This window comes from Paenibacillus sp. JT22N12, assembly GCF_056269365.1.
In genome coordinates this window covers 1-57,671 of the sequence record NZ_JBWDNU010000021.1, presented here as the reverse complement: position 1 = coordinate 57,671, position 57,671 = coordinate 1, and the positions used below count along the sequence as shown (strand labels likewise).

The 57,671-nt window shown below is 50.9% G+C and carries 50 protein-coding genes and 1 tRNA gene (1 of these 51 running past the window's edge); 40 read left to right on the top strand and 11 right to left on the bottom strand.

The window, feature by feature from the left end; all coding sequences use genetic code 11:
* Nucleotides 1-745: the 5' portion of a DNA polymerase III subunit beta gene (dnaN, locus tag AC0YOA_RS36030; RefSeq protein ID WP_210046598.1), read on the bottom strand. The gene continues 398 nt to the left of window position 1, outside the view; only the first 745 of its 1,143 coding nucleotides appear in the window; its start codon is at nucleotides 743-745; its stop codon lies beyond the left edge, outside the window.
* Between the two features lie 242 nt (nucleotides 746-987).
* Nucleotides 988-2,340, bottom strand: coding sequence for a chromosomal replication initiator protein DnaA (gene dnaA, locus AC0YOA_RS36025; protein WP_210046599.1), 1,353 nt, complete (start codon nucleotides 2,338-2,340; stop codon nucleotides 988-990).
* Nucleotides 2,341-2,997: 657 nt separating this feature from the next.
* Between dnaA and rpmH the strand changes: the two genes are divergently transcribed.
* From rpmH to AC0YOA_RS35965, 12 genes are all read left to right on the top strand, one after another.
* Nucleotides 2,998-3,132 carry a 50S ribosomal protein L34 gene (rpmH, locus tag AC0YOA_RS36020; protein ID WP_189000351.1) on the top strand — a complete coding sequence of 45 codons (135 nt, stop codon included), beginning with the start codon at nucleotides 2,998-3,000 and terminating at the stop codon, nucleotides 3,130-3,132.
* Nucleotides 3,133-3,208: 76 nt separating this feature from the next.
* Nucleotides 3,209-3,556, top strand: coding sequence for a ribonuclease P protein component (rnpA, locus tag AC0YOA_RS36015; RefSeq protein WP_475790647.1), 348 nt, complete (start codon nucleotides 3,209-3,211; stop codon nucleotides 3,554-3,556).
* 136 nt (nucleotides 3,557-3,692) lie between these two features.
* The gene (locus tag AC0YOA_RS36010) at nucleotides 3,693-4,469 is read left to right on the top strand and encodes a YidC/Oxa1 family membrane protein insertase (protein ID WP_210046601.1); all 777 of its coding nucleotides are present in this window, start codon (nucleotides 3,693-3,695) and stop codon (nucleotides 4,467-4,469) included.
* Complete coding sequence (jag, locus tag AC0YOA_RS36005; RefSeq protein WP_475790646.1) at nucleotides 4,466-5,131, top strand: RNA-binding cell elongation regulator Jag/EloR; 666 nt, start codon at nucleotides 4,466-4,468, stop codon at nucleotides 5,129-5,131. The genes AC0YOA_RS36010 and jag overlap by 4 nt, the downstream gene beginning before the upstream one ends.
* A gap of 121 nt (nucleotides 5,132-5,252) precedes the next feature.
* Nucleotides 5,253-6,632, top strand: a complete 1,380-nt coding sequence (gene mnmE / locus AC0YOA_RS36000; RefSeq protein WP_475790654.1) for a tRNA uridine-5-carboxymethylaminomethyl(34) synthesis GTPase MnmE — start codon at nucleotides 5,253-5,255, stop codon at nucleotides 6,630-6,632.
* A 29-nt stretch (nucleotides 6,633-6,661) separates the two neighbouring features.
* Nucleotides 6,662-8,548, top strand: a complete 1,887-nt coding sequence (mnmG, locus tag AC0YOA_RS35995) for a tRNA uridine-5-carboxymethylaminomethyl(34) synthesis enzyme MnmG (RefSeq protein ID WP_475790645.1) — start codon at nucleotides 6,662-6,664, stop codon at nucleotides 8,546-8,548.
* A 2-nt stretch (nucleotides 8,549-8,550) separates the two neighbouring features.
* Entirely contained in the window at nucleotides 8,551-9,273 is a 723-nt protein-coding gene (gene rsmG / locus AC0YOA_RS35990; RefSeq protein WP_475790644.1) for a 16S rRNA (guanine(527)-N(7))-methyltransferase RsmG, read from the top strand.
* 139 nt (nucleotides 9,274-9,412) lie between these two features.
* Nucleotides 9,413-10,234, top strand: a complete 822-nt coding sequence (gene noc, locus AC0YOA_RS35985) for a nucleoid occlusion protein (RefSeq protein WP_210046605.1) — start codon at nucleotides 9,413-9,415, stop codon at nucleotides 10,232-10,234.
* Between the two features lie 388 nt (nucleotides 10,235-10,622).
* Nucleotides 10,623-11,396: a ParA family protein gene (locus AC0YOA_RS35980; RefSeq protein WP_210046640.1), complete on the top strand. Its 774-nt coding sequence runs from the start codon at nucleotides 10,623-10,625 to the stop codon at nucleotides 11,394-11,396.
* Nucleotides 11,377-12,222: a ParB/RepB/Spo0J family partition protein gene (locus AC0YOA_RS35975; RefSeq protein WP_475790643.1), complete on the top strand. Its 846-nt coding sequence runs from the start codon at nucleotides 11,377-11,379 to the stop codon at nucleotides 12,220-12,222. Before AC0YOA_RS35980 ends, AC0YOA_RS35975 begins: the two co-directional genes overlap by 20 nt.
* 670 nt (nucleotides 12,223-12,892) lie before the next feature.
* Nucleotides 12,893-14,065: an aminotransferase class V-fold PLP-dependent enzyme gene (locus tag AC0YOA_RS35970; protein WP_475790642.1), complete on the top strand. Its 1,173-nt coding sequence runs from the start codon at nucleotides 12,893-12,895 to the stop codon at nucleotides 14,063-14,065.
* A 45-nt stretch (nucleotides 14,066-14,110) separates the two neighbouring features.
* The gene (locus AC0YOA_RS35965; RefSeq protein WP_475790641.1) at nucleotides 14,111-14,602 is read left to right on the top strand and encodes a DUF4446 family protein; all 492 of its coding nucleotides are present in this window, start codon (nucleotides 14,111-14,113) and stop codon (nucleotides 14,600-14,602) included.
* On the opposite strand, the gene yyaC is transcribed toward AC0YOA_RS35965, so the two are convergent.
* The gene (yyaC, locus tag AC0YOA_RS35960) at nucleotides 14,577-15,170 is read right to left on the bottom strand and encodes a spore protease YyaC (RefSeq protein ID WP_210046609.1); all 594 of its coding nucleotides are present in this window, start codon (nucleotides 15,168-15,170) and stop codon (nucleotides 14,577-14,579) included. The genes AC0YOA_RS35965 and yyaC overlap by 26 nt on opposite strands.
* A 196-nt stretch (nucleotides 15,171-15,366) precedes the next feature.
* On the opposite strand from yyaC, the gene AC0YOA_RS35955 reads away from it, so the two are divergent.
* From AC0YOA_RS35955 to AC0YOA_RS35945, 3 genes are all read left to right on the top strand, one after another.
* Complete coding sequence (locus tag AC0YOA_RS35955; protein WP_210046610.1) at nucleotides 15,367-15,606, top strand: putative Se/S carrier protein; 240 nt, start codon at nucleotides 15,367-15,369, stop codon at nucleotides 15,604-15,606.
* Nucleotides 15,607-15,676: 70 nt separating this feature from the next.
* A complete protein-coding gene (locus AC0YOA_RS35950; RefSeq protein ID WP_475790640.1) occupies nucleotides 15,677-15,904 on the top strand; it encodes a DUF951 domain-containing protein in 228 nt (75 codons plus the stop codon).
* A gap of 56 nt (nucleotides 15,905-15,960) precedes the next feature.
* Nucleotides 15,961-16,051: transfer RNA gene (locus tag AC0YOA_RS35945), tRNA-Ser, on the top strand.
* Nucleotides 16,052-16,502: 451 nt separating this feature from the next.
* Here AC0YOA_RS35945 and AC0YOA_RS35940 read toward each other — a convergent pair.
* Nucleotides 16,503-16,685, bottom strand: coding sequence for a YjzC family protein (locus AC0YOA_RS35940; RefSeq protein ID WP_475769390.1), 183 nt, complete (start codon nucleotides 16,683-16,685; stop codon nucleotides 16,503-16,505).
* Between the two features lie 224 nt (nucleotides 16,686-16,909).
* On the opposite strand from AC0YOA_RS35940, the gene rpsF reads away from it, so the two are divergent.
* The 4 genes from rpsF to AC0YOA_RS35920 all read left to right on the top strand — a co-directional run bounded on the left by rpsF (nucleotide 16,910) and on the right by AC0YOA_RS35920 (nucleotide 19,201).
* Nucleotides 16,910-17,194 (top strand): 30S ribosomal protein S6, encoded by a 285-nt coding sequence (rpsF, locus tag AC0YOA_RS35935; protein ID WP_210046613.1) that lies wholly within the window; start codon nucleotides 16,910-16,912, stop codon nucleotides 17,192-17,194.
* Between the two features lie 48 nt (nucleotides 17,195-17,242).
* Nucleotides 17,243-17,794: a single-stranded DNA-binding protein gene (ssb, locus tag AC0YOA_RS35930; RefSeq protein WP_475790639.1), complete on the top strand. Its 552-nt coding sequence runs from the start codon at nucleotides 17,243-17,245 to the stop codon at nucleotides 17,792-17,794.
* 19 nt (nucleotides 17,795-17,813) lie between these two features.
* Nucleotides 17,814-18,095 (top strand): 30S ribosomal protein S18, encoded by a 282-nt coding sequence (gene rpsR, locus AC0YOA_RS35925; RefSeq protein ID WP_189000309.1) that lies wholly within the window; start codon nucleotides 17,814-17,816, stop codon nucleotides 18,093-18,095.
* 392 nt (nucleotides 18,096-18,487) lie between these two features.
* Nucleotides 18,488-19,201, top strand: coding sequence for a polysaccharide deacetylase family protein (locus AC0YOA_RS35920; RefSeq protein WP_475790638.1), 714 nt, complete (start codon nucleotides 18,488-18,490; stop codon nucleotides 19,199-19,201).
* Nucleotides 19,202-19,284: 83 nt separating this feature from the next.
* Here AC0YOA_RS35920 and AC0YOA_RS35915 read toward each other — a convergent pair whose 3' ends face one another.
* Nucleotides 19,285-19,623, bottom strand: coding sequence for a DUF4870 domain-containing protein (locus AC0YOA_RS35915; protein WP_210046616.1), 339 nt, complete (start codon nucleotides 19,621-19,623; stop codon nucleotides 19,285-19,287).
* A 259-nt stretch (nucleotides 19,624-19,882) separates the two neighbouring features.
* On the opposite strand from AC0YOA_RS35915, the gene AC0YOA_RS35910 reads away from it, so the two are divergent.
* The 8 genes from AC0YOA_RS35910 to AC0YOA_RS35875 all read left to right on the top strand — a co-directional run bounded on the left by AC0YOA_RS35910 (nucleotide 19,883) and on the right by AC0YOA_RS35875 (nucleotide 29,963).
* Nucleotides 19,883-20,998, top strand: coding sequence for an LCP family protein (locus AC0YOA_RS35910; RefSeq protein ID WP_475790637.1), 1,116 nt, complete (start codon nucleotides 19,883-19,885; stop codon nucleotides 20,996-20,998).
* Between the two features lie 67 nt (nucleotides 20,999-21,065).
* On the top strand, nucleotides 21,066-21,506 hold the full coding sequence (locus AC0YOA_RS35905) for a CBS domain-containing protein (RefSeq protein WP_475769394.1): 441 nt from the start codon (nucleotides 21,066-21,068) through the stop codon (nucleotides 21,504-21,506).
* 126 nt (nucleotides 21,507-21,632) lie between these two features.
* Entirely contained in the window at nucleotides 21,633-23,645 is a 2,013-nt protein-coding gene (locus AC0YOA_RS35900; RefSeq protein ID WP_475790636.1) for an amidohydrolase family protein, read from the top strand.
* Nucleotides 23,646-23,792: 147 nt separating this feature from the next.
* Nucleotides 23,793-24,695 carry a DUF2232 domain-containing protein gene (locus AC0YOA_RS35895; protein ID WP_475790635.1) on the top strand — a complete coding sequence of 301 codons (903 nt, stop codon included), beginning with the start codon at nucleotides 23,793-23,795 and terminating at the stop codon, nucleotides 24,693-24,695.
* Nucleotides 24,696-24,714: 19 nt separating this feature from the next.
* Nucleotides 24,715-26,676 (top strand): DHH family phosphoesterase, encoded by a 1,962-nt coding sequence (locus AC0YOA_RS35890; protein ID WP_475790634.1) that lies wholly within the window; start codon nucleotides 24,715-24,717, stop codon nucleotides 26,674-26,676.
* Entirely contained in the window at nucleotides 26,673-27,119 is a 447-nt protein-coding gene (rplI, locus tag AC0YOA_RS35885) for a 50S ribosomal protein L9 (protein WP_210046622.1), read from the top strand. The genes AC0YOA_RS35890 and rplI overlap by 4 nt, the downstream gene beginning before the upstream one ends.
* A 27-nt stretch (nucleotides 27,120-27,146) precedes the next feature.
* Nucleotides 27,147-28,508, top strand: a complete 1,362-nt coding sequence (gene dnaB / locus AC0YOA_RS35880) for a replicative DNA helicase (RefSeq protein ID WP_210046623.1) — start codon at nucleotides 27,147-27,149, stop codon at nucleotides 28,506-28,508.
* Nucleotides 28,509-28,676: 168 nt separating this feature from the next.
* Entirely contained in the window at nucleotides 28,677-29,963 is a 1,287-nt protein-coding gene (locus AC0YOA_RS35875) for an adenylosuccinate synthase (RefSeq protein ID WP_210046624.1), read from the top strand.
* A 995-nt stretch (nucleotides 29,964-30,958) separates the two neighbouring features.
* Here the strand turns inward: AC0YOA_RS35875 and AC0YOA_RS35870 are convergent.
* Nucleotides 30,959-31,756, bottom strand: coding sequence for a polysaccharide deacetylase family protein (locus tag AC0YOA_RS35870; RefSeq protein WP_475790633.1), 798 nt, complete (start codon nucleotides 31,754-31,756; stop codon nucleotides 30,959-30,961).
* A 101-nt stretch (nucleotides 31,757-31,857) separates the two neighbouring features.
* Complete coding sequence (locus AC0YOA_RS35865; protein ID WP_475790632.1) at nucleotides 31,858-33,486, bottom strand: response regulator transcription factor; 1,629 nt, start codon at nucleotides 33,484-33,486, stop codon at nucleotides 31,858-31,860.
* Between the two features lie 445 nt (nucleotides 33,487-33,931).
* Here AC0YOA_RS35865 and AC0YOA_RS35860 point away from each other — a divergent pair, with 445 nt between their 5' ends.
* Complete coding sequence (locus tag AC0YOA_RS35860; protein WP_475790631.1) at nucleotides 33,932-36,712, top strand: fibronectin type III domain-containing protein; 2,781 nt, start codon at nucleotides 33,932-33,934, stop codon at nucleotides 36,710-36,712.
* 308 nt (nucleotides 36,713-37,020) lie between these two features.
* Here AC0YOA_RS35860 and AC0YOA_RS35855 read toward each other — a convergent pair whose 3' ends face one another.
* Nucleotides 37,021-37,167, bottom strand: coding sequence for a hypothetical protein (locus tag AC0YOA_RS35855; protein WP_475790630.1), 147 nt, complete (start codon nucleotides 37,165-37,167; stop codon nucleotides 37,021-37,023).
* 115 nt (nucleotides 37,168-37,282) lie between these two features.
* Here AC0YOA_RS35855 and AC0YOA_RS35850 point away from each other — a divergent pair, with 115 nt between their 5' ends.
* The 7 genes from AC0YOA_RS35850 to AC0YOA_RS35820 all read left to right on the top strand — a co-directional run bounded on the left by AC0YOA_RS35850 (nucleotide 37,283) and on the right by AC0YOA_RS35820 (nucleotide 45,720).
* On the top strand, nucleotides 37,283-38,185 hold the full coding sequence (locus AC0YOA_RS35850; protein WP_475790629.1) for an ICP22 family protein: 903 nt from the start codon (nucleotides 37,283-37,285) through the stop codon (nucleotides 38,183-38,185).
* Nucleotides 38,186-38,317: 132 nt separating this feature from the next.
* The gene (locus tag AC0YOA_RS35845) at nucleotides 38,318-39,736 is read left to right on the top strand and encodes a peptidoglycan DD-metalloendopeptidase family protein (RefSeq protein ID WP_475790628.1); all 1,419 of its coding nucleotides are present in this window, start codon (nucleotides 38,318-38,320) and stop codon (nucleotides 39,734-39,736) included.
* A 216-nt stretch (nucleotides 39,737-39,952) separates the two neighbouring features.
* Nucleotides 39,953-40,696 (top strand): response regulator YycF, encoded by a 744-nt coding sequence (gene yycF, locus AC0YOA_RS35840; protein ID WP_475769404.1) that lies wholly within the window; start codon nucleotides 39,953-39,955, stop codon nucleotides 40,694-40,696.
* The gene (walK, locus tag AC0YOA_RS35835; protein WP_475790627.1) at nucleotides 40,693-42,534 is read left to right on the top strand and encodes a cell wall metabolism sensor histidine kinase WalK; all 1,842 of its coding nucleotides are present in this window, start codon (nucleotides 40,693-40,695) and stop codon (nucleotides 42,532-42,534) included. The genes yycF and walK overlap by 4 nt, the downstream gene beginning before the upstream one ends.
* On the top strand, nucleotides 42,531-43,922 hold the full coding sequence (locus AC0YOA_RS35830; RefSeq protein ID WP_475790626.1) for a YycH family regulatory protein: 1,392 nt from the start codon (nucleotides 42,531-42,533) through the stop codon (nucleotides 43,920-43,922). Before walK ends, AC0YOA_RS35830 begins: the two co-directional genes overlap by 4 nt.
* 21 nt (nucleotides 43,923-43,943) lie before the next feature.
* On the top strand, nucleotides 43,944-44,672 hold the full coding sequence (gene yycI, locus AC0YOA_RS35825) for a two-component system regulatory protein YycI (protein WP_475790625.1): 729 nt from the start codon (nucleotides 43,944-43,946) through the stop codon (nucleotides 44,670-44,672).
* A 241-nt stretch (nucleotides 44,673-44,913) separates the two neighbouring features.
* Nucleotides 44,914-45,720 carry an MBL fold metallo-hydrolase gene (locus tag AC0YOA_RS35820; protein ID WP_210046641.1) on the top strand — a complete coding sequence of 269 codons (807 nt, stop codon included), beginning with the start codon at nucleotides 44,914-44,916 and terminating at the stop codon, nucleotides 45,718-45,720.
* Here AC0YOA_RS35820 and AC0YOA_RS35815 read toward each other — a convergent pair.
* Nucleotides 45,689-45,910, bottom strand: coding sequence for a hypothetical protein (locus tag AC0YOA_RS35815; protein WP_210046634.1), 222 nt, complete (start codon nucleotides 45,908-45,910; stop codon nucleotides 45,689-45,691). The genes AC0YOA_RS35820 and AC0YOA_RS35815 overlap by 32 nt on opposite strands.
* 289 nt (nucleotides 45,911-46,199) lie before the next feature.
* Between AC0YOA_RS35815 and AC0YOA_RS35810 the strand changes: the two genes are divergently transcribed.
* The 5 genes from AC0YOA_RS35810 (at nucleotide 46,200) to AC0YOA_RS35790 (ending at nucleotide 56,872) form a co-directional block, all read left to right on the top strand.
* The gene (locus tag AC0YOA_RS35810; RefSeq protein WP_475790624.1) at nucleotides 46,200-47,600 is read left to right on the top strand and encodes a S1C family serine protease; all 1,401 of its coding nucleotides are present in this window, start codon (nucleotides 46,200-46,202) and stop codon (nucleotides 47,598-47,600) included.
* A 133-nt stretch (nucleotides 47,601-47,733) separates the two neighbouring features.
* Nucleotides 47,734-47,901: a CxxH/CxxC protein gene (locus tag AC0YOA_RS35805; protein ID WP_475790623.1), complete on the top strand. Its 168-nt coding sequence runs from the start codon at nucleotides 47,734-47,736 to the stop codon at nucleotides 47,899-47,901.
* Between the two features lie 3 nt (nucleotides 47,902-47,904).
* Nucleotides 47,905-48,384, top strand: coding sequence for a 23S rRNA (pseudouridine(1915)-N(3))-methyltransferase RlmH (gene rlmH, locus AC0YOA_RS35800; protein WP_475790622.1), 480 nt, complete (start codon nucleotides 47,905-47,907; stop codon nucleotides 48,382-48,384).
* Between the two features lie 357 nt (nucleotides 48,385-48,741).
* Nucleotides 48,742-49,842 (top strand): FAD-dependent monooxygenase, encoded by a 1,101-nt coding sequence (locus AC0YOA_RS35795; RefSeq protein WP_475790621.1) that lies wholly within the window; start codon nucleotides 48,742-48,744, stop codon nucleotides 49,840-49,842.
* 1,054 nt (nucleotides 49,843-50,896) lie between these two features.
* A complete protein-coding gene (locus AC0YOA_RS35790; protein WP_475790620.1) occupies nucleotides 50,897-56,872 on the top strand; it encodes an S-layer homology domain-containing protein in 5,976 nt (1,991 codons plus the stop codon).
* Nucleotides 56,873-56,959: 87 nt separating this feature from the next.
* Here AC0YOA_RS35790 and AC0YOA_RS35785 read toward each other — a convergent pair whose 3' ends face one another.
* Nucleotides 56,960-57,127 (bottom strand): IS3 family transposase, encoded by a 168-nt coding sequence (locus tag AC0YOA_RS35785; protein ID WP_475790619.1) that lies wholly within the window; start codon nucleotides 57,125-57,127, stop codon nucleotides 56,960-56,962.
* 69 nt (nucleotides 57,128-57,196) lie between these two features.
* Nucleotides 57,197-57,671, bottom strand: a 475-nt coding sequence (locus AC0YOA_RS35780; protein ID WP_475790618.1) for an S-layer homology domain-containing protein, incomplete at its 5' end; no start/stop codon positions are given.

The following is a 57,671-nucleotide window of genomic DNA, read 5'->3' as shown; positions in this document are numbered from 1 at the left end:
TCCCATCCAATATACGCGAATAAAACAGGACATGTCCAATTTTGAACAAAACCTGGTTGTCGGCGACAAAAATATTCACATGGCTGTTGTCGTCGGGGATGAGCCGGGACAGCTCATTGAGCGTTTTGCCGGAAATAACGACATTGGAGAACCGGTAGTCGGCTTCCGTTTGAACGTTAGCGGTACGGCTGGCCAGGCGGTGGCGGTCCGTTGCGACAAATTTCAACTGTCCTTCAGCCAGATTCCATAAGGTGCCGGTCAAAATAGGCGTCTGCTCACTGGTGGAGGTGGCGAATACCGTTTGCCGGATCATCATTTTGAGCATATCGCCGGGAACGGAAATCGTGTCTTTCTCTTCTATGGTCGGGAGGATGGGAAATTCCTCCGGATCAAGGCCAATCATTTGAATATCAGTGGAGCCGGAGCGGATCATCGTCTGGTGATTGTCCTTCACTTCGATTTCGAGCTCATCCGACGGCAGTTTTTTGACAATCTCGACGAAGAATTTGGCAGGAAGCACAACGCTGCCCGGCTTGTCGATTCGGGCGACGACAAATTCTCCATTTTCCACAGGAATGAAGCTTTGGATCGAAATATCGGTGTCGCTTGCTGTCAGGGTGACGCCTTGATGGGTGACATCAAACTTGATTCCCCCAAGGATAGGAATAGCAGGCCTCGATGAAGAGGCTTTGGAAACTTGCTGGATGGCATCATTGAGCTGGTCTTTTCTGATCATTAGTTTCATCTTGGTTTCACTCCTAAAATAGCTTCCTGAAAAATAGAGACAATTGCGCGTTTTGGGCTTTGTTTGTGAATCCTTTTTCACTCTAAATTGATGATGTTTATTTAATTATTTATTAGCCGTAGTCGTAGTAGGGGGCCGGAATATGTGGATAAGTGAATAAAATGCTGATAAATCAAGCCTATCCACATGTGTACAGGCTGTGCATAGGCTTGGAGAATTTTCGTATCCACTTGTGTATAAAATCAGGTGTGATTTTTGATCTTATCGGTAAGCGTCTGGACGATTTTATATAAGTCCTGATCAATCTTGAGCTGCTGTGTAATTTTCTCGTGGGCATGAATAACGGTTGTATGATCCCGGCCCCCGAAAGCCTCGCCTATTTTGGGAAGCGAGAAATCCGTCAGCTCACGGGACAAGTACATGGCAACCTGACGCGGAAAAGCGACCGCCTTGGTCCGTTTGCGTGCTTTGAACTCCTCCAGCTTAAGTCCATACAGTTCGCCGACCTTCTGCTGTATATCCTGCATCGTGATCATTCTCGGACGGCTGGATGGAATAATATCCTTCAGTGCTTCGGCTGCCAAATGGGAGGATATATCTTCGTTAATAAGGGAAGAATAGGCCACCACACGGATTAGAGCCCCTTCGAGCTCCCGGATGTTCGTATCTATTTGACTGGCTATGTAAACCATCGCTTCATTGGGAATATCCAGGTTCTCAGCTCTTGCTTTCTTTCTTAAGATAGCAATCCGCGTCTCCAGGTCTGGCGGTTGAATATCCGTTATAAGTCCCCATTCAAAACGGGAACGAAGCCGTTCTTCGAGAGTCGGAATCTCTTTGGGCGGCCGGTCACTGGAGATCACAATCTGTTTGCGTTCTTCATGCAGAGCGTTGAAGGTATGGAAAAACTCCTCCTGCGTCTGTTCCTTGCCGGCCAGAAATTGAATATCATCGATAAGCAGCACATCAATATTGCGGTATTTCGTGCGGAAGCTCTCCCCGCGGTTGTCTCTGATTGCATTGATAAATTCGTTGGTAAACTTCTCTGAAGACAAATAAAGTACCCGTGTGCTGGGAACATGCTCCAAGATATAATGGCCGATCGCATGCATCAGATGCGTTTTGCCGAGTCCAACTCCGCCATAGAGAAAAAGCGGATTATAAGCTTTGGCCGGCGCCTCGGCGACAGCAAGGGATGCTGCATGGGCAAAACGGTTGTTGGCCCCAATGACAAAGGTATCAAATGTGTATTTGGGATTGAGCATATAGGAGAACGTTTCTTCGGGTCCGACATGAACGGTAGGGATGATCTGCGGCTGTTCAATGGCAGGCTCCGGCGGTTTATTCTCTTCAATCACAAATTTGATATCGTATTGGCGGCCCAGAAATTCTTGCAGCGTTGTCCGCACAAGCTTCGTATAACGGCTTTCGAGCCATTCGGCCGCAAAAGTCGTAGGTGCTGTCACAATGACCATAGAATCGCCGCTGAACGAGGCTTTTGTCGCTTTGAACCAAGTGTCGAAACTTGGCTTGCTCAGCTTTGTTTGTATGATCGACAGCACCTGTTGCCACATTTCGTGCGTATGGCTATCCACAGATTGTCACTCCTTATCCAATTCGCCGAAAGTCGGCATGGCTGTGCATAAAGATGTCGAAATTTCGGGTATTGGGAACCAATCGTCCACATTATGTAGGATGGACACTAGAATTTTATCAAAAGGGGATGAATGTTGTTCACATTGTTATCCACAGGCTGTTGATAAAGCTGAGGGGGATATGGAGTCATCCACACAGAAAACAAGTCTATCATAGCAAAAGAACCCTTGTTTTTCAACGAGTTGGCGGAATTTATCCACAAATTCTATAGGTTGTGTATAAAAGTTATGGACAACACAAGATATTGTTAATATCATGTTAAGAATTCGACAATTGCCGAGGAATAGCCGGAAAATCCGTCCACATGTTATTAACTTTTGCCCGCAGCCGTGCGGTTTTGCCAATTATCCACAATATGCGGCAGCGGCAAATATTTTTCTCTTCTATATAGAGACTCCTTCGAAATATGGAATGATTGACATTATGCGGGCATCATGGTTTAATTGAAAAAGGCGTTTTTAAAGATGAACGTGGTTCTGCTCGCAATGACTGAAATGCCGTTCATGCTTGGTGAATGTGATAATCAACGCTCGTGTAAACGGCGAGGAATAGATTTTCGCTGGTTGAGGGAGTACGTAAAACAGGAGGTGCAAGAAATGAGACCGACATTTAGACCGAATGTTAGCAAACGCAAGAAAGTTCACGGATTCCGTAAACGGATGGCTTCCAAAAATGGACGTAAAGTGCTGAGCGCCCGCCGTCAAAGAGGCAGAAAAGTATTGAGTGCTTAAGCATAAGACCACTACCGTGGTCTTTTTTTAATTTAATCGGGAATAATTGAATATAAAGGTCCGGTGAAGAAGAGCCGTGCAAAGAAAGCTGCGTTTACGAAACCGCGAAGATTTCAGCCGGATTTACCGACACGGCAAATCGTTCGCCAACAGCCAGTTTGTCGTTTACTGGTCGCGCCAATACAAATCGGATCCATTCCGGCTTGGTGTTTCGGCCAGCAAAAAAATAGGCAATGCCGTCGTTCGTAACCGGATGCGCAGGCTTGTGAAGGAAATCGTCAGGCAAAATGCGGAACGAATAATCGTACAGCTTGATTTCATTATTATTGTCCGCAAACCTGCTGTCGGCATGAAGATGGCTGAGCTGGAAAAAAGCATGCTGCATATTCTTAAAAAGGCCGGTCTTCTCAAGATGACGCGATAGGGTTGTAATCGCTTTATCAAGGATGTCCGGGCTTGTTTCTTTGTGCCATAAAATGTGATATAGTTTACGATAAAGAATTAGCAAGGTTGACCCGCCCGGTCATCATGCTTGATGGTGCCAGAGAGAGGAGTTTTACATGTTGTCCCGTATTTCGAAACGTACCTGGTTTACTTTTTTTGCGTTAGCTGCAGTGATGCTGCTGCTGAGCGGCTGCTCGTCCACCACACATCCGGTATCCATGGATCAGCTGGCAAACGGGAATTTCTGGCAGAGGAATGTCGTTTATTACTTTTCACTGACTCTTGAGAATTTCGCCAAATGGTTTGGCGGCGAATACGGCATCGCCATTCTATTGATGGTTGTCATTGTCCGGACGATCATTCTGCCTCTGACACTGAAGCAGTACCGCAGTTCCAAGGCGATGCAGGCCCTGCAGCCTGAGCTTGCCAAGATAAAAGAAAAAAACAAGGATAATCCGCAGAAGCAGCAGGAAGAAACCATGAAGCTTTTCCAGCAGCATAAGGTTAATCCGCTGGCTGGCTGTTTGCCGCTTCTTGTGCAGATGCCTATCTTTATCGCGCTTTACAACTCGATTTATATGAATGAAAACATACGGGAACATACTTTTTTGTGGCTGCAGCTGGGAGAGAAGGATCCGTATTACGTCCTGCCGGTTCTTGCAGCGATAACGACTTTCGTCCAGTCCAAGATGATGCAGTCTCAGCAAAAGGCAATGCCGGCCATGCAGGGGATCATGATGATATTCCCGGTCCTGATCTTCGTTATGGCGCTGTCATTCCCGGCTGCGCTGCCTCTGTACTGGATTTTCAGCAACATTTATACCATTGTTCAAAACTATTTTCTGTACGTACGCACCTCAACCAAGGGTAAGGAGAGTGTACCTGCGAAATGAAGAAAACCGTAGCATCGGGCAAAACGATCGAAGATGCTGTACGAAACGGATTAACGGAGTTACAAGTTACGGCGGACCGTGTAAACGTGTCCGTGCTTGAACAGCCCTCCAGAGGGTTGTTCGGGTTGATTGGTGTGCGGGCGGCCAGGGTAGAGCTTACGCTTCTGCCCGAGCCAGAGCCGGTGGAACTGCCGGAATCTCGGCAGGAAACAATCGATCCTATTGCGGAAGCTGAGCGATTTGTCACCGAAGTGGCGGGTACGATGGGACTTACGATCACGATTGACCGTCATAATTCGAGGGACGGGCTAGTTCTCTCGCTGTCTGGGAGTGGAGATCTTGGTATGCTCATTGGCCGGCGGGGTCAAACACTTGATGCTTTGCAATATTTGGTTAACATCGTAGCTAACCGTTATGCCGACAGCCATCTTCGCATCGTGCTCGATGCTGAGGATTTTCGGGAACGCAGACGCAAGACGCTGGAGGATTTATCCGATCGATTGGCAGGGCAGGTCATTCGTTCAAGAAAAGAAGTGGTTCTTGAACCTATGTCGCCTCATGAGCGGAAGATTATTCATTCGCAGCTCCAGAATCACGCCAAGATAAAAACGTTCAGCAAAGGCGACGAACCCAATCGGCGTGTTGTGATTACACTTAAATAAACACTTGGATAACACAACTTCTTCCCAGCAATGGCTCTTTAACGGTCATTGCTCGTTTTGTTTTGAATGAACGGAGTACTTTTCTTTAGAAAGAAAGGGTTGGAGGCTTTATAACGTCATGATGAATGAAGATACGATTGCCGCCATTTCGACAGCTGTCGGAGAGGGCGGCATTGCCGTTATACGGGTAAGCGGAAATGAAGCCGTCCGTGAAACGGCAAAGCTGTTCCGGTCGAAGTCGAATATAGAGGAAGCACCCTCGCATACTGTTCATTACGGTCATATTGTGAATCCGGCCAGCGGCGAAGTCGTGGAGGAGCTGTTGTTGACCGTCATGAGGGGGCCGCGTTCCTTCACGGCCGAGGATGTTGTGGAGCTGAGCACACACGGAGGCGTGGTTGCGGTCAAGCGCGTTCTGGAGCTTTTGCTAAAGGAAGGGTCTGTGCGGATCGCAGAGCCAGGCGAGTTTACAAAGCGGGCCTTCTTGAATGGGAGAATCGATTTGACGCAGGCTGAAGCCGTTATTGATCTGATTCGCTCCAAATCGGACCGGGCGTTCACGGTTGCCATGAAGCAGGCAGAAGGCGCGCTGTCGAAAAAGGTCAAAGCCTTGCGCCATTCACTTGTCGAGCTTCTCGCGCATATTGAAGTCAATATCGATTATCCGGAGCATGATGTAACGGAAATGACTAATGCATATATTTGCCAACGCAGCAGGGAGGCAATTGACGAAATCAACCTGTTGCTAAAAACCGCTGCTGAAGGCAAAATATTAAGAGAAGGTATTGTGACGGCCATTGTAGGGCGGCCCAATGTCGGCAAGTCCTCACTGCTGAATGCGTTGGTGCAGGAGAATAAGGCTATCGTGACGGAAATCGCCGGTACTACCCGGGATGTGATCGAGGAATTTATCACAATCGGCGGCATTCCGCTGAGACTGCTTGATACGGCAGGCATACGGGAGACTACCGATGTTGTCGAGAAGATTGGTGTGGAACGTTCAAGATCCGCACTTGCCGATGCCGATTTAATTTTGTTTATGCTCAATGCCGGGGAGCCGCTGCATGAGGACGACCGGCTGTTGATGGAGCAGCTTCGCGGGCGGCAGGTTATCGTTCTCTTGAATAAAACAGATTTGCCCCAGGCAATGGATACATCAGAAATTGAAGAGTTGTTTCCTCCGGAATCGATCCTTCGATTATCTGTACTGCAGGAAACCGGATTGGATCAGCTTGAGCAGGCGATCAGCCGGATGTTCTTTAATGGACAGCTGGAATCAGCGGATCTGACCTACGTGAGCAATGTCAGGCATATTACGCTGCTTGGGCATGCAAAGCAATCTCTTATTGATGCAATGGATGCTACGGAAATTGGCATTCCCATTGATATTGTGCAAATAGATGTTCGTCTGGCATGGGAGCAGCTTGGGGAATTGCTAGGTGATTCGGTATCTGAGTCTCTAATTGATCAAATTTTCTCTCAGTTCTGTTTAGGTAAATAATTTTATGAAGCAAGGAGGGTTTATGGGAAATGGGTTATGAAGCAGGACAATACGATGTCATTGTTGTTGGAGCAGGTCATGCCGGCTGTGAAGCGGCACTTGCAGCCGCCCGGATGGGAAGCGAAACGCTGCTGCTGACAATCAACTTGGATATGGTCGCCTTTATGCCATGTAATCCATCGATTGGCGGACCGGCTAAAGGGCATGTCGTTCGCGAAATTGATGCGCTTGGCGGAGAAATGGGACGCAACATCGATAAAACATTTATTCAAATGAGGATGCTGAATACAGGTAAAGGGCCTGCTGTTCATGCACTGCGTGCACAAGCTGATAAATTTATGTACCAGCATTTTATGAAGAAGACAATCGAAGAGACCGACCATCTGACACTTCGTCAAGGGATGGTAGAAGAGCTTGTAATTGAGGACGGGGCATGTGTAGGGGTAGTCACGAAGACCGGTGCGGTCTATCGGGCGAAAGCTGTTGTAGTGACAACAGGAACCTACCTTCGCGGTAAAGTTATTATGGGTGAGCTGATGTACGAGAGCGGCCCCAATAATCAACAGCCTTCTGTCAAGCTATCGGCCTGTTTGAAGGAGCTCGGCCTAGAACTGGTGCGATTCAAAACGGGGACGCCGCCAAGGGTGCATGGAGACACGATTGATTTTAGCAAAACGGAAATTCAGCCCGGTGACGAGAAGCCTAAATTCTTTTCCTACGATACGGTATCTTCCGACAATGAACAATTGCCGTGCTGGTTGACCTACACCTCAGAAGAGACGCATCGGATCATCAATGATAATCTCCATCGCTCTCCCTTGTTTTCGGGTCAGATTGAAGGAACCGGCCCACGGTATTGTCCGTCCATTGAAGACAAGATCGTTCGTTTCGCCGACAAACCGAAGCATCAGATCTTTCTGGAGCCGGAAGGAAAGAACACATCGGAGTATTATGTGCAGGGATTATCGACAAGTATGCCGGAAGATGTCCAATTAAGCATTCTGCGTTCGATCCCTGGTCTGGAAAAAGTGGAGATGATGCGGACCGGATATGCCATTGAATACGATGCCGTGGTTCCTACGCAGCTCTGGCCTTCGCTCGAAACGAAGATTGTACCGGGTTTGTTTACAGCCGGACAAATTAACGGCACCTCCGGTTATGAGGAGGCGGCAGGCCAAGGCATTATGGCAGGCATTAATGCAGCACGCAAGGTTCAGCAGCTTGAGCCTGTTATAATCGGCCGTGCGCAAGGATATATTGGCGTCCTCATCGATGATTTGGTGACGAAAGGAACCAATGAGCCTTACCGCCTGCTTACATCGCGTGCCGAATATCGGCTGCTGCTCAGACATGACAATGCCGATCTGCGATTAACGCCGCTTGGTTACGAAATCGGGCTGATTCCTGAAGCGCGTCACGAACGGTTTTTGCGCAAAAAAGCGTTGGTTGAACAAGAGATTGAACGATTGAAAACAGCGAAAATCAAACCGGAAGACATTGAACCTGTTCTTACGGAGCTTAATTCGACGCCGCTGCAATTTACAACGGATGCTTTAACGCTGCTTCGCCGTCCGGAATTGACTTACGCCCATATTGAACCTTTTATTCCTTCTCCGTTCGAGCTTACAGAAGAGATGAAGGAGCAGGTCGAGATCCAAATTAAATACGCTGGTTATATTGAAAAACAGTTGGTCCAGGTTGAACGTCTCGGAAAAATGGAAAAGAAACGGATACCGGAGGATATCGATTATTCGCTCGTGCATGGGATTGCGATAGAAGCAAAGCAGAAGCTTGCTTTGATTCGTCCGCTTTCCATTGGGCAAGCGTCAAGAATATCGGGTGTTACACCAGCCGATCTTTCTATTCTCCTTGTCCATCTTGAACATTACAATAGGGTGACAGCTGCGCGGGGGTAATAATGGATCAAACAGAACAATGGTTTGTGCAGCTGCTGCACGATAATAATATAATGATTTCCGACTACCAGGTGAAGCAATTCGATCAGTATTACCGCCTGCTTATCGAATGGAATGAAAAAATGAATTTAACCGGTATTACTGAAAGAGAAGCGGTGTACGAGAAGCACTTCTACGACTCGCTATCTCTTTCTTTCTTTCTGGATATGGGAGCGGTAAGTTCATTGGCAGATATCGGATCCGGGGCAGGGTTTCCAAGCATTCCGCTCAAAATTTGTTTTCCTCACCTGAAAGTAACAATTGTCGATTCTTTAAATAAACGGATTCAATTTCTGCAGCATGTGGCCGCGGAATTAAAGCTTGCTGACTTTACATGCATTCATGGAAGAGCAGAGGATGTTGCAAGGCTTCCTGGCCAGCGTGATGCTTATGATTTGGTAACAGCTCGTGCGGTAGCGAGGTTGAGTGCGCTTAATGAACTTTGCCTGCCCTTTGCCAGGATCGCCGGTGTTTTTGCCGCCATGAAGGGTGCCAACTCAGAAGAGGAACTGCTGGAAGCAAGGAAGAGCATGGCTTTGCTCAAAGGCCAGTTGCGTGAAACTCATCTGTTCAAGCTTCCTTTCGAACAGGCTGATCGAAGCATCATTGTCATTGATAAAAAAGGCGCAACTCCATTGCAATATCCTCGCAAAGCGGGATTGCCGCTTAAGCAGCCTTTGGTTTAAATGAAATGTTCCACGTGAAACATTAACGTCGGCTTTTTTATTACATTATCCCTATGTCAAGCAGGAAATCAACTTTCAGCCGACGAATTAGTAATAACGACAATACTCGGCACTTTGAATTCGGGTGGTAGTTGAAGCGATGAAAGAACAATTTTCCAGGTTATTCGGCCTAGCCGATCCAAAGAGCAGTAATCAGGATGAAGTGAAGCATATCGCCATAGGTGAAATTGATGCCAGTCCTTATCAACCGCGTACTGTATTTGACGATGATCGGATTGATGAACTGAGTCAAACCATTAAGACACATGGCGTCATTCAGCCGATCGTTGTGAGAATTCGCAATAAGCGCTATGAAATCATAGCAGGCGAGCGTCGATATCGAGCTGTTAAAAAACTTGGTCTTGAAACGATTCCTGCAATTATTCGCGAATTTAATGATTCTCAAGCCGCATCGATTGCATTAATTGAGAATCTTCAGCGTGAGGGGCTCTCGGCTATTGAAGAAGCAATCGCCTATCAGAAATTGATTGATCTACATAACCTTACTCAGGAGAGTCTGGCTCAGAGGTTAGGAAAGAGCCAATCTACGATTGCCAACAAGATTCGATTGTTAGGTCTTGGCGAAATAGTGAAGACGGCTCTGATGGAACGGAAAATTACGGAAAGACATGCCAGAGCAATGCTCGGGCTGGATACGGAAGAACTCCAGGCAAAGGTGCTTAATGACGTCCTTTCCAAGGAACTGAACGTCAAGCAGACCGAAGCCCGTGTCGCTTTCTACAAGGAAGTAACAAAAGCCGGAAAATCGAAACGAGTTTCCTTTACTAAAGATGTTCGTTTAGCTCTTAATACAATCAGGCAGTCCATTGATATGGTTTCGGGCTCAGGGCTGCAGATCAAGACCAATGAAAAAGACTATGAAGATCATTACGAGATTGTCATAAAGATTCCAAAACGCTGATAGATTTTAAGGGCAGACAAATAGACCAACCATTACTTCAAATATTCTAAGGCATACATTTTTAATGGGTTGGCCTTATTGATATTCGCTTTGGTTGGATTCCGCTGAAATGTCACGCAGTCGTTTCTTGAAATATCAGAAAGTATAAATTATAGTTCATACTATTTTTTTATATTTCTGAGGGGAGAAACTAACTAAGCCGCCAGAACGGCGCAGCCGTTTCATTTTGATTCATTTCATAATGGCAACCATGGCCGTCCGTGTTTATCGGGCGGCATCGCCATTTTGTCTAATTGAAAAACATTTACCCTATTCATACAGAATGAAAGCTCATTTTCACATAAATGGGTTTGAGAAGAATATCAAGCTAACTATAGAGGTGAAAGGTTTGTCTAAAACGATTGCGATAACGAACCAGAAGGGCGGTGTCGGGAAAACGACAACGTCTGTCAACCTGGGTGCTTGTCTGGCATCGCTTGGCAAGAAGGTTCTGTTGGTGGATATAGATCCGCAGGGCAATACAACCAGTGGAATTGGAATCAATAAGGCCGATGTGGCATATTGCATTTACGATGTGCTTATTAATGATGTTCATCCGAATGATGCAACCGTGCCTACTAATATAGAGGGCTTGAATATTATTCCTGCTACGATTCAGCTTGCAGGTGCGGAAATTGAGTTGGTGCCTACTATTTCGCGTGAGCTGCGATTGAAGAAATCTCTTGCTCTAGTGAAAAATCAGTATGATTATATATTGATTGATTGTCCGCCTTCACTCGGGATTCTTACCATTAACTCGTTGACCGCTTCTGATTCGGTGATTATTCCTATTCAATGTGAATATTATGCGCTTGAAGGATTGAGCCAGCTATTAAACACAGTAAGGCTTGTTCAAAAGCATCTGAACACATCTCTTCAAATTGAAGGGGTGCTGCTTACGATGTTTGATGCAAGGACCAACCTGGGCATTCAGGTTATTGAGGAAGTCAAAAAATATTTTCAACAAAAGGTTTATCAAACCATTATTCCGCGGAATGTCAGATTGAGTGAAGCTCCTTCTCATGGTCAATCCATTATTACGTATGATCCAAGATCCAAAGGAGCCGAAGTTTATCTTGAACTTGCGAAGGAAGTGATCATGTATGAGCAAGCGACTAGGTAGAGGACTTGATGCTCTTATCCCATCGCTTTCTGTAAATGAAGATGATAAAGTCATTGAAATTTCCTTGTCTCAACTGCGTCCCAATCCCTATCAGCCAAGGAAAACATTCGATGAAGAAGCGATTAAGGAGCTTGCTGAATCAATAAGGCAGCATGGCATTATTCAACCTATTATCGTAAGAACTGTGATAAAAGGCTATGAAATTATAGCTGGCGAACGACGTTTCCGCGCTTCCCAGCTTTGCGGGAATACGACCATACCTGCGGTTGTTCGAAGCTTCTCCGATCAACAGGTAATGGAAATCGCTTTGATTGAGAACCTGCAGCGTGAAGATCTGAATGCTATTGAGCTTTCATTGGCTTACCAGGCATTAATGGACAAATTTAATTTAACACAGGAAGAGCTTTCCATGAAGGTAGGGAAGTCCAGATCGCATATCGCTAATTTTCTGCGCCTGCTCACCTTGCCTGATTCAATTAAAGAAAATGTTTCACGTGGAACATTATCAATGGGACATGCAAGAGCACTGGTTGGGGTCAAAGAGGATCAAAGGAAGAAAGAGTTGGCCGAATTGTCTATTGCCAACGAGTGGAGTGTCCGTGATCTGGAAGCAGCCATTCAATCTTTGGATGATCGTAATAATCAGGCTAAACCAGCCAAGACAACAGCCAGCAAGCGTGATCCTTATATCGAACAACTGGAAGAGACATTGAGGGAGCAGTTTAAGACAACTGTGAAAATCAAACAGCAGAAGGACAAGGGGAAAATTGAATTGATGTATTACAATAAGCAGGATTTGGAACGTCTTCTTGAACTTCTGCAATAAATTATCGGATTTAATGGGTAACTGATCTAAACAATTTTGACTTTGAATAAAGCGGCTAGATGAATAGATGAATAGATATAATGAGAAAAGTAATTGCTGCCATACGATGATGTTATGGACAATGAAATACAGGGAAAGCCCATGCAACAGAATGCATTGATTATCGATTTTAAAGGTACATGGTTTTAGCGGGGTTGACGTTTTGTTGTTCACCCTGAGGTCAGCAATCGGACAAAAATAGCGCGGCCTTTATAGCATACTTGAGCGGAGCCTTGAGATTTAAGGTCGATGCTTAAGTATGCTATTATTAAGAGGAGCGGCATGAAATTCTTGTATAACAGGCGAAACCAGGCCAGACCTCAGTATACTGATGGTTAGTGAATAAAACGACCCTGTCGCCAGAGGATAGCGACAGCAAGTGCTTTTGGTTTCATTCCTGTCATGTTCTATGAGGATTGAGGGGGACTAACGCTGCTGGCAAAGGTGTGACAGAACAGATTCTTCTTGAAACCTATGAACGTATATTATCAGGTTATACTTTGTATATTGTCGAGGGTGAAGAGACCTGCTGCGCCGGAGAAGCACGTTCTTGACAGTTCCTACTTTGATATTCCTATATGATAGAAGGATATAATCTACGATAACTTTAATAAAAGGAGTGGTACTGCCGATGCGCGCAGATGCTCAAGATCCCGTCATCTATTTGGATCATGCCGCCACCTCATGGCCAAAGCCGCCAAGCGTTATCGATGCGGTTGTCAAGGCGATGGAGCATGATGCGGCCAATCCGGGCAGAGGCAGTCATCAGATGGCTGTACGGGCCAGTAGAATCCTGTTCGATACCAGAAAGACGATTGCTAAATTGTTTCATATATCCAACCCCAACGATATAGCATTTACGATGAATACAACCATGGCATTAAATACGGCTATCAAAGGTTTCGTGAAACCAGGCGATCATGTCATTGCTACCGGCGTTGAACATAATTCAGTGCGCCGTCCCTTGGAGCTGTTGAAGAAGACACTGGGCATAGCCGTCACCTATGTGGAAGCTGATGAGCAGGGTGGAATAGCTGCCAGACAGGTGGAGCAGGCTATCGTGCCTCATACAAGGCTTGTTATTGTCAATCACAGCTCCAACCTGACAGGGGCGATTTTGCCGGTTGCAGAGATTGGGGAAGTCACCAGAAAACGCGGTATTAAATTGCTTGTGGATGCTGCGCAAACGGCAGGGGCGGTTGAGATTGATGTTGAGGCGATGGGAGTGGATATGCTCGCGTTTCCGGGCCATAAAGGGCTGCTGGGGCCTCAAGGAACGGGTGGGTTGTATATTCATCCCTCCGTGGATCTGGAACCGCTCCTGCACGGCGGTACGGGCAGTCAATCGGAGTCGCCTGAACAGCCAAACGTGCGGCCGGACCGTTACGAGGCAGGGACGCAAAACACGCCTGGACTGGCAGGACTTAAAGCGGGTGTGCAGTATGTTAACCAGGAAACCGCAGCCAGGATTTATCAAAAGGAATGGCAGTTGGCCCAGTTGATGATGGAAGGGCTGATTGCCGTGAATGGCGTGAGGGTGTTGGGGCCGGATGCTGGCAAGCCCAGAACGGGAATTGTCTCATTTGTCCTTGAGGGTGCCGATCCTTCCGAGACAGCGTTTATTCTGGATCAGCATTATAAGATAGCGGTTCGCTCCGGTTTTCATTGCACGCCTCTCGCGCATCAGGCTGCCGGTACGATGGAGACGGGCGCAGTCCGAGCAAGTGTAGGCTGCTTCACAACGGAGCAAGAGGTTGAGGCGTTCATTCAGGCGATCAAGGAAATCAAGCAGCATTACAACTGACAGGACAGCTCTTATGGGCAGACAAGTGGGGGAGCGAAGTTTAAGATGGAAGTAGTCATACAAAGGCCGATGGATTGGGTAACGGTCGCATTGGTCCTTGCCGTCCTGTTTCTTTTCATTAGAACGTTACGTTTAGGCAGCAGATTGAAGAAGCTTACAGCCAGTTATGCCCGGTTTATGGGTGAGACCGGTGTAAATGATCTGGAACAGGTTATTATAAGCATTAAGGAAAGACTCGACCTGCAGGAGCAAAATAGCACGGCTGTGCGTGCTGCTCTTCAAACGTTCGAGCACGCGCTCAAAATGAAAAAGGGCAATATAGGCTTGCAGCGCTATAACGCCTTTGCGGAGAGAGGCAATGATCTTAGCTTTTCACTTGCTATTGTGAACGAACAGAATGACGGTATGGTCATGACCGGTCTTCATAGCCGCGATCAGACGTTTATGTACGTCAAACCGCTGAAGCGCGGAGAGTCTCCCTATCCATTGACTCCGGAGGAGCAGAAGGCGATTACTCTGGCGTCGCAGCCGGAATAGAAGCGGATCGAACGGATTTGACAATAGCCGAGAACAGGCATTGCGCGATAATATCCGCCATACGCACAACCAGATGAAGCCGGGTATTTTGCAGGACGAAATATTCCATGAAGCCGCCGACGTTGACGATACCCGTAATATGGATGTCACCAACAGGCGGCAGTTCTTTATTTACGCCGGCTCCGGGGCGAACGGGTCCGCTGCCCACCTGGATGCATCCGACGCTGGTAGATTGGCCCAGGCAAGCATCAATTCCAATGACAAAGGGTTTGTGGACGAAACGGTTGATGTCCTGGAGAGTCTCATCCAGATTCATCGCGTGTACAGGCTCTTCAAGCGTGCCGTAGAGGTCGAAGTACGGACTGCGGTACTTGCTGAGCGAGGCGCCTACCAGAGGGCCCAGAGCGTCGCCTGTGGAGCGGTCAGTGCCCACGCAGACAACAACCAGCCTGCGGTCTGAAGGCACATGATCAAGCAGATACATCAGTCGATTGACGAGCATGACGGAGACGTTCGGCTCGGTATAAGGCACTTTCAAAGGGGTATCTTTCGTTCCTGCTAATTTCATAGAATCTCCTCCCGTCTATCTGTGTTACTAGTATATGGATGGGACAACCATTTTATACTTGAAACATCAGAAAGGTGCGCATTGCATAGCATCGTTCCGTTGTACGGGATGGAGGGCGCTTGCACTGCCTGCAGAGGAGTCCACAGCCGGTTCATCGTACCACTAATAAGGATAAAAATGAGCGGAGGCGCAAGGCATGCTGATTGCTTTTGATTCCACACAACAGGCGCTGCGGGCGGAGATGCTGCTAGAATATGCCGATATTGAGATAGACCTGTTTCCCACTCCGAAGGAAATTACAGCTGGATGTGCGCTGACGATTCATTTTCCAGATGAAGAGCTGATCCAGGTGAACCAGATCCTTGTGAATGAGCATGTGGAAATAAGGGGATTGTTTGAGCAGGTGGAGGGCGGTTATAATCAGGTTCATATTTGAAGATTTGCAGCTGCAGAGGAGAGTTTGAAAAAAAGCGGTTGAAACAGAAAAAAGAGTGGAGAGAATGCGGATGGAGCGTAAACAATTTGAGCTCGGCGATGTTGTACAAATGAAGAAACCGCATCCTTGTGGAACCAACGAGATGGAGATCATCCGGATGGGAATGGACATTCGAATCAAGTGCGTGGGCTGCAAGCACAGTGTACTGATCCCCCGGGCAAAATTCGAGAAAAACATGAAAAAAGTGCTGCGATCAGTCGCAGCTCCGGATGGCCCGGTCGGGGAGCAAAGTCACTAATATTTGGCTTGCAATCGGACGGGCATCATGATATGATAATTCTCGCTGACGCAAATGGAGAGGTACCCAAGAGGCCCAAGGGGGCTGACTCGAAATCAGTTAGGCGTGTCACAGCGTGCGTGGGTTCGAATCCCACCCTCTCCGCCATAACTTACCTAAGATGACGGTTCATCCATGAATCGTCTTTTTTATTTTCATCCTGCAGCATAAATATAAAAGAAGAGCTCTTGCGAGCTCTTCCTGACGGTGGTTCATTGAATAGGCACACGTATTACACTTCATGCTTTTGGTTAGAAACTTCGGTACGCCGTTTTTATCCGGCGCATGTGTGTTGCAGACAATGTCTTTGGCACAACCCTTTGCTTCTAAGCTGAGTGAACAACATTACCTTGCGGTCCTTGCTCCATAAGGTCCAACGGAACCACACCTCTCTTTACACCGTCAAACCTATGATGCTCCACCGGACGATTTCTTATGCAAGAAATTTTTTAAAAATATAAGAAAGTACAATATCGATCTATACTTTGCTTATATTTCTAAGGGTAAAACCTTGCTTCTCTCGCCTAAGGACGGCGTTAGCCGGTTGTTCCAGCTTCGATTAATGAGTCATCTTTTTCCACTTGCGGTCGCTGTTGGACGTGCTTGGAAATTTCTCGCCTTTGTCCAGATGTACTTTCTTGGGGTTGTTGATTCCCATATGGAAGGAAGCTTCTCCTACCTCAATATAAGTTCCTTCATTAGGAGCGCGGTCACCCGGTCTGAACTCGGTCCATTCACCCATTGTCTTTGGCACCACCTACATAAGATTTGGCCGGCTGTACAAGCCCGGCACATTAGTGTGTGAATGCGGCCAGCAGAACATGAACGGAAGAATACGGAAGAGGATGCAGCCGAAATGCTTGCTTGCCAGGAGCCCTGTAAATTGATATAGTAGTTAGGTATGCGAGTTAAAACTCGCTCCTTGCTCCCATTCGGGGGCCGCTAGTCCAAGAGGAGGTGAAACAAATGCGCAAATATGAAGTGATGTATATCATTCGTCCAGATGCGGAACAAGAGGCGGTTCAAGCAATCACCGACAAGTTCCAAGGCATCATCGGAAACGGCGGAGAAGTCACAAAGCATGACGTGATGGGCAAACGCCGACTTGCGTATGAGATCAACAAGATTCGTGACGGTATTTATGTTCTGGTCCATTTCAACGCAACTTCTGAAGTTATTGCTGAAATTGACCGCGTCATGAAAATTACGGATGAAGTTATCCGTTACTTGATCGTCAAAGACGTTGCTTAATCAAGCGATACGTTAACGCAAGGATTGTTCGATTGGAGGCGATAAACGATGTTGAACCGGGTTATTCTCATTGGCAGATTAACAAAGGACCCCGAAATGCGCTATACACCCGCAGGCGTTGCGGTAACGCAATTTACGCTTGCTGTGGATCGTCCTTTTACCAGTGGTGGTCAAGGCGAGAGGGAAGCGGATTTTATCCCGATTGTCACATGGCGTCAGCTGGCTGAAACATGCGCCAATTACTTGCGCAAAGGCCGTTTAACCGCGGTCGAGGGCCGTATCCAGGTCAGGAACTATGAGAACAACGAAGGCAAGCGCGTCTATGTGACGGAAGTTATTGCTGATAACGTGCGTTTTCTGGAGTCTCCTAACCGCGATGGCGGAAATTCGCGTGAGGAAGGCAGCAGTGGAGGCGGCGGCTATGGCGGCCAAGGCGGAGGAAGCTCGCAAGGTGGCGGCAATCAAGGCGGCGGCTACGGCGGCGGAGGTTCGCAAGGCGGTGGAGGCCGTTCCGGAGGATCACCGAGGAACGACAATCGCGATCCGTTCTCAGATGACGGGCGCCCGATCGATATATCGGAAGATGATTTGCCATTCTAAATGAAAGGACGGATGAACAATGAGCTTCAAACAAAGAGATAGTGGTGGCGATGAGCGTCCAGAACGCAAATTCGGCGGCCGTAAAGGCCGTAACAAGCGCCGTAAAGTATGTTACTTCACTGCTAACAAAATTACACACATTGACTATAAAGATACGGACTTGCTTCGTAAATTTATCAGCGAACGCGGGAAGATCCTTCCGCGTCGTGTAACCGGAACAAGTGCGAAGTACCAACGTCTGCTGACCATTTCCATCAAACGTTCGCGTCAAGTAGCTTTGCTGCCATACACAACGGAATAGATTGGAAACAGCATGTTCACAAACAACGAAGACAGTCGCTTATGGCGGCTGTCTTTTTTGTTTGTCATTTTTATTCATGCGAAGAGAATTACTCTTCACATCAATCATAGATAGTACAATACGGTTCACTATAATACCGATTATAAATAGATACAAATTAGTTGCAAATTATAGACGTTGCGGAGATATCTGAGGTTTATAACTTAAGAGTAGCTTCTATTCCAACTGGCGTTAGCTAAAAAGGAGTCACTCGAATGAGAATGAACCGAATGAATCGAATGAACAGAAGGCAGCTCAGAATGGTCAGAATCGTCCCCTTTTTATTCCTCATTTTTATAATCAGTGGAACTATAGTCGCGTTTGGAGATAACTTTTCCGGTAAGGAGGAAAAGATGGCCCCAGTTGCCGCAGCTCAGCCGGAGAAGCCCCGCCAGGAAGTGCCTGTCGTCAATAAACCGGCTGTTATTCGACCAAGCCCCAATAAAATATTTTATGACGGGCCATCTGAAGGAAAGAAAGTGGCGTTGACCTTCGACGACGGCCCCGATTCGATAGCCACTCCGAAAATTCTGGACATCCTGAAGAAAAACAACATCAAGGCTACTTTCTTTATTATTGGAACCCAGGCGAAGGCACACCCGGATATGGTGCGCCGTATTGAGAAGGAAGGTCACGCGATCGGCAATCATTCATGGTCACATCCGCATTTTGACAAGATCCCAACAGAGGAAGCGCTGAAGCAGATAGACGATGCGCAGGAGGAATTGAAATCCATCGTAGGTTACTATCCCAGCATAGTCCGCCCTCCCTATGGGGCGCTTTCCAAGGAAGAGGAAAAAGCTATTCACGGGAAGGGGATGGATATCATTGATTGGTCCGTTGATACTACGGATTGGTCGGGCGCTCCTACAGATGAAATCATGACATTAATTCATAAAGAGCTGTATCCCGGCGGTATTATTTTGCAGCACTGTTCGGGCGGCAAGGACCATTTATCCAACACGATTGAAGCACTCAAACAATTAATACCGGATTTGACCAATCAGGGTTATACGTTCGTTACTGTGCCCGAGCTGCTGAATTTGCCTGACAAGCTCCCGGAGTAAATAAACTTTTGGTCGCATAGGCTCACTGTCCGCGGGAGCGGATTGCTGTCACCATGGCATCGCTGAAGGAACTTCGTGCATCTTTAAAATTTTCCGGCTTGATCCTGTGCATAGTCGCCAATTAGGGGTAACTTAAACCAACGGCCCTGCAAAGCAAACAGCATGAGCGCGATCCATAGCACGAAGGTGGCTGGTGTAAGAAGAAGTCCGATAAGCCAGCCAAGTACGGGAATAAAACCAAGTACAATATTAATAACAATAAGAGCAACAGTGGCAAAGATGGACTGCAGGGCATGAAATTTAACGAAGCGGCTTTTTTTCTCGAGAATGAGAAATAATATCCCGGTAACGAAGCAGCCAAGATAACAAAGCAGTCCGGCTACTTTGGGGTCAAGTCCGGTTGAAGATGGATCCGGCGCCATGAATAATCACCCTTCCCAACTAAAAGTCTCTATGTAATGTATTCTACTACTACCAAATCTATGCTATTCAGCGGCAGAAACAGGCATTGGAGAATGATTATCCGGCAGCATTCACAAATCGTTAATGAATTGTAACTTTCGGTCGAAAATAATCGTTTAAACTAGTGAAGAAACAGTTTATCTTTAAGGATAAGGGCGTATTATGCGCCTCATTCAGGAATTGACGATCAAGTTTAATGAATAGGAGTGCTTGAAGCACATGACACAACCAACAGGTCGATTATCTCGAAAAGGAAAATGGTTGATCGCCATCCTTACTTTTGTAATAGTTGCCGGGATTGCCGGGTACTATAACCGGACCGCTCTGGCTCTGTGGGGATTTGATGCCTTTCTTTCCAAGAAGGTGGAAAAGAAGCTGGAGAATTCCTATAAGCCGCTCGAAGGCCGGCCGGTACCGCAGCCTGTCGTGTATAAGAAAGAGGATCCGTTTTCCCTGCTTTTGCTGGGGGTGGATCAGCGGGATAAGGAAATCGGCCGCTCCGATACCATGATCTACACCGTGATCAGGCCGGCGGACGGAGCCATTCTGATGATATCGATTCCCCGTGATACGTATACGGAAATTGTGGGTAAGGAAACAAAGTCGGGCGATATCTATGAAGATAAAATAACGCACGCTTACGCATTTGGCGGAGCCAAAATGTCCGTGGAAACGGTTGAGAAGTTGTTTGGCGCCAAGGTGGACCATTATGCTACAATTAACTTCACAGGCTTCCGTGATGTCATTGATGCGATGGGCGGTATTGCCCTGCCTATTACGGAGGATCTGGTCAATAAGGAAGCTGATCACGAGAAGTTTGTGGTTAAAGCCGGGCAGGATTTGTACAACGGCAAGGACGCGCTTAATTATGTGCGCTACCGGGAAGACGCCGGTGGTGATACAAGCCGTTCCGGACGGCATCAGGTGTTCCTGAATGCTATTATGGACAAAGCGGCTCAAGTGGGGCAGTGGAGCCAGATACCTGAACTTATTGATATTATGGGCAAGAACTTCAGCACAGACCTGACGCCGGAGCATATGATTGATTTGGCCAAAAATATGCTTCAATCGGATAACCGCACGATTTACAGCCATACACTCAAAGGGGAAGGGCGCCGGCTGACCGACCATGGTATCTGGTACTTTTTTGCCGATGAAGATGATCTTGCAAGCAGTAAAGGATTGATCGAGGCTTGGCTGAACCCTGCAACGCAGAAGGACCAGCTGCCGCTTCCTGAAGAATATCAGAACAAGACGGAGAAGCCGGTGAAATCATTGTCCGCATCGACTTCCTCGACGTCCACTGATACTTCCCCCGCGGCTGGAGAACAGTAAGTTTAGTGCCCAAGAGCGATCGATCCGCAGTTTAGACCGACTAGTACGAAAGTGGGCGAATGATGGAATGAATATTGCATTTTTCTTACTTCCAAAACAAGAAGTTGTCTGTATGACATTAGACGCAACGCTGCGCCAAACGCTGGAGAGAATGGAGCATCACCGGTACACGGCAGTTCCAATCCTTGATGATCACGGCGGATACGCCGGTACATTGACCGAGGGTGATCTGTTATGGTTTATGAAAAATAATCCGAATGTATCGTTTGATCAGACCCATAAAGTGAAGCTTGCGGATATCGATATGCGCCTCGCCAATAAGGCAGTCAGCATCGATGCCAATATGGAAGACCTGGTTTCCCTGGCAAAAGTACAGAATTTCGTGCCCGTTATTGACGATATGAACCGGTTTATCGGAATCGTCAGACGCAGCGACATTATTGACTATTGCGAGAAAATAATCGTAAGCGGCAAATCGGTGAATGAAGAGGAAATGGCTGCAGGGTGAGCGTGGAGCGAATTGCGTTCGAACCTGAAGCATAGTACCATATAGGAAACAGTTGGTAAACGGGCACCGTCCTCCTGTGGGGGACGGTGTTTTTTATTATATAGATAGAGCGGGGGCACGCGTAAAATGAACAGGTACGATCAACATAGGCGGGGCGGCAGGGGGCCGTTCCGCGTATCCATGGCTATTGCCGCCATTTTGATTATAGGATTGGCCGGCTATCTCGTCTACTCCAATACACAACCTGATGAAAGGTCACCAGGGAATGCAGCAGACGGGACAAGCCAAGAGGGCGGGCAGGCAGGAGAGGACAACTCATCTCCCAATACCGGCGGCACGGGAGGTGTGAAAGAAAACGCGGCAGCTGAACCGCCAAGTCCGGCCGAAGCCCTTGAACGGGAAGTAACCGATGCCGATGCCTCTCTCCTGTATGACATAGTCATAGCAGGAGGCAGAGTCATCAATCCGGAGACGAAGCTGGATCAGGAAGGGCTGAACGTGGGAATCAAGGATGGGAAGATCGGTATTGTCACGTCCAGGCCGCTGCAGGGGACGCATGAGATTGATGCCAAGGGTCTTGTGGTCTCTCCCGGATTCATTGACAATCTCTCGTATGACCCAAATCCGCTTGGGGTATGGCAGAAGATTGGAGACGGCGTGACGGCGAATATCGCGATGCATGGGGGAACGCTGACGCCCAAGCAGTGGTACAGCTACTACGAACGCAATGAGACACCGGTCCATTTTGGAGCCTCCTTCTTCTATACGCAGGCGCGCAATCAGTTCAAGCTGGGCCGCTATGACACGGCGAAGCCCGAACAGGTGCAGGAAATCCGCAAGCAGGCGGAGCAGGCACTTAACGAAGGGGCGCTGGGCATCTCCTTCAGTCTCGAATATGTGCCGGGGATCTCTGCGGAGGAAGTGGTTCCGCTGATGGAGCTTGCCCGTGAATATAACGTTCCCGTCTATTTTCATGGCCGTTATTCCGACATGGAGCAGCCGGGAACGGAGCTGGAAGGCACGCAGGAGCTTGTGGATTATGCCATGAAAACGGGAGCTGCCGTACATATTGATCATATCAACAGCACCGGCGGCACTTTTACGATGCCTCAGGCACTGGCTATTATCGACAAGGCAAGGGAGCAGGGCTTCGATATAACGGCCTGTACCTATCCCTATAATTACTGGGGCACATATCTGAACTCGGCCCGTTTTGACAAAGGCTGGCAGGAGCGCTTCCGCATCACGTACAAAGATTTGCAAATTGCCGGCACGACGGAGCGTCTGACGGATAAAACCTTCAGCATGTATCAAAAACAGGGCAAGCTCGCGGTCGCGTATGCGATTCCGCCTGAAGCCATTGTCGATGCCTTCCAGTCGCCCTATGTGATGATTGGCAGCGACGCGATTCTGGAGCCGGGCTTCAATAATCATCCGCGGGCATCGGGCGCCTTCGCCCGGACCATCGGCATGTATGTGCGCGATCAGAATGTGATGTCCTTGATGGACGGCATTGCCAAACTGAGCCTCCTGCCTGCGCAGCGGCTGGAGAAACAGGCTCCGGCACTGCGCAAGAAAGGCCGGATCGCCAAAGGCATGGATGCGGATCTGGTCATTTTCGATTACAACACGATTAATGACAAATCCACGGTGGAGCATCCCGATATCATGTCCGCCGGCATCAACTATGTGCTGGTTAACGGGCAGATCGCCCTCGAGAACGGGAAGCTGAACAAAAAAATCCGCGTCGGTGAGCCGATACGCAGCCATTTTGACCGTGTTGGGGAAACGGCAGGCGCGCTGCAATGGGAAGAGCGCAGCTACCCGCTTATCCGCTATAATGATGCCACCTATGTGGATTTGGCCGCACTCGGCGAACACCAATACAGCATCACATGGGACGAGCTGGCTCACACCTTCACCATCGCCAAAGGCGCAGGCGGGGACGTTTCAGCCGATCCGACAAAGCCGCCCGCTAAGGGCGAGCTTATGCTGGATCGCGGCCATCTGGCGAAATCAGAAGCGGCCACGTTTAAGCTCTTGTCCATCGGAGCACGTGCGTTCGTACCCTTATCATTCCTTGAGTCCATAGGCTTGAAGCCTGAAAACGACGGTGATACCTGGTCTATTGAAGCGTAAGGATCAGCTCCTGAGCGAGTTTGGACCATTCGCGCGCGAGGAAATGAGAACGCCCAGACAACGCACTCTGTGTTGTCTGGGGTTTTATGTTATAATGTGGAGTAAAGCTAAAGCTGTGTACAAGTAACCAAGCAAGAGGTGAACGGTTTGAAAACCGGCATAAAATCTATTTTATGGAGCGCAGCGGCGCTTCTCTTATTACTAGCGATCGCAGTTCCGCTGTTCAATGCTTTAATTGTTGCCGTGATGATGGTGCCGACCGTTATTTTGTACACCACATTGTCCAGGCGGGCGTTCGCGCTGCATATGCTGGTTGTATATGCTGTCGCAGTCGCGGTAATCGGTTATGCGGCACTAATCGTAGGTCTCTTCTTCCTTGTACCGGCAATCATGATGGGACATATGTATCTCAAAAGGGCCTCGGCCCGCAAGGTGCTGACATCGACCTTGTTAACCCTGCTGGGGTTATTCCTCTTGGAGCTAATTCTGTTTGATGTGCTGCTTGACTTCTCGCTGCTTCGTGAAATCCGTCAATTAATTATGGATACGGTAAACGAGCTTAGTGCGAATGGTCTGCTTCCGGCGGGATGGAATGCGGAACTGACGGAGTCGTACATTCAAATGCTGATCCACTCCATTCCTATGGCCTTTATTACCGTTTCGTTCGTGCTGGCGGTCATTGCGCATGCCATTGCAAGGCCTGTGCTGCGGTCCATGGGCGTATCGGTACCTAAGCTGCAGCCTGCCAAAGACTGGATGCTTCCACGGATTTTTGTTTTTTATTATCTCATCGTACTCCTGGTCGATATGGCGACACCGGACAGAGGAGATTCTTTTCTGACGGTTACACTGCTTAATCTGGTTCCGCTTATGCGTCTCGCCTTTACCATTCAGGCGATGGGCTTCTTCTTCTTTATCGCCCATGAACGCAAATGGAACAAGGCGGTGCCGCTGCTGCTGTCGGCGCTTGTTGCTTTTTTCCCGCCGCTTAGCTTGATCGGTGTAATTGATGCCGGTTTTCCGATCCGCAAAGCGTTTAAGAAACCTTGACAACAGGGGCGAATGATGAATGCCGAAGTTTCTAATTAAACGATGGCATGGAATGCACCAGCTATGGGCATTCGTGCTGATTATTGTGCTTACAATAGCGCTGGCTTGGTATGATTGGTTGTATGGTTTGATCAGCCTTGTATTTGCAGCTGCGGTTGGCGTCTATTCGGTTCTGGCCGAGCGCGCTTTTCGCCGCGACTTGAAGACCTATCTGGGAACATTGTCGTACCGGGTCAAAAAAGCCGGGAGCGAGGTGACAAGCGAACTGCCGTTTGGCATCATCCTATACAACGAGGAAAACAAGGTAGAGTGGCATAACAGCTTTGTCAGCCGGATGCTGGAGAAGGAGTCGGTCATCGGAGAGTCGATGGATGAACTTTTTCCTACGTTGTCGCAGGCGAAGGAGCGGGAGGGCACGCTGGAGACGGCAATTGGCGGCTCGGTCTATGAGCTGATGTTCCGCTTCGATGAGCGTTTGCTCTATATTCGCGATATCACCCAGCGCTGGCAGCTGGCGAAGCGTTATGAGGAAGAGAAAATTGCGCTTGGCATTGTCATGATGGATAACCTTGAAGAGGTGACCCAGGGCATGGATGACCAGCAGCGCAGCGCGCTTCTCTCCAGGGCAACGGCGGAAATTACAGATTGGGCGAGCAAGTTCCATCTGTATTTGAAGCGCCTCACCTCCGACCGTTTTCTGATTATTACCAATCAGAAGACCTTGAAGCAGCTTGAGCTATCGCGTTTTGTCCTGCTTGACGAAGTAAGGGAGATGTCTGCCGAGATCAAGATTCCCATGACGCTCAGCATCGGGTTTGCCGCAGGTGCGGAAAGTATTGTCGAGCTGGGGCAGTGGGCCCAGACGAGTCTGGATTTTGCGCTTGGACGCGGCGGCGATCAGGCGGCGGTTAAGGTCGGGCAGCGCCAATCCTTCTACGGCGGCAAGTCCAACGCGGTGGAGAAGCGGACGCGCGTCCGCGCAAGGGTAGTCGCCCATGCGCTTCGGGACTTGATCAAGGAGAGCGAGAATGTGGTGATTATGGGCCACAAGATGCCGGATATGGATTCCATCGGCGCGGCTGTCGGTGTTCTGAAAGCGGCTCAAATGTTCAACAAGGAAGCTTTTATTGTCATTGAGGGCTTCAATCCCGCGGTTCAGAAAATGATGGAGATGCTGAGGGAAGAAGAGCGGATCTATAAACGGTTCATATCCCCCGAGCAAGCAATGGGACTAATTGATTCCGGAACGCTGGCCGTTGTGGTCGATACGCATAAATCCTCCATGGTCAAGGAGCCCAAGCTGCTGACGCTGACAAGCAAGATCGTTGTCGTCGATCATCACCGCAGAGGCGAAGAGTTTATTAATAACGCTATTCTGGTCTATATGGAGCCTTATGCGTCTTCCACCTGCGAGCTGGTAACAGAGCTGCTGCAGTACATTCATGACCGGGTCATGCTGGATGTCAGAGAATCGACCGCGCTGCTGGCAGGGATTACAGTCGATACCAAAGGCTTCTCCATGCGCACCGGATCCCGGACGTTCGAGGCTGCGTCATTTCTGCGCCGCAACGGAGCCGATTCGATGCTCATTCAGCGGATGCTGAAGGAGGATTTGACCGAGTACATCAAGAAAGCGGAGATTATCAAGCATGCGGAGATCGTCTATGAGCATATTGCAATTGCGATAACCGAGCAGGACCGGCAGTATTCACAGCTGCTTATTGCCCAGGCGGCAGACACGTTGCTGAACATGACAGACATATTGGCTTCGTTCGTGATCGGCCAGCGGCAGGACGGCTTGATCGCAGTAAGCGCGAGATCGCTTGGCAGTATGAATGTTCAGCTCGTCATGGAGCGGATGGGCGGCGGCGGACATCTCACCAATGCCGCGGTGCAGCAGGAAGGCACCGTTGCGGAAGTGGCAGCGCGGCTTAAACAGGTTCTGCAAGAAATCGAGAAGGAAGAGGGGTTATTCGAATGAAAATTATCTTATTGAAGGACGTTAAGGGGCAGGGCAAGAAGGGCGATGTCAAGGATTTATCTGAAGGGTATGTGCGCAATTTTCTGCTTCCGCAAGGGCTGGCCAAACTGGCTTCGGACGGCAATTTGAAGACGCTTGAACTGCAGACCGCATCGGAACAAAAACGCAAGGACAAGGAAAAGGAAGACGCCAAGACGCTTGCGGCGAAGCTGGAGGAGCTGACTGTTGTCGTCAAGACCAAAGCGGGCGAAGGCGGCCGGTTATTCGGCGCTATTACAAGCAAGCAAATCGCTGAAGCGCTGGAAGCGGGACATGCGGTTAAGGTCGATAAGCGGAAAATCGAGCTGGATGAGCCGATTCGGACGCTTGGCGTCACCCAGGTGCTGATCAAGCTGCATCCGGAAGTGAAAGCGAAGCTGAAGGTTCAGGCGGCAGAGGAATAATAACGGGTAAAGGGGTTCAACAAGCAGATGAGCAATGAGCTGATGTTTGACCGTGTTCCGCCGCAAAATATCGAAGCGGAGCAGGCCGTAATCGGCGCTATTCTGCTGAATGCGGAAGCACTGATCACGTCCATGGAACGGTTGCGCAGCGAAGACTTCTATTCCCCGGCTCATCAGCTGATTTATGAGGCGATGGTTGAAATCGGCGAGGCCAACCAGCCGATTGATCTGGTGACGCTGACGGCATATTTGCAGGACCGGCAGCAGCTGGAGGAAATGGGCGGAGTCAGTTACTTGTCTAAAGTAGCCAATTCGGTTCCAACGGCGGCGAACGTCGATTATTACGCGCAGATTGTGGAGGAGAAATCCATGCTGCGCCGCCTGATCCGGACGGCAACGCAGATTGTTTCCAACGGATATGCGGCCGCGGACGATGTTGGCATGCTGCTCAATGAAGCGGAGCAGCGGATTATGGAGCTGTCCAACCGCCGGTCCAGCACGGGGTTTATCTCCATTCGCGATGTGCTGATGGAAGTATTCGAGCGCGTCGAGCATCTCTATACCAACAAAGGCGGACCGAGCGGGATACCCTCGGGCTTCAGCGATCTGGACAAGATGACGTCAGGCTTTCAGCGGAATGATCTGATCATCGTGGCTGCCCGGCCTTCCGTCGGGAAGACGGCTTTTGCGCTTAACATCGCTCAGAATGTGGGCGTGCGCGCGCGCGAGACCGTTGCGATCTTCAGTCTGGAGATGTCGGCGGCGCAGCTGGTACAGCGGATGATCTGCGCGGAAGCCAACGTCGATGCCGGAAGAATGCGTACCGGATATCTGGAGGGCGATGACTGGGAGAAGCTGACCATGGCGATCGGCTCGCTCTCCGAGGCTCAAATTTATATCGATGATACACCGGGGATTACCGTAGCCGATATCCGCGCCAAGTGCCGCCGTCTGAAGAAGGAGCGGGGCCTCGGCATGATTCTGATTGACTATTTGCAGCTGATACAAGGCCGGGGCAAGGCCGGAGAGAACCGTCAGCAGGAAGTCTCCGAAATCTCACGGACACTGAAGCAGATTGCACGTGAATTGGAAGTGCCGGTTATTGCGCTCTCTCAGCTAAGCCGGGGTGTTGAACAACGGCAGGACAAGCGGCCGATGATGTCTGACCTGCGGGAATCCGGCTCTATTGAGCAGGATGCGGATATTGTGGCTTTCCTCTATCGGGATGATTATTACGATAAGGAATCGGAGAAGAAGAATATCATTGAAATTATTATCGCCAAGCAGCGGAACGGGCCTGTCGGCACGGTCGAGCTGGCTTTTCTAAAAAATTATAATAAGTTTGTGGGGCTGGACCGTTCGCATCAGGAACCTGGACAAGCATCGTAATAGGAGGCTTGTGGAAATAAGACAAGACAATTCCGAACAATTATATGGGCAGCCATACAATTGTTCGTTTTTTATTGACTTTGCTGGGAGTGCCTGCTAAACTGAACATGCTGCCTGCGAATGGCGGTAATTTTCGATGTGCGCTTAACGTCGAATGGGGGTATAACTATGTCAACAGTAGTTGTGGTCGGAACGCAGTGGGGAGACGAAGGCAAGGGGAAAATCACTGACTTTCTGGCAGAAGGCGCGGACGTCGTAGCCCGCTACCAAGGGGGAAACAACGCCGGACATACGATTCTTATCGGTAATAAAAAATATAAACTGACGATGATTCCATCGGGTATTTTTAACGAGAATAAAGTGAGCGTCATCGGTAACGGCATGGTCATCAATCCATCCGCACTCATCGACGAAATTAAATATATTCAAGATAACGGCTTCAGTACAGAGAACCTGAAAATCAGCGACCGCGCGCATGTCATCATGCCCTATCATCTGGTGCTGGACGGTCTGGAAGAAGAGCGCAAGGGCGACAACAAGATCGGGACCACGCGCAAGGGAATTGGCCCGTGCTACATGGACAAAGCCGCCCGTGCAGGCATTCGTATCGCCGATCTGATGGACCCTGAGGAGTTCGAGAGCAGACTCCGCGTGATTATGAAAGAGAAGAATCAGATGATTGAGCAGGTATACGGCGGCGAGCCGCTGGATTGCGAGGCTATCCTTCAAGAATATCTGGGATACGCGGAGATTCTTCGCCATTATGTGACGGATACGTCTGTTGTACTGAATGATGCCATTGATGCCGGAAAACGCATTCTATTCGAAGGCGCGCAGGGCGTTATGCTCGACATTGACCAAGGCACTTATCCGTTCGTTACTTCATCCAATCCGACGGCAGGCGGCGTCTGCATTGGTTCCGGCGTTGGCCCGTCGAAGATTCAACAGGTTATCGGCGTAGCCAAAGCTTATACAACACGTGTGGGCGACGGTCCTTTCCCGACTGAGCTGAACAATGAAACAGGAGACTGGATCCGTGAACGCGGCCATGAATACGGTACCGTTACGGGCCGTCCTCGCCGCGTCGGCTGGTTCGACAGCGTAGTTGTCCGCCATGCGCGCCGTGTCAGCGGCATCACAGGACTCTCGCTTAACTCGCTGGACGTGTTGTCCGGCCTGGAAACGGTCAAAATCTGTACCGGCTACAAGCTGCGCGGCCAAATCATCGAGACTTACCCGGCAAGCCTGAAGCTGATTTCCGAATGCGAAGCGGTCTATGAGGAAATGCCGGGCTGGAGCGAGGATATTTCCGACGTGAAAACACTTGCCGATCTGCCGGAGAATACGCGCCGTTATGTGGAGCGCGTCTCGGAGCTGACAGGCATCCCGATCTCGATCTTCTCCGTTGGCCGCAATCGTGAGCAAACCAACCAGGTACAGCCGATCTATATTTAAATAACATATTGCTGCAGCGGCAATAACACTCTGGGCGGTACGTTGATCTGACCTTAAAGCCGTGAGCCGCAACCAGCAAAACCTGCTGTCATTAGGGGCATTGACCCTATCGCCGCAGCACTTGATCCATATATTCCAAGGACAGCGCCAGAAGCGCTGTCCTTTTTGTATTCTATTTAGAATACAAAATTCTCATTCCTGCCAAGTCTGCAGGGATTCTTGCTTCGCCGTTAGAAGAAGGCGTGAGCCGGTACTTCCTTTTTTCAATCCTCCCGATCAGGGACTAGAATTTGTAGAGATTTCACCTGAATGTGATTTTGGTCCGGCGCATCGTGGTAACTTGAACAAAAGAAGGCTTCTGAATCGCATCGAAAAAGGAGCGAAAATCTATGAAATCTGATCCTCTGACTACCCCAAAGGACGAAGTCCAGCAGGCGCCACGGGAGCGCAAAATGAAAGTGTGTCCCGAGAGGGACTGAAACGCTCCTGGCACGAAGTAACTAAGCGCGCTTCTCTGCGCCCTTAACGTTTTTCCACCCCGAGTGGTGTCCAAAGATAAAGTAGGCTCATTCATAGATATACTCATCCGATCAACTCAATCACGCCAACGTTACTCAGGGACGAAATCCAGCAGGCGCCACGGGAGCGCAAAAAGAAAGTGTGTCCCGAGAGGGACGGAAACGCTGGCACGAAGTAACTAAAGCGCGATTCTCTGCGCCTCCAACGTTATTCCACCCCGGGTGGTGTCCAAAGATAAAGTAGGCTCATTTATAAACATACTCATCCGATCAACTCAATCACGCCAACGTTACTCAGGGACGAAGTCCACCAGGCGCCACGGGAGCGCAGAATGAAAGTGTGTCCCGACAGGGACGGAAACGCTCCTGGCAGAAAGTAACTAAAGCACGATTCTCTGCGCCTCCAACGTTATTCCACCCCAGGTGCCCAGAGGGTCGGAGACCCTTTGGGGTCCCCCTCTGGGGGATTTAGGGGGATCAAACACGCATAGTGGCCCCGCCAGGAAGCTCCACGCTCTTCCCGTCCACCGTGATCCAGGCAGAGGCGGCAGAGGGATTATAAACAATGTGACCGTTTGCCGAAAATTCCAGATTACGCAGGACGCGCATATACGCTGCAATCTCCGCATTCGCAGCATACCAGACGGACGCATGTCCGCTCATAAAAGCACAGAATTCCTCCATCAACGCCCAGTTTCCATTTCGCTCAAGGTCATGGCTGTGTCCCCAAACGTAAAAGAGACTCATCCGTTCCATCGGTGTTTCCTTCAGAAACCGCTCCGCATGCTCCATCACGTTATCATCATGGTGGCAGGTTGGGGACCAGCGCAGAAAATCATCCGGCATCCTGAACTGGCCATGGGAAGTAACAGTCCGGGCATAGTGGAGGCCGAGGTAGGGCAGTCCGGCGGCAAGCTCCTCATTGTAGGTACCATAGGGATAGGAAATACCCTTGACGGGATAGCCGACAAGCTCCTCCAGCATCTGACGGCTGTTATACAGCTCGGCTACCCGGATTTCCGGAGGAACGAGCGTCAGATGGGGGTGATGAATAGAGTGGCCCGACACTTCATGGCCAGCGAAGAGGGCGGCGATCTCGCCTGAGGTTAAATATCCGGGGCTGTCCAGCGAGCCGGATACCAAATGAAAGGTGCCCCGGATGCCATACCGGTTAAACAGGGCTACCAAACGGCGGTCATGGTCGACACCGTCGTCATAACTCATGGTGAACGCTTTTTGCAGGCCGCCGGGAAAGCGGTTCAAACTTATTTTCATCGCAGATCAGCCTCTCTTTTCATTGAAATTAGACAACACAGCTTCTGGCCCCTCTGGTGAAGCGGTTGCATGAATATGCAGCCCCATGGGCGATCGCTCTATCACGTCGACCGGAAAGCGTCGCGGTACTCCTGCGGGGTCATTTCCGTCTCTCTCTTGAAAAAGCGTGAGAAGTAGGAGGGAGAGCCGTACCCGATTTGCTCGCCAATCTCCTGGATTTTCCGGTTGGTTTCGGTGAGCAGCCGCTTGGCCTCGGTTATTTTGCGGGTGGTGATGGAATCCGTAATACTGTGACCGGTCTTCTGCTTGTAAAGGCGGGACAGATAGGAGCTGGTCAGATAGACGACCTCCGACAGCTGATTAAGCGATAGCGGCTCATCCAGATGGCTGTCCATATAATCGTGAAGCTTACGGATCACCTCGTTCGTCTCCCGCTCATTGGCGTTATCGCTGTAAGCGAAGATAAGCGCGGCCAGCTGGCGGAAGAAGGCTGTCGCCTTGGGCCATGAAGCATGCTCCTGAATGGCATAGAGCTGCTTCATATTGATGTGCGGCGATATTTCGTCGAAGAGATTCCGGCGGTTTAAATACCCGGAGAAAATAGCTGTAAGCGAGTAAAACACCTCCAGCGCAATCCCGGTCTGCACGCCAAAATGCACCGGAACCGATTCCATAATGTCATCGAACAGGGCATAAAAACGTTCCTGCTCCTTGCGGTCCAGGTAGGAGCCAAGCAGATGAATCCGGTTGATCTTCACCCGTTCCTGGCGGCCGGAGGCTCCGAGGGCAGGCCGGTCCGTCAGCAGCATTTCGCTGCCTGTACCAAGACCGCTGGCGAACAGGACCGAGAACCGGTCAAGCGTCTCGGGAAGCTCCTCCCAGGAGCAGGGCTGGCTGGCCGCGATAAAGGAACAGGGAAGCTTCAAATACGTTTTGATGGCCGCCTGAATCGATTCGATCGTCCCCTGTACGAACCGGATCAGCTCGCCGGGCTGATCCTTGGCCCCGGGAGCCGGCTGCATGATCCACGCAAACCGGTGATGTGCATACAGGACGTAGACACAGTGGAACGCCCCGGCAAAATAGTCCTCAAATATATTGTTGATGGAGAATAGAAAAAGCTCCTTGTCGCCTGGATGCAGGTTCTCCGGCCATGCATCGACGCGGCCCACCGTAAGGATAACCGGTGCAGCGGGCTGAAGCGGGACCGCAAGCTCCCTGAACCGGCGGGAGCGGGATTCGGGTGTGGAGTCCACACCCTCCATAAGCTCCAGCAGATACTCTCTGCGCAGCACAGGGAGAGTCTGCTGGAGCTGCTGCCGGGCTCTGCCGATCAGCTGCTCCTGCTGCAGTTCCGCTTCAATTTGGCGGACCGTCTTCTCGACAGCCCGGATAATCGCGTTATCCCCTTCTGTCTTCAGCACGTAATCGACAGCTCCGCCGCGGAGCGAGGACTGGATGAATTGAAAATCATTATAGCCCGATAAGAAAATGAACCGGCATCTGGGCCATTGGCGGGTTATTTCCTGCTGCAGCTCAAAGCCGTTCATGCCCGGCATCGCAATGTCGGAAAGGACAATATCAATGCGCATCTCCGAAGCGACTTTCAGAGCATCGTGAGCGTCGTAAGCGCAGTTGATATCCAAATCAATCGTGTTCAGCTCCTGAAACAGCAGATGAAGCCCATCGACAATAATCTGCTCGTCATCCACAATCAACAACCGATTCACGAGGCACCCCCTGTTTTGAACGTTCAGAAAGGTTACATTTCACGTATACGCTCCTACTATCAGGGTGGGACGAAACTTTCATGCCGTGAAGGAGACAGAAGGGGTTATGCCAATCCCGTCATGTCTTCAGCGGCAGCCTAGGATACATTTCGACTCCGGGTTTTTCGATTCCTTTATTGCCGGTCAAATTGGACATAGAAAGACAACAAGGTAAAGATATCAATATATAACAGCGCTTTCATGGCGTGCTAGAATGAACTTATCTTCAACAAACCCGAGCGAGGGGAGGGACGGCTGGGCCACTGGCAGGCTTGTACCAGAAGGCAGGCAGATGCCGGAATGACCTCTGAACGTAAGGCAGATGTCTTTTACACCCCGCGAAAGTTCTTGTTTAACGCGCATGCCATCTTCAAGGCCAGAAGGATAATAAGGAGGTTATTTACGTATGAGAAGGATTGTTTCGGTTGTGCTGGTGCTGGCGCTTGCTTTCTCCACGGTCATGGTAAGCGCACTGGAGTTTGGAACGAGAAAAGCCTATGCGGCCGACACTAAAATCACGATTACTCCCTCCATGGTTACGAATGAATCGGGACTGGGAGATGCCACGGAGCTGGCGGACGAGCAGACTTTGGCAGGGGATCCCGCCAATGGGAGCGGTGGAACGCCCACGACGGCCTGGTTCGGCGGCTGGAGCGGCGTTACTTATCCGATGTATGCGTATATCGATCTGGGCCAGAATTATAATTTAACAAACATCTATGTCTACGATACGAACAGCACAGGGGATTGGACCGCTTATGCCGGCAGCCCCGGAAGCTGGAGCGCGCTGTTTACCGATCCGATGACAAATTATATGACCTGGAATTCCCATCCCGTAACGGTGACTACCCGGTATATCCGGGTCGCATTGGCTACTGGCGGGGCGAACGCAGCCGAGGTGGTGGTGTATGGAACGCCGGCTTCCGGCGGGGGTGGGGATACGACAGCGCCAGGCGCCGTAACGAATCTGGCGGCACCCGCATCAGCTTCCGATTCAGTCAATTTGACCTGGACAGCGCCAGGGGACGACAATAACACCGGCACAGCGGCCTCTTATGATGTGAGATACAGCACAGCGGCAATCACAAGCGGCAATTGGTCAAGCGCGGCGCAAGCGGCAGGAGAGCCGTCGCCGCAAGCGGCGGGAGGCAGCCAAACCTTCACAGTGACAGGCTTGTCTGCCGGCACCACCTATTATTTTGCCCTCAAGGCGGCGGATGAAGCTTCCAATCTGTCGGCCCTGTCCAATGTGGTGAGCAAAGCCACCGCCACGTCATCCCCGGGAGGCGGCAAAATCACGCTTACCGCTTCCATGATTCTTAACGAGTCGACGGTCGGGGACGCGACCAGGCTGGTTGACGAGCAGTCCGCTGCGGGCAATCCCAAGGGCGGAACCGGCGGGGCCCCGGCCACGATCTGGGATACGGGCTGGAACAGCATCTATTATCCCGCGAGCGTGGTCATAGATCTGGGGAGCAACTACGCGCTCAGCGATATTTATTTGTATGACAGCGATTGGGGCGGCTCGGGCGTGACGGTATCCAGCGGAACGCCGTTCAGCTGGACCTCCCGTTTTACCGATAATTTGTCCAACTCGCCGGATAACTGGGTGGGACATGCGGTGAATTTCACAACGCGTTATCTGCAGCTCAAGATAGACGGCTGCTGCCTGAACGCCAGTGAAATCGTGCTCTACGGCACGCCGCAGGGCACGCCGGCAGCACCGCCGACACCAGTTGCGCCAACGCTGCCAACGATGGATAAGCTGATCGGGATCAATGCTTTTATCGACGATCCGCTTGATAAAATGCAGGTGGCGGGCTTTGTCCGTGAATATCATAACTGGAACTGGGATGAAGGCGATCTGTGGAATTGGGGCTCGATTCAGACGGGATACACGCCCGGCACGAACAAGTTCAACCCGAGCTACGCCGGAGGCGGCTGGAACTTCGATTCCTATTACACGGGACTGAAGAATGCCGGCATCACCGTAAGCCCCGCCATTCAAGGAAGCGTCGGCTGGCTGACGGCCCAGTCAGACGACAAGCCAATCTCTGCAGGGGAGGATTCACTTGCTCCCGCCTCCTATTCGGAGCATGCCGATCATCTGTTCCAATATGCGGCCAGATACGGCGGTACGGCGGTTGCGGACAGCAAGCTGAAGCTGGCCTCCGGTCAGCCGCGCAGCACGGGACTCAATCTGCTGACTTATTACGAGAACGGCAATGAGAACGACAAGTGGTGGGCAGGACGCATGCCCTATTTTAACCCATATGAATATTCGGCGATGACAAGCGCGGATTACGATGGACATCAAGGGGCGATGGGCAGCACCTACGGGGTGAAAAACGCCGATCCCAACGCCAAGCTGGTCATGAGCGGTCTGGCTGATCCGAACCTCGAATATATCCGTGCCATGAAGTTCTGGGCGGATTGGAACCGGGCAGGCAGCGTTCCTTTCGATGCGATTAATATTCACCACTACAGCAGCAATGGAACGAACCAGACCGACGGTACGATCGGCATCAGCCCCGAAGCCGACGATCTGAAGGGTCTGCTGAAGAAGTTCGTCGATTACCGCAACCAATACATGCAGGGCAAAGAAGTGTGGATTACCGAGTTCGGCTATGACACGAACGCCGCTTCCATTCAGCGTGCGCCTGCTATCGGCCCGAATTCCGGCGAGGAAGTGCAGGCCCAGTGGCTGGTCCGTTCCTATCTGGCGGCAGCGGCGGCGGGTGTCGATAAAGCGGCCATGTATATGCTGCGCGATGTGGATGGCGCGGACGGAGGACGATTCGCTTCCAGCGGACTGACCGGCAGTCCGGGCACGAACTGGGCGCCGAAAATCTCCTGGTATTATGTCTACACGTTGAAGAACCGTCTGAGCGGCATGAGGTATTCGGGCGAAGTCACCTCGGGTAACACAAACGTACGAATCTATAAATTCAAGAGCGCGACGGGAAGCGGCGGGGCTTATGCGGTATGGGCGCCTACCAGCAATAATACGACCGTTAATAATTATCAGCTTACGCTGACAGGCTCGCCAACGAGCGCGACGAAGGTTGCGATGGCTTCCGGAGACACCGACGGAGTTCCATCGGCACTTGCGATCACAAGCGGCAAGGTAGTAACGGTTAACGTGAGTGAAAGACCGCAGTTTGTGCTGGTGAACGACATCCAATAGCAGTGTATACTGCACTGGAAATAAGAAAGCAATCAGGCAAAGTCTCCTTCCAAGGGATACTTTGCCTTTCTTTCAAAATTAAGGGTTATAGAGGGGGGGGGGAAACTTGCTGCTTGCTGTTATACACGAGGATGGGATCTGTTTTGCAGAATAGATAAAAATGACCGTTTTTTCGTTATGAGATGTTTAGGGCCAAAGAGGTGGGGTCACAGAGGACTTCATCCCTTTGTTGCCGCTGCTTCTTCTAAATGTGGAGTGGATACGGCTGTGCCACCTTGGGCGAAGCGTCCTTATAGATTCCATTTTAATTAAGAGAGAACAAGCTTGCTGCGCGGTTGAAAGAATGATAACCGCTGCTTTTCCTCTTCGGTTACGGCAGCTGCAAAAAGTCCTGCCGCATGTCCATGCCATTCATCCTGCGGCCCGGAGCGGGAATGGAATGAAACATTTTCCATTTTCGATTGAATGGTTCCTATCATGACTGCCCATACTGGAAAGTATAGGTTTCCGGTAGAGTCCATCATAGATTCGAAAGAAGAAAGCAGGTAGAGCATGCGGAGGATGATTACTATGTGGAAAATGGCCGGATGGCTGGGCAGGGCGGTTGCAGCAGGGCTGATTATCAGCTTCCTGTCCATTTGGACGACGGGATATGTGGTGAATAGTTATGTCGAAACGCTGTTGAAGCAGTATAACATTCCTTTGGAGCAAACGCCTTTTGCGATGAGCGGGGTTTGGGGCGGACTGTGGGGGGCCGATAAGGCACCGGAGAAGTCTGCGAGCCAGGAAACAGCATCGGGAAATCAGGAATCGGAGAATCAAGAGTCGGATAATGCAAGCCAGACGGGTTCCGAAGCGGATTCGACAGCAGGAACAGATGATTCCGTCATCCCGGGACTGGGGGACTCCAGCTCGAATACGGATAATACTGTGACTGAAGAAGACTCTACGGCCGAAGCGGGCGACAGCAATGGAAGCAGCAGCGATGGAGCGGGCGAAGAACCCTCTGGAAATAGCGATGTGACTTCGACAGATGAAACGTCTGGCGGGAGCGGTACGCCGCCGGCTGACGAGGATACTGCGAGTCCAGGAGGGGAAGATACGCCGCTGGCCGTAGACGCGTTCGGCGATGAGCCCGGTACGCTGACCGACATCGGCGGTGGAACGGGACCCAAAGGCAACAGCAGCGCTTCCAGCGGCAGCTCAAGCCAGACAGGCGAAGCGTCGGAGGAAGGCATGGCGATGACGACGGATCAGTTGAATGCCGCGAAAGACAGCATGAGCGACGAGGACAAGCAGGAAATGTTTAGCGTTATTATGAAAAAACTGCCGGCGGATTCGTGGCAGCGCATCTCCACTTTAATCGAGGGCGGGCTTACTGCGGAGGAAATGACGGAGGTTCAGCAGCTGATCGCGCAAAATCTGGACAGGACCGAATACGACCGGATGATGGAAATTCTGAAAAAATATTAATTTTTGATAAAGAGCGGTTTGGTTGATCCCCGTATATGGCATGTGCTAAAGTAATTCGTAGTCATCCATGTACAATTTTCCAATGTCGGATTTGGTCATTTGACTGAACGAGAACGCGAAAAGGAGCCAATCATGACCGTTTTGAAGCATAAGAAACCACTCGCAATTCTTGGCGGCGCGCTTGTTCTGCTGGTTATTGCAGGATTCAGCGGCAGCCAATACATAAAAGCACATACAGTCGATTTTGTTCAAGTATACAGGGACGGCCAGCTTATCGGCGATTTAAGCTCCCAGGATCAGGTAAATGCGCTCATCAGCCGCAAGCAGGCGGAAATTACAGCCGCCAATCCCAATGTGAATATGGTCGTGGAAACCGGTGAGGTAACATACGAGCATAAAAGCGCTTACAAAGAAGAGCCGCAAAGTGAAGCGACCCTGGCCAAGCTGGAAAGTCTGATAACCAGCCATGCTACCGGAGTTGAGCTTAAGGTTAACGGGAAGACCGTCGGAATCGTGAAGGATCAGGCAACGGCGGATTCGCTGCTGAAGCAGGTTGAGAACAAATTCGCTCCCCAGGAAGCAGCGAAGGCCAAATCGCCCCAGGTTAAGGCGCTTTCCTTCAACGCCACCAGTACCGAGTCAACCGACAAGCCGACCACGGCGCTCAAATCCGTGAAGATTCTGGAGAAGGTCGAAACGGAAACGGCGGATGTGCAGCCCAAAGACATCGCCGATCCTGACGCCTTATATTTAAAGCTCGTAAAAGGCACAGTTACCCCCACCAAGTATACGGTCCAAAAAGGCGACTGCATCGGCTGTATCGCAGCCAAATTCAATATTTCGCCCCAGGTGATCTATGAACGCAACAACTGGATTGAAGATGATATGATCAAAGAAGGCGAAGTGCTCGATCTGACCGTGCTCAAGCCGCAGGTGACCGTTGAGACGGTCGAGAATGTAACGGAAACCTTGATCATTGAACCGAGCACAGTAGTCCAGAAAAACAGCAATATGAAAATAGGCGAATCCAAAGTGATCCGCGAAGGAAAAAGCGGCAAGAAAACATTGCTCTATCAGCTTGTCAAGCAGAACGGCTACCTTATGAAGGAGGTGCTGGTCAGTGAGCAGGTGCTGCAGAAAACCATCCCTGAAATCGTCATGAAGGGCACCAAGCTCGTTGGCGAAGGCACGGGCAGCTTCTCCTGGCCGGTAAGCGGACACACGGTTACCAGCAGCTTCGGCGGACGGTGGGGAAGCATGCACAAGGGTCTCGACATGGTTGGCGACAAAGACGTCATGGCAGCAGACACCGGCGTCGTGAGCTTTGCCGGAGAGAAAAGCGGATATGGCAACTGTGTGATTATTAACCATAAAAACGGATATGAAACACTCTACGGACATTTAAGCAAAATTTCCGTCAAGGTGGGGCAGACGCTGGAGAAGGGCGATGTCCTCGGCATCATGGGAAATACCGGTCATTCCTTCGGCACTCATCTGCATTTTGAGATTCATAAAGACGGCGATCTGCAAAATCCGATCAAATATTTATAGGTTTCGCACTTAGCGGCACCCTCGGCTTAAACGCCGCAGCGGTGCTTTTTTTGTCGGTTTTTCTGCCTGTATATGGATAGAAGGCATGAGGGAAGTTTCATTTGGGAACAGGGTCGCTCCTATGATAGAATAGAAGGGAGTTTACAATAATGAAACAGGGCAACCCTGATATTACGATAAATAAAAACTAGCCACAAGTGATGGGGCGGTGTGACGATGCACGGTAAAATTCTGGTCGTAGACGACGAACAGCCGATTGCAGATATTCTGAAGTTCAACCTGGAGAAGGAAGGCTACCAGGTCATTTGCGCTTTTGACGGCGGGGAAGCAGTCAGGCTGGCTTTTGAAGAGCAGCCGGATTTGATTTTGCTGGATCTGATGCTTCCGGTGAAGGATGGCATGGATGTCTGCCGCGAGGTGCGGAGCAGGCTCCAGACGCCAATCATTATGCTGACCGCCAAGGATACGGAGCTCGACAAGGTGCTGGGTCTTGAGCTGGGTGCGGATGATTACGTGACGAAGCCGTTCAGCACAAGGGAGCTGCTTGCCCGCGTGAAGGCGCATTTGCGGCGGCAGAAGGCGGACGTTACCATATCCGGTAATACCTCCGGCGGGAGCGCGGAAGACGAGAAGCAGGGGCTTGGAATTTTCAACTTGTTCATCGATACGGATATGTATGTGGTGTACAAGGATAACGAGCCGCTGGATCTGACGCATCGCGAATATGAGCTTGTGTATTATTTGGCCCGCAACAGCGGGAAAGTGATGACACGGGAGCATCTGCTGCAGGCGGTATGGGGGTTTGAATATTTCGGCGATGTGCGGACAGTCGATGTCACGATCCGGAGGCTGCGGGAGAAAATAGAGGACGATCCGAGCCGTCCGGAATATATTCTGACACGCCGGGGCCTTGGCTATCTGATGCGTAATCCGAAGTCCGGAGGATTCGGGTACGGATGAACGGAATTCGTTTCTTCCGCAGCATCCAGGTGAAGCTGATTATCATTTATGTGCTGCTGATTCTTATTGCGATGCAGCTGATCGGGGTTTACTTCATCAGCACGATGAAGACATCGCTGACAAGTACGTTTGCGAAGAACATGAATGAACAGGCTAACCTGCTCTCGGAGTTTGCGGCCCAGACGTTATCCGGCCAGCCCGGCAATACGGCAGAAACAAGCGGTCAACAGACGACTGAAGAAGATCTGAATATGCTCGTGCGCAGCTTGTTCAGTATTAATGAAGCGGAAATCCAGGTATTGGATGCCACGGGGAAGGTGCTGGCTACCTCTCTTCAGGCCCACCAGTCGTATATAGGAAAGAAGAATACTTCGCTTACAGTCAGCCGCGCCCTGCAGGGGATCCGTGACAATGAAGAAGATGTCATTGATGAAGACAGGGTCCGCAAGAAAATTATCGCCAAGCCGGTTATGAACGGGGAGAAAATTGTCGGAGCCGTCTATCTGGTGGCCTCGATGAAGGATCTGTACCAGACGGTCGACCGCATTAACCGGATCTTCATGTCGGGCATGATCTTCGCGCTGGGGCTGACCGGTGTGCTGGGCGTGCTGCTGGCGCATACGATCACGAATCCGATCAAGGGGCTGACCCGTCAGGCGGCAGCGGTCGCCGAGGGCCGCTTCGACCAGCAGGTTCCGGTGCTTGGGGACGACGAAATCGGACGGCTATCCGCCGTGTTCAACGATATGACGATGCGGCTGCGCGATGCGCTCTCGGCCAATGAGGAGGAGAAGGACAAGATTTCCTCCATTCTGGCGAATATGAGCGACGGTGTCGTTGCTGCCGATGAGCATGGCATCGTCATGATCACCAATCGCAGGGCCCGGGAAATGCTGCGAGAGGATGAGTGCGAGGGCCTGCGTCTGAACGAGCTGTTCGGACTGGATGGGGAGAAGCTCTCCGAGCTGCTCAGCGGCAATGAGGAAGTGGCTGTAGTCCACCATCACGTCCAGTCAGCAGGCGACGAGGACGAGCTTATGCGCGTGACGTTCACGCCGATTCACCGGCGGGACAAGGGCATCTCCGGCACCATTGCGGTGCTGCAGGATGTCACCGAGCAGGAGCGGCTGGAGCAGTCGCGGCGGGAATTCGTAGCCAATGTATCGCATGAGCTGCGGACGCCGCTGACGACGATCAAGAGCTATACCGAGGCGCTGGATGACGGGGCCATGGAGGAGCGGGAGCTTGGTCAGCGGTTCGTCGGCGTCATCCGCAATGAGACGGAGCGGATGATCCGGCTCGTCACCGACCTGCTGCATCTCTCCCGGCTGGACTCCAATCAGGCGCCGCTCCGCAGGCAGCAGACCGGGGTTCCCGAGATGCTGGAGGAAGTGGCGGACAGGTTTTCATTTCAGCTGCGGAACAAGTCGATTCGTGCGGAGGTAGATGTCGAGAAAGGCATCGATTCCGTCTGGCTCGACCGCGACCAGATCGATCAGGTGCTCGACAATCTGGTTTCCAATGCGATTAAATATACGCTGGATGGCGGACGGATCGTGATTTCCGCCCGCAGGCTGGACCCGGCCATGGTGGCAATCAGCGTCAAGGATACCGGGATCGGCATTCCCAAGAAGGATTTGAACCGCATCTTCGAGCGTTTCTACCGGGTGGATAAAGCGCGCTCCCGCAATATGGGCGGCACAGGTCTTGGGCTGTCTATTGCCCGGGAAATTGTAAAGGCGCATGGAGGCTCGATTTCGCTCGATTCCGAGCTGAATGAAGGGACTACGGTTACGGTCATGCTGCCGGCTCCGCAAGAGGAAGGTGAGCGGGCATGATGGAAAAAACGAAGACCGGGCTGCTTGCCGCGCTCGTTATTATGAGTCTGCTGCAAAGCTATTTGCTGGCTTACAGCATGCCGGGCTTGGGCGTTACGACATCGTCAGCGCAGGATTATGTGCCTACGGAGTCGATGGGGCAGGAAGGGAAGCTCGAAAATCTGATTTTTCCCGAGGATATTGTGCTTCATATGGGTAAAGGAAAACATACGGTTCTTTATCCGGCGATGAATTTCTTCAATCTGATCTATACCAAAATTCAAAGCCGCGAATTCAAAGGGTTTCAGCGCAATACCGTTTCTGTGCTCGATTGGGATGCGGTGCGCGACAATGACCAGGGGGTCGAGCTGCGCTTTGGCACGGGCGTTCCGGTAGAGTTGCTTGGCAAGGTATTGAAGCTCGAGGGCGACCTGCAGTTTCTGGATGATGTGATTGACCGGATCTGGATCTTCAAGAGCAGCGAACGGGAAGAGGTGCGGACGTATTTCTTCAGCGCGAACGGGACGACTGTCTATGAGTCCGTCAAGGCCGATCTGACCGCGCAGGATGTGCAGATGTATGTCGGATTCGGCGAGTTTCAGACCGCGTATACACCGGTTGAGGATGATCTGTACATTCCGGCAGGTCCGATTGAATCCCAGCAGGCGATGGTCAAATACCAGACGTACTCACCGGAGCAAATGCAGCGTAATCTGTTCTTCGATCCCGGCGTAACGCGGGCGATTGTCGACCGCAGCGGTTCGCAGATCTTCACGGACGGCAAGCGCGGCCTGCAGGTGGAGCAGAACGGCAAATGGATCAGCTATACCGATCCTGTCGCCGGCCAGGGCGGGAGCGACAGCGAGAGCGAGAACGTGTATGAATCGATCAAATTCATCAATCAGCATGGCGGCTGGGACGGCCTTCATCGGCTGATCCATTCGGAGTCGATGAATACGCTGAGCGTCAGCTACCAGCAGTATTACAGCACGCAGTTCTATGGCGCCTATCCGATTGTGCCGAACTATCCGTTCATGTTCGGAGAGATGAAGCTCAGACTGCAGCAGGGAGTCGTCTCCGAGTATGCGAGATCGCTTATTACGCTGGATAAGAAGGCGGAATCCCAGGAGGTCAGATGGCTTCCCGGCGGCGAATCCTTGAAGAGCGAGCTTGCTCACTACAGCCGGCGGGGCGAGGTTGCTGCACTTTATCCGGCTGTGCTTGCCACAACCGAGGATGACAATGTTCTGAAGCTTGAGCCTGTATGGACCGTCCGACTGGATGATGGTACGCAGGAGGTGCTGATCGCGTCATTGACCAGGAAACCGAAGCCCGGCGAGCCGGGCGGAGCAGCGCTGCCGCCGGTTGACGGCTCTGCCTTGGAATCGGGGAATGGCAAGACCAAATAAGCATGCAAAGGGGGTCAACCGATGGATTGGGGCAGGGCGAAGAGTGTGCTCATATTTGCGTTCCTGCTGCTGAATGTCATACTCGGCTATCAGCTTTGGCTGAACATCCGGGAAGGGCAAAGCGCGAACGCCGGCGCCAATTCCCTGCCGCCTGATACGCTGGCTATTATGCAGCAGAAGGATATATCTTTTGCCGCGAACATGCATATTCCATCGGATACACCCAAGCTGCGGGATTTGACCTTCCGTGTGACGAACAAGCTCGGCATCGGCGAGCGTCACGAGCTGGAGAAGCCGGTCGAGAGCAAGATCGTGTTCAACGAGAAGGAGCTGCAGAGCGATCTGGGCGCGGTTATTCCGGATCTGGATCAATATGGCTTTGATTCCGACCGGGATGTTGAATTTGTCTTTAACCGGATGGTCGAAAACCGGCCGATGTTCGATGTGAAGCTTGAGCTGTTCTACAGCAACCAGAAGATTACGGCGTACCGCCAGGATGCGATCGAGCTTGTTACAGGCGAGGAAGCGCCGGCGCAGACTGTGATCTCGGCAACGAAGGCGCTGGGAAGCCTGATTGAGCTTCATCTGCCTAACGGGGCGGTAATCCGGGAGATCAAGCTTGGCTATCACGGTCAGCCTTTTGACTCGGAGACGCAGTTCTGGTCGCCTTCCTGGCGTGTGCTTCTGGAGGATAACAGCGCCTATTATTACGTGGACGCAGTTAGCGGCGAGGTGGAGACGGTCTCGTGATTTTTGGAACCTTCTATAGAATCCATATGTTCACTCTTGTACAGTTCTATAAGCTCTAAGGAAGAAATGAGCTGGGCCGCCGCCAAAAGGACGGCGACAGCCGTTTCTTCTTGGATTACGGAAACAATTCTGTGAAACTATCAGATGAGAAATGTTAGAATTGGGTATCAGGTGCAACCTGGAGTACGGTTGGGTCGTCGAGAAGGATGGGGAGCAGGGGAAAGGACAGGTTCGAGAAGCTATGGGACTTCGATTTACGGTGCTTGCCAGCGGGTCGACGGGGAACGCGACCATTGTGCAATGCGATAGTGCGACCGTGCTGGTCGATGTGGGACTGAGCACGAAGAAGATGGAGGAGCTCATGCGCGAACGCGGTGTTGCCGGGCATCACCTGGACGCGATTCTGGTTACGCATGAGCATTCCGATCATATTAAGGGCTTGGGCGCATTCGCGCGGAAATTTAATTTGCCGATCTACGCCAATCAGGCGACATGGGAGGCGCTGGAGCGCCATGTGGGACAGATCGCCGCCGAGAAGCGGGTGGTCATCGAGACGGGAGAGTCGGTCACCTTCGGGTCGATGAAGACAACCTCGTATGCGATCTCGCATGATGCCGCGGAGCCGGTCGGCTACACCTTCGATTATGAAGGCGAGAAGCTGGGCCTGGCGACGGATCTGGGTTATGTGAGCGATAAGGTGCGGCTGGTGCTGGAGGATTCCGATGTGCTGGTGCTGGAGTCCAATCACGATGTGGACATGCTGCGGATGGGGCGGTATCCCTGGAATATCAAAAGACGGATACTGAGCGATCTCGGCCATCTGTCGAATGAAGCGGCCGGCGAGGCTCTGTGCCAGCTGCTGACGGACCGGACGAAGCGTGTTTATTTGGCTCATTTGAGCCTTGACCACAATTTAATGGATTTGGCCAAGCTCACGGTGAATAACATATTAGAGAGCAATGGTTTCTTCTTCCGCAAGGACGAGTATCCCCTGCGGGAAACCTATCATAATAAGCCTACGCCATGGGATGAAGTGAAGCGTCGATAAGCGATTCAAGCTGAACGTCGAGCATTGCGGCTTTCTGCTCAAGCTCCTCTCTGGTCATCAGGCCTTTCTCGATCAGAATGTCGGATAAGGCGCTGAGCGTCAGCAGGACACGATAATGGTCATTCTTGAGATCGGCGAGCTTGGCGGCCAGATTCAGATGATCCAGCGCGGCGGATGATTTGCCTGTCATATCATTTTTTCGCTCCTTTAAAAATAAAAGATTTTAAATGTACATACAGGGTAATAACGGAGTAGAGGCGTGCAGATGCATTTAACGGACCGTTGCTCTCTTGCCAACAGGACTGCAAATTCGAGTGTGGCTATTACCATAACAGAGGTTAGCACCAACTGAATGTGGCCTATGCCACACTAACCGTTATTGTGTTCCTATTACTATTCTAGTCTATTCTTCCGATATCATTCCTAGATTTGTAAAAAAATGATCTTGATGTCCGAGGCATCGAGAGGAGCGATTATAGATGAGCTTGTTCGACGACGATTTCTATTCCACACGCGTATCCCGCCGCACCCGTTCGGCCAAAAAGGAAGAAAAGCCCTTCTCATCCCGAAGGAGAAGCAGCATGAAGTGGTCCAATACCAGTATTGTCGTAACGTCGTCGCTGGTCAGCGCGATTGCGGTCGTGCTGGTGTTCGGTATGGTTACCGGATTCGACCGGTCCGGAAATACGGTAAGCGGCGCATCGGCTCCGGTCAGTTCCCTGAATGCGGCAGATCCGATGGATAAGACGATCCAGGCGGCGGCGAAGGTGCGCCCGGCGGTCGTAAGTATAATTAATGAACAATCGCTGCCTGCCTTCGGGAACGAAGACGGCGGCGATGCATCCTCGGGGACAGAAGATAGTGACAACGGATTGGCGCAGGCCGCCCTTGGTTCGGGATTTATTTTCGAGAAGGTGAAGGGCAAGGCTCATATCATTACGAACTATCATGTGGTGGCGGATGCGGAAGCCTTGAAAGCCGTGATGAGCGACGGGAGAACGCTTGACGCGAAGGTTGTCGGCAAGGATCAGATAACCGATCTCGCGGTGCTGGAAATTGACGGCAAGGGAATCGACACGGTGGCGGAGTTTGGCGAATCGGACGATCTGCAGGCCGGTCAGTGGGTCATGGCGATCGGCAATCCGCTGGGTCTCAGCGATTCGCTGTCCCTCGGGATTGTCAGCAAGACCAAGCGGGTCATTCCCGTCTCGCTCAGCCAGGATGGCGTGTACGATTGGGAGCAGGAGGTTATTCAGATTGATGCCTCCATTAATCAGGGCAACAGCGGCGGGCCGCTGATTAATCTCGACGGCAAGGTGGTTGGGATCAACAGCATGAAGGTAGCGGATTTCGGCGTGGAAGGTGTCGGCTTTGCGATTCCTTCCCATATCGCGATGCCGATCGTGCAGAGCCTGCTTAAGAATGGCAAGATAGACCGGCCTTATCTGGGCGTCTATACGATGGATCTGGATCAGTATTTTGCCCAGCAGGCGCTGGGTCTGGGGGATTCGAATGCGGACGACTCAGGGGATACCGGGGAAGACCCGGATTCCAGTGCGGATCCAGACACCAGCACGGAGAGCGATGGGGATTCTGCTGCCGATGAGCAGGCGCCAGCCACGGCTGATGAGCTGAAGCTGCCAAAGGACGTGACGTCTGGCGTTATCGTGCTGCAGGCGGTGGGACCGGCTGAGCAGGCGGGCCTGAAGTTCAATGATGTAATCGTGAAGCTGGATAAGACGGCGATCGGGAGCACGATGGACCTGCGCAAATATTTGTACGGGAAGAAGACCATCGGCGACGAGATCGAGATTACGTATTACCGGGACGGCAAGAAGAAGACGGCTGCGTTTAAACTGGGTGAAAATACGGAAAACTAGAGGATAGGCGTGAAGCGGATCAGTTCCTGTGCAGGCGTCCCGGCGTGAGGGATGCTCAGGGTGGGCTGATCCTTTCGCATGTAAGCGGTCGGACAAAAAACGATAGAATCCATCATGGGGGGACAAGCATCGAATGTATTGTGTATGCAAGGAGCATGTTGAACTGGCGATTGATAAATTTGTCGACGATTATGAGGATGCACCGGATATTGTCGATTTGAAAACCACGACGTTCTCGGAGTGGATCAAGCCGGATACCTGCGATCTGTGCGAGCGGGCCGCCGAGTATCTGGTGGTGTAGCCGATGCTGATTCAGATTGCGGCGGTGGGGAAGCTGAAGGAGAAATACCTGGCGATGGGGATCGCCGAGTATGCGAAGCGTCTCGGGCCTTACGTGAAGCTGGTGCTCACGGAAGTAGCCGATGAGCGCGCGCCGGAGACGATGAGCGCGGCGGAGGAAGCGATGGTCCGCGAGCGCGAGGGTGAGCGGCTGCTCGCGCAGCTTAAGCCGGAAGCGCATGTCGTTGCGCTTGCGCTGGAGGGCGAGCTATGGTCCAGCGAGGATCTCGCGGGGCAGCTCGATCGATTAGCCACGTATGGGCGGAGCCACGTGGCTTTTGTCATTGGCGGGAGCACGGGCCTGTCTCCCGCCGTGCTGCGCCGCGCCCAGCAGAAGCTGAGCTTCGGGCGCATGACCCTGCCGCACCAGCTGATTCGGCTGGTGCTGGTGGAGCAGATTTATCGGGCGGTGAAGATAAATCGGGGGGAACCATATCATAAGTAGGGCGAAAAATTGGGTTGTGTGTACCCTGGTTTTAAAGAAATTATGTAGAGGTTCCTAAAGGAATTTAGGACTTTTGTTGATGGATATTAGAGGCTATCGTGATATTCTGCTCTAGTAATGCTCCCACTTGTTTTGCTGTATCTTCTGTGCTGGTGTTAGGTTGACTCAATATAAAGGATTCTACAATGCCTAAAACAGCCATACCTAAAAATTTCAAAAGTATTTCGGTTTCTGTTGTACCGTACCTCTTATGGAACACACGCCCGTCTCCGCACGATTTTGTTAATATTCAGTTCATAAACCTATCGTACCCTATACAACATCGACATTATACGAATAGAGGCGGAGGGATTGAATATGAAGAAAAATGTCTTAGTTAGCGGGGCAAGTTTCGCCGGCATCTCAACAGCCTACTGGATGAATCAGTTGGGCTACAACGTGACCATTGTTGAAATCTCCGAAGGTCTCAAAAAAGGTGGCACACCTGTAAATATCCGCGAGAATACCGTCGACATCGTGAAACGTATGGGGCTACTCGACCAAATCCAGTCGAACAAAATAGACATGGAAGCGATGGAATTCAGAAATTCCGAAGATGTCATCGAAAGATTGGTAATCCGCGAACAGCTTAAAGACGAGGAATATGAAATCGAGCGAGATGTGTTGTTGAATATCATGTTCGAGGCGATCAAGGATGATGTCGAGTTTATTTTCGGAGATAGCATAACGTCGTTGATGGAAGAAGGTAACGGCGTCGACGTAGCTTTTAAAGGGGGCGAAAAGCGCACGTTTGACCTGGTATTTGGCTGCGATGGTATTCATTCGGCCGTCAGAAAATATAGCTTTGGCGAGGAAACGGAATTTTCGCATTTCCTTAAAACTTATTTTTCTATCACGATCGTGGATAAGTTGTTAATCCGGGAGAATACGACGCAGGTGTACAATGAGCCGGGAAGGGCAGTCATGCTGAACGCCTACAACAATAAAACCGATATCGTCCTCTGTTTTTCTTCGGAGAAGGAAATCCCATACGATTACAGAAACGAAGAGCAGCAGCGAAATATCATCTTGAATCAGTTTTTCGGAATGGGCTGGCGAATGCCGGAATTGTTGGAAGAAGTAAAGAACTCGAAAACTTTTTACTTCGACAAGCTCTGCCAAATGAAAATGCCGTCGTGGACAAAAGGCAGGGTAGCGCTAGTCGGTGATGCAGGATATTGCACCTCTCCGGCTGCCGGCATGGGTGGATCGCTCGCAATAGACGGGGCGGCCGCTTTGGCCGATGCTTTTCAAAAAAGCGATGGCGATTTTGAACTTGCGTTCCAAGAATATAATAAGAGTTTCCGTCCATTTATCGAGGAAGTGCAAGTGAACGCGGCAATGTTCGTAGATTTTCTTGTCCCACGAACGGAAGAAGCCATTCGCGAAAGAAATTTGCAAACAGGGAACGATCTGTAAGTCCGATCGAACGTCTCTTTCAGCATCTGAAGAACAGGTTCGTTCACCGTCAGCTTCTTTCCGCCTGCTCTTTCAAGCCATTGTTCCACCTCCTCATCGTGTGCTCCAGCTTGCGTGAAGAATGTCGTCAGGTATTCGTTGTCGTACAGCACAACGACTTTGTACGCCTGGAGTCCGTCGTCTAAGTCGAGCAGTTCGACGTACTCGGGGCAACTGCCCCGCAGTCCGTCGTCTTCGTGACCCATCAAGGCTGTCACGCGACATACTTTAAGGGATTTTTCGCCGATAGCACCGTTAGGCTGAACCCTATCATAAGTAGGGCGAAAGTCAGAATTATATTCTTAATGATCGCATTGCCATCCATGGAACCAACCAAATTTCCTATACTATACCCTAGAATGACTACACCACGACGGATAGTCACAGATCAAACTCGCTGTTGCAATGGAATTAGCTGAAGAGGTTATGAAACTTATCAATTAAACATGGAATAATCAGAATACCACTCCGGCAAGAGTGGTATTTTTTCATCCAAACCCGGGATGCAAATGACTAATTTGATTTCGCCCTGTAAATGCTGCTCTTTTGTAAAAAACCACGCAGATATACCATGATTACAAATAACCGCCGGATGTCTCACAACGAGCATTTGGCGGTATTTGTGCTTTATTCGTTCTTCTTGCTGGGCACTATGATGGCCATGCACAGTTTCGCTGTGATATTTACGAATACTTAACGAGTGCTTTACAAATGACTTCATGTTTTATGCGATATTTTTGTTATTATTTCGAGGGATGCAAGGATATGTATAAAAATAACAATCTAATTTGCAATTATATATACAAAAGGAGGCGTGAGCATCGAACGGTGTAGGGAGTCAGTTGCCAAGTTCCACTGGTTATCTGCACCGAGATTATAGAATGGCTGTTTAAGCAGAGTCTGACGAGAATAATTCAATTTACCGCCTTTCATCATCTGAATTGGCGTGATGGTAAGCAAAACAATGAAAGAACGACATCCAGACACTCACAAGTAGAAGAAGGAGCTAGAGAATATGAAAAGACGCTTTCAGCAGTATCTTTCTTGTCTTTTGGCACTGTTAACTGTTTTTACGCTGCTGCAACCAACGGCCGCATGGGCTTTGGAGACCGATAACGGTTCGACTTCACAAATGATATGGCTTTCCGAAATATTCCCCAATGACATTGCGCGCAATACCACCTACACAGGACTTAGTGGCGCAACCATAGACAGCATGGATTATATCGAGATCTACAACGCTTCGGACTCGGAGTTGGATTTCGGGGCAAACTACAACCTGGTTTATACCGATTTGGATACAGCTGCTAGTGTAGACAAGATCTTTACTTATAATGAAACTGAGTTGAAAATCCCGGCCAAAACGCCTGCTGTGTTCTGGGTACGGCGTGTCGATTTGGAGAATAAAGGGAAAACCATGCCCGACGAGGCTGCTTTCCGTGCAAGCACGGGGGTTCCGGATGGCGTGCCCGTCTTTTCCGTTACGAATCAGACGGCTCTGAAAAATTCAACAGCCAAGTTGGCTATCGTTGCGAAAAGCAATAATGAAACGGTCTCCACCTTTACCTACGTCACGGCTGACGCGGGTACGACGGAGGGCTCGAGCGTCTATCTCCGGGCCGTGGAGGGACAAGCCGCCTGCCTTTCCATTGCTACGCAGGCTCCCGCCTCTGCCGGCCGGGTGAGCGATGAGCAAAAGACGGTCAAGCCCAAGGCGATTGTCACGCCGGGAACCGTCAGCCGCACTAGCGAAAGCGCGGCAACCGTGACGTTTACTACTTATGTAGCCGGTACCTATTATTACGAGGTCGTCGCTGACGGCGCTCCCGCCCCGACAATCGATACTTCAACCGGCGGCGGTACTGCCATCGACGCGAATTCCGAGACGACGATAACGCTGACGACGCTTACCGACAGCAGCGCCAAGGATATCTATATTGTGCTGAAGGACTCGTCGAATATGGTCAGCGATCCGCTGAAGATAGACATTGATGCCTACACGACAGCTGGAAGCCCGGTGCTCTTTCTGACCGAGATCCTCCCCAACGACATTGCGCGCAACAATGAATATACAGGCCTCAGCGGCGCGACCATAGACAGCGAGGATTACATCGAGATCTACAACGCCTCGGACTTTGATGTGGATTTCGGAGCAAACTACGACCTGGTCTATACCGATATGGACACAGCGAGTATTGCAGACAAGACGTTTACTTATAGTGAAACCGAGTTGATCATACCGGCCCATACGCCTGCCGTGTTCTGGGTACGACGCGTCGATTTGGAGAACAAAGGGAAAACGATGCCCGACGAGGCCGCCTTCCGTGCAAGCAACGGGATTCCGGATGGCGTGCCCGTCTTTTCCATCAAGAATCAGACGGCTCTAAGAAATACGAAGGCTAAGTTAGCCATCGTTGCGAAAAGCAATAACGAAACGGTATCTTCCTACACCTACGTCTCAACCGACGCAGGCGCGACGGAAGGCTCCAGCGTTCATCTTCAGGCGGCGCAGGGACAGCCCGAAGCTCTTTCCATCGCTACGCAGGATCCTCCCACCGCCGGCCGGGTAAGCGATGATCAAAAGACGGTCAAATCCGATCCCGGTGTTGTTCCCGTGCTGACGCCGCTTTTTGAACCCGGCCAGTATGACACGGTCCAGGAGGGAACGGATCTCAGCATTCCCTATGGCTATGTGGATTCAACCGGCGTCAAGAGCTTTGTGATCTATTACCGTACGAATGAATCCAGCCCTTGGCGTTCCCTGGCGGGAAACTCGTTTAATATACGGACGCCCGGAAGATTCTACGTTGAAATTGGCGCCGACCGTTATCTGAATAGTGATTACATCGAATATTATCTGGAAGCCAAAAACACGTTCCGCTCGGCGGTTACACCCGTTCACAGAGTCACCGTAATCAGCAACAACGATTTTACGGGCCTGCGTTCGAACCTGTCCGAGGGTGAAACGGTTTCCGGCACCGTCGACGTCGTGGGAAGAGCAGGCGATGACGCTGCTGTAGACATCAGTATCGACGGCACTTCAGTGGACAGTACCCGCAGGCTTGAGCAGGGCGCTTATTTTGCCCTGGACATTAGCGGGCTGGACGGTCCCAAAGATGCTATTACCGCAAACGGAAAGCTCGTACAGGTATTCTCGCGCTGGTATGACGTTCTGCCCTCCCGCGCTGTTAGGATTGACAATAATCTCTTTACGTTTAATCAGAACGGTGACGCTGACGTGACCATCCGTGTCAACGCAGGTACTGAAATCGACGCATTGGATATCACACCCGGCACCGCTACCGACAACTTCAATGTGACGAATTTCTCCTTGGTGCTTTCTAACGGTATAGTTGTATATCCGGACGGCTCCGTCAAGACTTCGGATCTCGTGACGCTGAACAGCAGCAAGCGTTATGTCGAGCTGTATTTCACCGTTCCGCACGGATCTATGAATGCAAACGGCAAAGTCTGGGATACCAAGCTGGTTTCGGACGGAAGTCATACCATAACCATTTCCTCCGGAAACGGCACCAAGGACATTCACGTGAAAGTGGACAACACAGCTCCCGTGATCAGCGCCAATGTTCCGGAACAAATTGACGGTGCGTATGCGTTTTTACCTCAATATACAGATGCTTCGGAAGTCATGATGGATTCGCTGACGCTTGAACTGGATGGGGCGTCTCTGAACGGGACAAGCTTCAATGGCTCTGCACTCGCCCCAGGTACCCATACGCTAAAAGCTTCCGTGCAGGATGCTCATGGGAATACCGGAACGAAAACGTGGACCTTCTCGTCCAGTAAAAATTACCCTGCATTCGCCAATGTATCCTCGTCAGACGTGAACGCAGATTCGGCAACGCTGACGGCTGTCCTGAGCGGCGGAGACGGCGCGGAGGTTTCTTTTCACGAGGCGCAAGCCCTGACCGTGGGCAATGGCATAACAGTCTATCAGGGCCATGGCGACGGTACGGCCAACGCTGAGTCCGGTACCCTCGGCGCGGTTACAAGCGACAACGGCAGTCTTCCGTATCAGATGTACGCCTTCGATGTGCAGGATGCAGATACCTCTCTTCGGGTCTCGCTTGCGGCCAGCACGGATTATGGCAAAGACGTACGCCTCTATGTGCGCAGCAGCGCAGCCGACCGGTGGATTCCGCTAACTTCTACTTATGAGGATGGTAAAGTCACCTCGGTAATCGCGACCGGCGACTATATATCGAACGGAAAGGTCTATGTGCTCGCTCAAGGAAGAGGCAGCGAGATGTTGCCAACTACTAAAGCCGATCATGGCAGTACGGTTGCCAACAATTATGTCTGGGACGGCACGGGTGAGCCGACTCAGTACGATTTTTCCATCGCCTGGGAGACCGACACACAGTATTACTCGGAAAGCTACCCTGCCAACTTCGAAATCCTAAATAACTATATTGCCAGCAATAAGGATCGTATGGACATCCGTTATGTCGTGCACACCGGCGATGTTGTGGATGACATCGATGAGATATATCAATGGCAGCATGCCAATCAGTATATGAAAATACTGGAGGATGCTAAATTGCCTTACGGCGTCCTGGCCGGCAACCATGACATTGCAAACCATAACGCCAAATATCTAAATTACCAGACTTATTTCGGAGAGGACCGCTTCAAGGGCAGCAATGTTTACGGCGGTTCCTACGAAGATAATCTAGGCCACTACGATCTCGTCACTGCCGGGGGTCAAGACCTGATCTTCGTCTATATGAGTTATGATTTTGATCAGAATGCCGCTGCCTGGATGAACAAGGTCCTGGCGGAATACCCGGACCGTATCGCCATTTTGGCCTTCCACAATTACTTGGGTGCGACCGCTGATGTGGACGATGCCGGTGTCTACTGGCAAAATCAGGTGGTCTCCAAGAACCCCAACGTGAAGCTGGTGGTTGGCGGACATTATCACGGAGCCTCCATCAACGTCACGGCGTATGATGACAATGGAGACGGAGTAAAAGAGCGCACGGTCTATCAGATTCTCACAGATTACCAGACCGGAGAACAGGGCGGGAACGCCTACTACAAGACCCTGTATTTTGATCTTGCAAACGGTAAGGTCTATATGAATTCCTATTCTCCAAAATTGAATGATTATAATTACTTCGACACGCCTAAATTGAGCTCTTATGGAGTTGGTGCGAAAGCATACGCCGAGGATATATACGAGCTCAGCCTGGATTTTGACACGGCACCGAAAACACTGACGGTTAGCGCCATGGACGCCGTCATGTTCGACAACGCTGCCCTCGGTACGACGGCGGCCGATAACGCCTCGGCTTCCGTCTCAGTGGACAACCTTGCTTCAGGAACAAACCACACATGGCTTGCCGTCGCGTCTAACTCCGCGGGGAAGGCTTACAGCGAGCTTGATTCCTTTACAACACAAGAAGGCGCATCCGATACGACGGCTCCGACACTGACCGCCGGAACCGTGAGCCGTACCAGCGACAGCGCCGCAACGGTGAAGTTTACTTCCAATGAAGCCGGAACCTATTACTACAAAGTCGTGAGCGATGAAGCCGATGCGCCAACGATCGACACGATCGGCAATGGCACAGCCTACGAAGCCAATAAGGAGGTAATGATTTCACTTACCAGCCTCAACGCGGGTGCGAAGGATATTTACATCGTGGCGAAGGACGCGGCGGGCAACAAGAGCCATGTTCTGAAAATCGACATCCCAGTCTATTCCGCCCCGTCCGGCGGTAATACCGGCGGCGGCTCAGGCGGCAACACGACTACCTCTCCTTTCGTTGAGATTAGCACATTCGGAAATACGGATACCATCAGCTTCACGCTAACCGGTTCCACCGACAGCTCAGGCAAAGCCACGGGCAGCGTCGATTCCAGAACTGCTTCCGCTCTGATAGACGGCGCCAAGGCGGCAGAGAAAGCAGGCAGGAAGGCCGACGTAAAGATCAAGCTGGATTCGGCTAAATCGGCTATGTCGGCGGAGGTTACGATCCCGAAGGATTCGTTCAGCAGCCTCGCCACCGACACAGACGCCGAACTGACGGTAGATGCTGGAATCGGTATCGTGACTTTCGACGCAACCTCGGTTGATACGATAAACTCGGCGTCTTCCTTAGGGGATATCAAGATCAGCGTTGCCAGAGCGGACACCTCGGGTATGTCCGAGGGGACGAAAGCGCAGGTCAGTGGCAGGCCGATCTACGACTTCACGGTCACCGCGGGGGGAACGACGGTTTCCAACTTCGCCGGCGGGAAAGTGAAAATCAGTCTGCCGTACACCCTGTTGCCTAGCGAGGACCACAACGCCATCGTCGTCTTCTACATCCGTGACAGCGGTGAGCTCCAGACCGTTCTTGGCAAATACAGTCTAAAAACCGGAATGGTGGAAATCACAACCAAGCACTTCTCGAGATATGTCGTTGGCTACAACAAGGTAACCTTCAACGACGTGGTTGCGACAGCTTGGTACTATGACGCTGTTACCTTCAATGCAGCCCGTGGGATCACCAATGGCATAGGCAATGGCGTCTTCAGCCCCGATGCGACGCTGACGCGAGGCCAGTTCCTTATCATGCTGATGCGTGCCTATGGTATCGATGCCGCAGAGCAGCCTACGGATAACTTCTCCGATGCAGGCAACACCTACTACACGAATTACCTGGCGGCGGCCAAGCGACTGGGCATCACAAACGGCGTTGGCGACAATAAATTCGCACCTATCAGCCAGATAACCCGGCAGGATATGTTCACGCTGCTCTACCGTGCGTTGGATGTGCTGGGCGAACTGCCTGAGACAACCGGCAGTACAACCACAAGCGATTTCGTCGATGCCTGTCAGATCTCGAATTACGCCAAGACTGCGATGAGCACGCTGGTCAAAGTCGGGATCATCTCAGGAAGCGGCGGAAAGCTTAACCCGACAGGTACCACGACCCGTTCCGAAATGGCCCAGGTGCTGTACAACCTGTTATCGGTCTAAAAGAGAAACTCATCCCGTCAAGTAAACAGCAAAAAAATAAAAATCACTTAAGCGGTCTTAGTCCTGAATGCCAGGGACTGAGGCCGTTTAATTTTGCTGGAATCGCTCGTTATTGTAAAAATGAATGGAGTCATTAAAGTCTCTTTGAAGTTCCTCGAAGGTACGGCAGGCATGTAATAAATACTTTTCGCATTTGAGGGTCCCCACAAAATAGCTTTTCAAATTGCGCCCGTCCTTGACGTGGCACTCCTTCATCTAAACTCGGACTGCAAATTAACAAAAAAAGAGAGGACGAATAACGTCCTCTCCCTTCAAGGGCAACCCTTATTTTTGTTGATTCGAGTACCGTTTCAAAACCTCAAGCACGTGGTTGACCATAGCTTTCGCATCTGCATGGGTAATTCCGTCCTTGGGATTAAACTTGCCGTCTGAGTCCAGTTCCACGATCTTCAAAGCAATCGCCGTCTGAATGGCGCCTTCGTTCAGGACATCGATCTTGTCGTTATCCTTGATCTCCACCGGAATCAGATTGAGCATCGGCAGCTGGCCGCTTGTTTGAAGAGTATGAACCAGCAGGTACGTGAACGACTCGCGGGTCACGCTGGCATTCGGATCGATCTTGATCTGCAGGTCCGCATCAGGACCGGCGGCTTCCTTGATCAACTGAACAGCCTGTTCCGCCGTGAGAGTCGTGCTCTCGTCGCCAGGTGCCGGGTGAGCTTTCAAGTATTCCACGGCTTTGTTGACGATTCCGGTGGCATCGGTACGGGTAATGTTGGCCTTCGGATTAAAGTTGCCG

Bases quoted from the DNA above. Each gene is read 5' to 3' on its own strand.
- AC0YOA_RS35795 (WP_475790621.1), top strand. From the start codon at position 48,742: ATGAAGAAAAATGTCTTAGTTAGCGGGGCAAGTTTCGCCGGCATCTCA.
- yycI (WP_475790625.1), top strand. From the start codon at position 43,944: ATGGATTGGGGCAGGGCGAAGAGTGTGCTCATATTTGCGTTCCTGCTG.
- noc (WP_210046605.1), top strand. From the start codon at position 9,413: ATGAAAGAACAATTTTCCAGGTTATTCGGCCTAGCCGATCCAAAGAGC.
- AC0YOA_RS35970 (WP_475790642.1), top strand. From the start codon at position 12,893: ATGCGCGCAGATGCTCAAGATCCCGTCATCTATTTGGATCATGCCGCC.
- ssb (WP_475790639.1), top strand. From the start codon at position 17,243: ATGTTGAACCGGGTTATTCTCATTGGCAGATTAACAAAGGACCCCGAA.
- AC0YOA_RS35850 (WP_475790629.1), top strand. From the start codon at position 37,283: ATGTGGAAAATGGCCGGATGGCTGGGCAGGGCGGTTGCAGCAGGGCTG.
- yycF (WP_475769404.1), top strand. From the start codon at position 39,953: ATGCACGGTAAAATTCTGGTCGTAGACGACGAACAGCCGATTGCAGAT.
- rpsR (WP_189000309.1), top strand. From the start codon at position 17,814: ATGAGCTTCAAACAAAGAGATAGTGGTGGCGATGAGCGTCCAGAACGC.
- AC0YOA_RS35785 (WP_475790619.1), bottom strand. From the start codon at position 57,127: ATGAAGGAGTGCCACGTCAAGGACGGGCGCAATTTGAAAAGCTATTTT.
- AC0YOA_RS35940 (WP_475769390.1), bottom strand. From the start codon at position 16,685: ATGGGTGAATGGACCGAGTTCAGACCGGGTGACCGCGCTCCTAATGAA.
- rlmH (WP_475790622.1), top strand. From the start codon at position 47,905: ATGCTGATTCAGATTGCGGCGGTGGGGAAGCTGAAGGAGAAATACCTG.
- AC0YOA_RS35920 (WP_475790638.1), top strand. From the start codon at position 18,488: ATGGCCCCAGTTGCCGCAGCTCAGCCGGAGAAGCCCCGCCAGGAAGTG.
- AC0YOA_RS35950 (WP_475790640.1), top strand. From the start codon at position 15,677: ATGGAGCGTAAACAATTTGAGCTCGGCGATGTTGTACAAATGAAGAAA.
- AC0YOA_RS35905 (WP_475769394.1), top strand. From the start codon at position 21,066: ATGAATATTGCATTTTTCTTACTTCCAAAACAAGAAGTTGTCTGTATG.
- AC0YOA_RS35965 (WP_475790641.1), top strand. From the start codon at position 14,111: ATGGAAGTAGTCATACAAAGGCCGATGGATTGGGTAACGGTCGCATTG.
- AC0YOA_RS35820 (WP_210046641.1), top strand. From the start codon at position 44,914: ATGGGACTTCGATTTACGGTGCTTGCCAGCGGGTCGACGGGGAACGCG.
- AC0YOA_RS35810 (WP_475790624.1), top strand. From the start codon at position 46,200: ATGAGCTTGTTCGACGACGATTTCTATTCCACACGCGTATCCCGCCGC.
- AC0YOA_RS35860 (WP_475790631.1), top strand. From the start codon at position 33,932: ATGAGAAGGATTGTTTCGGTTGTGCTGGTGCTGGCGCTTGCTTTCTCC.
- AC0YOA_RS35975 (WP_475790643.1), top strand. From the start codon at position 11,377: ATGAGCAAGCGACTAGGTAGAGGACTTGATGCTCTTATCCCATCGCTT.
- jag (WP_475790646.1), top strand. From the start codon at position 4,466: ATGAAGAAAACCGTAGCATCGGGCAAAACGATCGAAGATGCTGTACGA.
- rpsF (WP_210046613.1), top strand. From the start codon at position 16,910: ATGCGCAAATATGAAGTGATGTATATCATTCGTCCAGATGCGGAACAA.
- mnmG (WP_475790645.1), top strand. From the start codon at position 6,662: ATGGGTTATGAAGCAGGACAATACGATGTCATTGTTGTTGGAGCAGGT.
- walK (WP_475790627.1), top strand. From the start codon at position 40,693: ATGAACGGAATTCGTTTCTTCCGCAGCATCCAGGTGAAGCTGATTATC.
- mnmE (WP_475790654.1), top strand. From the start codon at position 5,253: ATGAATGAAGATACGATTGCCGCCATTTCGACAGCTGTCGGAGAGGGC.
- AC0YOA_RS35900 (WP_475790636.1), top strand. From the start codon at position 21,633: ATGAACAGGTACGATCAACATAGGCGGGGCGGCAGGGGGCCGTTCCGC.
- AC0YOA_RS35790 (WP_475790620.1), top strand. From the start codon at position 50,897: ATGAAAAGACGCTTTCAGCAGTATCTTTCTTGTCTTTTGGCACTGTTA.
- AC0YOA_RS35875 (WP_210046624.1), top strand. From the start codon at position 28,677: ATGTCAACAGTAGTTGTGGTCGGAACGCAGTGGGGAGACGAAGGCAAG.
- AC0YOA_RS35815 (WP_210046634.1), bottom strand. From the start codon at position 45,910: ATGACAGGCAAATCATCCGCCGCGCTGGATCATCTGAATCTGGCCGCC.
- AC0YOA_RS35955 (WP_210046610.1), top strand. From the start codon at position 15,367: ATGCTGATTGCTTTTGATTCCACACAACAGGCGCTGCGGGCGGAGATG.
- yyaC (WP_210046609.1), bottom strand. From the start codon at position 15,170: ATGAAATTAGCAGGAACGAAAGATACCCCTTTGAAAGTGCCTTATACC.
- AC0YOA_RS35845 (WP_475790628.1), top strand. From the start codon at position 38,318: ATGACCGTTTTGAAGCATAAGAAACCACTCGCAATTCTTGGCGGCGCG.
- AC0YOA_RS35830 (WP_475790626.1), top strand. From the start codon at position 42,531: ATGATGGAAAAAACGAAGACCGGGCTGCTTGCCGCGCTCGTTATTATG.
- AC0YOA_RS35855 (WP_475790630.1), bottom strand. From the start codon at position 37,167: ATGGAAAATGTTTCATTCCATTCCCGCTCCGGGCCGCAGGATGAATGG.
- rsmG (WP_475790644.1), top strand. From the start codon at position 8,551: ATGGATCAAACAGAACAATGGTTTGTGCAGCTGCTGCACGATAATAAT.
- dnaB (WP_210046623.1), top strand. From the start codon at position 27,147: ATGAGCAATGAGCTGATGTTTGACCGTGTTCCGCCGCAAAATATCGAA.
- AC0YOA_RS35870 (WP_475790633.1), bottom strand. From the start codon at position 31,756: ATGAAAATAAGTTTGAACCGCTTTCCCGGCGGCCTGCAAAAAGCGTTC.
- AC0YOA_RS35915 (WP_210046616.1), bottom strand. From the start codon at position 19,623: ATGGCGCCGGATCCATCTTCAACCGGACTTGACCCCAAAGTAGCCGGA.
- rplI (WP_210046622.1), top strand. From the start codon at position 26,673: ATGAAAATTATCTTATTGAAGGACGTTAAGGGGCAGGGCAAGAAGGGC.
- AC0YOA_RS35910 (WP_475790637.1), top strand. From the start codon at position 19,883: ATGACACAACCAACAGGTCGATTATCTCGAAAAGGAAAATGGTTGATC.
- rpmH (WP_189000351.1), top strand. From the start codon at position 2,998: ATGAGACCGACATTTAGACCGAATGTTAGCAAACGCAAGAAAGTTCAC.
- AC0YOA_RS36010 (WP_210046601.1), top strand. From the start codon at position 3,693: ATGTTGTCCCGTATTTCGAAACGTACCTGGTTTACTTTTTTTGCGTTA.
- AC0YOA_RS35805 (WP_475790623.1), top strand. From the start codon at position 47,734: ATGTATTGTGTATGCAAGGAGCATGTTGAACTGGCGATTGATAAATTT.
- AC0YOA_RS35890 (WP_475790634.1), top strand. From the start codon at position 24,715: ATGCCGAAGTTTCTAATTAAACGATGGCATGGAATGCACCAGCTATGG.